Origin of the sequence: Pseudoalteromonas sp. EB27, assembly GCF_001974875.1 — a bacterium.
Classification (GTDB): domain Bacteria; phylum Pseudomonadota; class Gammaproteobacteria; order Enterobacterales; family Alteromonadaceae; genus Pseudoalteromonas.
Window position 1 is genome coordinate 1 of record NZ_MTQD01000006.1, and the last position, 57,671, is coordinate 57,671.

Below are 57,671 nucleotides of genomic sequence, written 5' to 3' on the forward strand. Positions count from 1 at the left end.
CTTCTAATGGCTTTAGTGAAATTATAGAGCCTTGGCTAATAGCACTAGCAAACAAATTACATTCAGGCCAAGTTTCAACATAAAACTCACTGTTGCTAGTGCCAATAGTCTCAAAAAATCTAGATTTATTTTTTTTAAGAATAATACAATCTTTATATTTCATCATTGGCTGAATTAGTGCTGCTATTGATTTAATTATATCTACCTCATCATCGCAGGTAGATAAATTATCTAAATGAATTTGTAAATCAATTATTGATATTGGTTCTTTACTTTTCATATTGCTCTCGAAGAGGCTATTTTGCATTATGCAAATAATTTTCTATTAATGCGAATAATAGTCTATTAATGCAATTTTGCAATATTAGTAATTATAAAAAACATTTAAAATCATTGTCTTAAATATAATTTCAAGTTGGAATAAATTCTGCTTAAGTTACGGTATCTTGAGGTGTCTAGGTTCAATAATGAAAATAGTCTGTATTGGTGGTGGACATGGATTAGCACAAGTACTAAGTGCTATTAAACCTATGTGTAAGGAGCTTACTGCTATTGTTGCTACAACAGATAATGGTGGCAGTACTGGTCGCATAAGAGAAGAATATGGTTGTATTGCTTTAGGCGATATTCGTCGTTGTTGTATCCAGCTTGCTAAAAATAATACTAATAATGCCGCTATTTACGATCATCGCTTTGAAGGAGGAGATTTGGATGGACATAGTTTAGGTAACTTGACTTTACTTGCTTTTTTACAATCTAATAAATGTGCCAGCGAAGCAATTTATAGTTTCAATAAAATGCTGGGAAACAATGAAACCGTTTTACCCATGTCAGATTTTCCAACTGATATTATTGCGGAGCTTCATAATGGGGAGCATGTTTTTGGTGAGTGTGCTATAGATGCATTAGGTGAGCTTCCAAAAAAAATATTTCTTTCTCACGATGTTCCAGCTTCTTCTAAAGCAGTCGAAGCCATCTTGAGTGCAGATTTTATAATCATGGGTCCAGGTAGTATTATATCAAGTGTAATGCCTAGCTTTTTAGTTAAAGAACTAGGCGATGCCATACATAAAACATCGGCATGTAGATTGTTCATCGAAAACAGTGCAGATGAAAATAGTGTTATGAAAACGCTAAAGTGTGCTGGTATAGATTGGTTACAAGAACAATTAGGTCAAAAAATTTACGATTTAAGTATATCACCACGAGCCATGCAAGAAATTTTATACAATGGCGAAAAAGTAGAAAATCAAAATAGCCATTTACACGATATTAGTGAGCTTAAGATGATTTTCTCAGAACTATTAAAAAACCCTTTTATTGATAGTGATTAAATACTTTGACTTACAATTATAGAAGTAAGTTGGTTAAATGTTTTGTCGCTTTGTTTTGCTGCGAGTTGTAGTAGTGTTATTAACTCTATATCTAACTCTTCATCTTTGGCCTTAGTTTCAATTAATTGACATGTATGTGCTAAGTTGATGGCTCCAAAACTAGAGCTACTACTCTTTAAGCCATGTGCATTAATGGCTATAGAGCTTACAGAAGAAGCTACGAGCATATCTGCTATTGTTTTTTTTGATTCCTCTACAAAAATACCAAGTAATTGAATCGCTAAGTCTTCGCCGACATCGTGTTTCAATTGTTCTATTATTAATTTATCTATCATATTTTTTACTTCGGAGTTGATTAATGGATTATCGTGTAATTTTATTCGTAGACTCGTCCATGATTGGCGGTATTGAAACTCACTTAATAGAGATCTCAAAGTTATTAGCTAAAAATAACGTGCCAAGCATAATACTATTTTATAAAGATCACGGTAATAAGGCATTTTATACATTACTAGATAATGAAAGTATAAAGTATGACTTTGCGCAAGGTAATGTTGGAAATTTTTTAAAAAAATTAAGACAATACAATGAGAAAATTGTGATCCATACTCATGGTTATAAAGCAGGTATCGTTGCTAGGGTAGTATGTAAATTGTATAGGTACCATTGCGTAAGTACTTATCATGCTGGGGAAACGGGAGAAGGTCGTGTTAGGTTTTATAATAAAATAGACAAGCTGCTATCATTCTTATCAATTAACTTCGCAGTATCAGACAATATTGCAAAGAGTATTAAAAACTCAACCCTGTTAGAAAACTTCATCAGTATTCCTAGTGAAACTAAACCTAAACAAATTACAAAGGCATTAAAAGTTGGGTTTGTGGGTCGTTTATCTCACGAGAAAGGGCCAGATATTTTTTGTAAACTATCTTCAATGATGCAAGCTGATGCTAGAATTCAGTTTCATGTTTTTGGCGATGGTCCACTTAAAAATGATGTTACTAATAGTCAAAATATTAAATATCATGGTTTAACAAATCGGAATAATATTTGGGAGCACTTAGATGTATTATTAATTTGTTCAAGAGAGGAAGGATTACCTATGACACTTTTAGAGGCTATATCTGAAAATACATTAATAGTAAGCAGCCCCGTGGGGGCTATTCCAACTATAATTAAGAATAAAAAAAATGGTTTTTTAATGACAAAAGGAAATATTGAGGATTGTAAGCATAACTTGGATTTAATTCTTAAAATGACTCCACAGCAGAAAGTAATAATGTTAGAAACGGCTAAAAAAATGTTGGAAGAACGATTTTCCGGTAAAAAGCAATTCGCTCTTTTAGATAAAGCTTATCGAAAAGAGTAAGCTTTATCTAATTTTTGAAAGTGTATTAATTTATAACGTAGCTATACTTCAACTTTTTCCATTTCTTCCCACCCTTTAATTTTTCGATACAAGGTTGAGGGGCTTACATCTAATAGCGATGCTGCTTTTGGGATATTAGTAGCACATAAATTTAAAACTCGTTCTATATAATCTTTCTCTGCTAACCATAATGCTTTTACGTCCTCTTCTTTAAATGGAAGGTCTTCAATATCAGTTGAGACTAACTCGTTAGCTTGTCGATGCTCATTTTCATCATTTGTAGATTTAGTCTTTCTAGGTAATGAAGGGAGCATGCTAGCATCAACCCATTCACTTTGGTTTAGTACTAAAATATTGCGAATTACGTTTTCTAATTGCCTTACATTTCCAGGCCATTGATAACTATTAAGCAAGTTTCGAACATCATCTGATAAACCTAGGTAAGGGTGTTCTTCTTCTTTTGCAATTTTGATGAATAAAGCTTCGGCAATTTCAATGATGTCATTACCACGATCTCTTAAGGGAGGCATCTCTATCGGAATTACATGAAGACGGTAATAAAGATCTTCTCTAAAACGTCCAGCTTCGACTTCAGCAAGAGGGTCTTTATTGGTTGCACAAATAAAGCGTACGTTGGCTTTTATTTCTTTTTCACTTCCAACTTGTTGGTAGTTTCCTGTTTGAATAAACCGTAGTAATTTACTTTGTAAATTAATATCCATTTCACAAAGCTCATCTAAAAACAAAGTACCGCCATCAGCTTGTCCTGCTGCACCTGCACGGTTAGATATAGCACCAGTAAAAGCCCCCTTAAGATGACCAAAAATTTCACTTTCGATTAAATCTCTTGGTATAGCTGCACAGTTAAGAGCAACAAAAGGTTTACCAGCACGGTTAGATGCTAAATGAACAGCCCTCGCGCACAATTCTTTACCTGTTCCACTCTCGCCTGTTATAAATACAGTAGCTTTACTTACAGCAGCTGAACTAATTATTTGATATACAGCTCGCATTTGTTCTGAACTGCCGACTAAATCATAGTATTTTCCATTTTCATATTTATTTTTATATTTAGTGACTGTTTGCTTTAAATTCTTTATTTTCAGAGCATTATGCACAGTGATTCTAAACCGGTCAGCCTCAACAGGTTTCTCTATAAAGTCGCTTGCACCCAACTTTATAGCCCGAATCGCCATTTCTTTAGTGGCGTTACCCGTTAGTACTATTACTTGAGGGCAAGAATCTGAACTTAGTGATTCTAAAATTTCTAGCCCATTAATATCAGGTAAAACCACGTCTAAAATAATTAAATCTAACTTAGTGTTACCTATAATTTTTTTAGCCTCTGCGCCATTATGGGCTACTAGAGTATTAACACCCGTTGGCATTAGATAAGACTGATAAAGCATGGCTAAAGAATGTGTATCTTCAACAATTAATACAGTTGGTGGCATAGTTCATTCCCTTAAGCCTTCTTAATATATCGAATAAAAAACTAAACTTTTATCTTAGTTAAGTATATATTAAGAATTAAATCAAATTCAATTGATTATAATTAACGAGGCATCGTCTAATTCTTTTGATAAAATAACTTGAGAGTTTTTCCAGAGTAGATGAGCAAATGCTTCTTTAGTATATTTCTGAGATGGAATTATTTTCTCAAGTTCAGTTATTTCATCTTTATCAACATAACGATTATCTGTCCATCCATCGGTGTAGAGTAGAGTGTGGTGAATATCTGTCAGGCTCGTTTGATACAAATTATAATTATGATTTTTAGATAACCCAAGTAATGGGCCTGTGCCATTTAACTGTTTAACCTTCCCACTTTGATTTATTACAACCGGAGCAGGATGACCAGCATTTAGCCAAAATAGGGTATCTTCATTTATGTAGCAAATTATTAATGTTACTAGGCTTGATTTACATAATTGCTGATTATACAACGCATTGTTTAATGCTTTGAGCATATCTTGATAAGGTAATCCTGTAGCTAGAAAGCCACTTATAAATCCCTTAATAGCAAAGCTCTCTTTTAAAGCTTGCAAACCATGCCCCATCATGTCACCTAGTACAAATGCAGTACCTTCTTCGTTGATAGGCATAAAAAAGTCGCCTCCATTTCCTAGGCATATTGAGCCAAAGACATGGGCAAGCCTGTCATTTCCTAACGGTATTTTTGATGGGGTAGATTCAAAAGCAGTCTGGTAGGATAAATAGGCAAACCGATGAGTCACTCTCTCAAAACTTTGTAGAATTTTATTCTTTTGTACGGGCTTTATTAAATAGTCATCAACACCTAGGCGATTTATTTTACTTATAACTTCTTCGCTATCATCACCTGTAAGCATTATTACTGATAATTGAGATTTTAAATTAGACTTATTAAGTTTCTCAAGTAGCGGCTCACATGTACCATTTTTTAACTGATGATCTAGCAATAATATACTAGCATCTGATGTTAAAATTGCCTGCCAGCCAGACTCAATATTTTCGCACTGAATTACTTGAAATTTATCTTTTAGGTATGCATTCATTAGAGCCAATTGGACAGGGTCATCGTCTACATATATAACAGTAGGGCGTTTATCTATTTGGTTTAAGGTAAAAGAAAAATAGTTTTTATTATCTTTTGTTATGTAAGTGGCACTACTAAAATAATGACGTATTAGCTCTACACCCATACCACCTTCAACAAGCTCCCAAGAGTCTAATGTCCATTGAGAGTCATTTTTCTTGAATAAATTATATGCCTTTAGTTCATCAATGATGGTTAGTTCATATTCTTGAGAGGTAACTTGGCTGATACGCAAAATGATGCTATGTTCGGAGCCTTCGTTATGCCGAATTAAATTAGTAAGATACTCTGTTGCAGCCAAACCAGCAGCATCAACTTCTTCGCGTTTAACAGATAGTGCGCCAAGAACATGTTTCAATACTTGTCTAATTTCAGTTAATGTGGGCCATAAAAGTTCAAAGCGTCTTTCAAATAATATATCCATATTAGCCTCAATGATGTTGAAATAACCATTTTTGTTTATTGATTTTATTTTTTAAGATTTTGCTAAAGCGGGGCCATTTATGTGCACGCTTATCTATTGCTTTAACCATACGCTCTCCTAGAGGTGCAAAATTATTTTGGCTAATTAGAATTTGAATATTTTTATGTCCTGCTTGTTTAAGCTCGCTAACACCTTTACATAGTTCTTCTTCGTCGTTAATACCTAAGGCGACTGTTAACAATGTTAGCTCAGTACACAAACTCAGTGAATGAAGAGGAACATTATTACGGTTTAGTTTTAAGGCTGGAGACATATCCAAAAGGATATAGTCATATTCTTGTTTCAATCTTAAAATAGCGTCATTTAAAATATGCTTATTTTTAGCTGTTTCTATAGATTCTATATTGCTTATTGGCAGAATATTAATCCCTTGATAAGCTATTACACCTAATTGGCAAGAGATATCATCGAAGCGCCATTCACCTTGAGTTTTAGGTAATTGTCCATCTAATTTAAAAGAGTTAAGGGGATTTAAATCAATGACAAGTACAGTTTTATTTTGTGATTGAAGTCGTTTTGCTACGCTCGCACAAGCAGTTGATGAGCCTTCTGAGCCCATCAGTGAAATGAAAGTGACACAGCGGGCGTTATTATCAATCAGTGTGTTGCAAATGATTTCAAGCTCATGATATTGCTCAGGAATTAGATTCATAATCCTACCACTATCGCAATGATTGTTATAAAATCTACAAAATTATCTTTAAATTGACTAAGTAAATCTTGACCTTTATCTGGTACAAATAATGTATCACCTGCACGTAATACTGGTAAATTAGCTGAATTAGGTGATTTAATAAATTCTTCTAAATCAAAGATACGTGATTGCTCCTTACAACAGGAGTGATTAACAACAACTATTTTATCAATTAATGCTGAGCTAGAAGGGCCGCCAGCTTCAGCTAATACGTCTAAAATTGACATGGTATCATCAAAACTATATCGCCCTGGCTTTTGAACAGCTCCCATAATACGAACAACACGCTCCTTTGGTGTACGTAACCAGTCTTTATCTTTTTCTGGAACAAAAATAGTATCTCCTGGTAACACGTTAGGGAATAGTGTTTCATCACCAGTTTCAAAGTACATAGATAGGTTCAGTTTACTTACTTTAGCCTTTTGTCCATTGCGATGAGTTATGCGTATGTTTCTAATATCAGCACTTTCATTAGGACCATCAGCGGCAGATAAAATATCCAAAAAGTGCATGTTATCATTAAATGCGTAGCGCCCAGGAGAACCAACCTGACCCATAATATAAATTGATTTACTCGACTCTTGACGGATCCATTGTGATTTATTGTTTCCGGGATCAACAGGAAGCTCTTCTACAATTATCGTATCGCCAGCTAAAAGTTGAGGTAACTGTATTTGGCCATCAGTAATCGTGTACTTTTCAAGGTCGAAACGCTTCGTCACGTCACCATTTCGTACAATTTTGATGTCATTAATATTTGCACCTTTAGTAGGGCCTCCAGCATGAGCAAGTAAGTCAGTAAAGTCCATTTCACTACTCCATTCGTACCTACCAGGTGACTGAATAGCGCCTATTATTTTGATTGCTCTTTTAGTTGGGATCTTTAACCAACTTTTCTCATTAACATCTGTTTTCTCAGGTACAAAAATAACATCACCTGGGTTTAAATCTGGTACTTTAGCTGTTGTAGTGCCTTCACTATAGCTTTGTAAATCAAACAAAATGCTCTCACCTTCCGGAGTGAGTATTTTTATTTGACGAGTTTCGGCAAAGCGAGTTGGGCCTCCAGCGTTAGCCAATATATCTAAAAAATTAGTACTATCTGCTGCCTCATATGCTCCTGGCTTTTGTACTTCTCCCATAATATAAACTGTACGTGAAGTTGTATTTACATCATCGACCATTATTGGTACATAAATAGTAGAGCCTGCTTTTAGCTCAGGCATATTGCTATTAGTAGGTGTATCTAAGTAAGCTTTTAGATCAAAAATAACAGGTTTTTTATCCACTATAACCCTTATTTTTGTTACATCAGCATAGCGTGTTACGCCTTCTGAACGCATAAGTGCGTCTAATATAGACATGTTATCCTTATACGAAAAACTACCTGGATTGTGGACTTCACCTAAAATTGTAATAGCAGTATCATCACTAGCATCACCAGTAGCACTAAGTGTTTGTGCGTCAAAGTCAATTTGTACATTACCTAGTAATGGCGAGACAGGAACAAATACAGTATCACCGCTTTTAAGGGGAGGTAATAATGTAATATTGCCTGTGTCTAAATAAGCTTTGTAGTTAAACTCTATAACTTCATTACTTCTTCGGATTTGTAAGCGGTCTAATTGTGCACCAGGTTTCAAACCGTCGGCCTTAGCGATAACCATTTGAATGTTGCCATCGTCAGGTATACTTACTTGAGATGGGTTATTCACGTAGCCTAATATTTTTATAAATATGTCGCGGCTACTTATCTCAACATAGAAATCATCTATAGCAATAAAAAATTGACCCAATATAGGTCTAAGCTCTAAGGTGATTTGTGCTGTGGTTTTACCTACGACATCAAAACGACCAATTTCTGGAATATTGATTTGTCCATTTTTATCAACTTCGAATGGTTTATCAAATTCAGCTTCTCCTGGAACATATAATAAGAGCTTATTACCAACTTGTACCTCAAAGTCGCTGTCAGATACTAAACCAGCAGCTTGTGAGCTAAAGATAAAAAAGATAAAAAAGATAAAAATACTTTTCATAAATTACTCCTTTTTCCTTTCTATCACTTTAGTCCAATTCATTAGGGCTTTAACTTTTTTGTTTTGCTGGATACTCTCGTTTGCATCAAGAACTATAGCCTCCACACGTCTATCTGAGTGGTGAGTTGTCGTACTGTTTGACTCATCGCTATAAGGTTTGAGGCTCCCTTGGGTGAGTGTTGTAAGGCTCTGATTGGGGACTCCGTATACTTCTAGCCAATGTTTTACAGTATCAGCTCGTTTTAAAGCCAGCTCGTAATTGTTATTGACTTCGCCGAGTGAGTCAGTGTGACCAATCAACAAGATAGTAACTGAGCTTACCTGTTTTACTAAATCAGCAGCCTGAGCCAAGCGGGTGGCATATTTAGGAGTTATCTCAAACTCATTGAAAGCAAATTGATTATCGCTATTAAGAAGATCTGAAACTTGTTTTTTTACAGAAAGAGTGGCTTCTGCAGATGTACTTTCTTCTGCGCAATGAGTGGCTTGTCTAACTAAGCTAAAGTGATTAGTCAGTTGATTTAAACCATGATAATGGATTAATAAATCATGTTCAGCATCTTCCCACATTTGTGCAGCTATTAATCGACGAATACGGTTCTCATATATTTGAGATTTAAGCAATTGGGCAGGCATACATGATTGAATATCTTGTGATTTTAAAAGCTCTAGTTTTAAAACAAGGTGTTCGAATTCACTACGAATAACCTCTTCGGGCTGTGTATAGTTACTGTCTTCTTGTTCATCGTCTAGGGGGTAGTTCTGATACTTTTCAGCCCAGCCACCTTGTCCTTCATCCGGCCATGAAGCACACCCTCCTAATAATAAAATTAGAGCCGCAAAAAAAATATTGTGTGCTTTCATATAGCCTCCATTATGCTATTAAATTGAATCTACGAAAGGAATGGTTTTATCAACTCTAAGTAGAGTCATTAGTTTATATGGTTGCCCAGTAACATTTAATAACATAAGTTTATGATTTTTCTTCTCTATTCTTTTGTATAGAAAAACAATAGCACCTATTCCTGAAGAGTCGATAAATTCTGTCTTAGATAAATCAAGAACAATTGATTTACTATCGGTTTCTACTAACTTTTCAAATTCATCCTTAAAACCATCAACTGTAAAACCTGAGAAATCAGATGGGATCACAAAGACTTTATGCTCAGCGTCATTAAGTGGATTAGTCATGGCATTCACCTATTAAAATTTAAATTCATACAAGTTAATACAAGAAGGATGCCAGTTTTAAGGGTATGTATGCAGTAAGTTTTATGTGGTCACAAAGAGTGTGCGCAATGAAATAGGCATAATGCAATTGCTTTTTGAACATACAATTGCATTATGCAAAAAAGTTGTTATTGGCCTTTCCCAGTAAAAATAACAACAAAGGTTCTAATTAATATATCAATTTCCATTTTACACCAGCTAGTTGCTGATGATGTACTAAGCATATATGCGTAATCCCAACCAATCTTGTTTCTTGCGTCGTCAATGGTTTCGTCGTACCCATTCATAACTTGTGCTAGACCTGAAATACCTGGTTTTATACCGTAGGTGCGTTGAGAAAAATAAGGGATATCTTTTTCAAGCTTTGAATAAAAAATAGGGCGCTCCGGGCGAGGGCCAATTAGCGACATATCTCCCATTAAAACATTCCAAAGCTGTGGTAGTTCATCAATACGTGTTTTTCTCATAAAGCGCCCTATAGGAGTTATTCTCGGGTCATCTTTACTTGCCCAAACTGCGCCGCTTTTAAGTTCTGCATCAACCACCATAGAACGAAATTTTAATACATGAAATAAGGCGACAAAATCATCACTGCTTTCGCCCACACGTAATTGTTTAAATAAAACAGGGCCTTCGGAAGTAAACTTAATGAGTATGCTTACAATGACCATTAGTGGAGTTAGTAGAACCAAACCTATTGCAGAGCCAAAAATATCTACAACTCGTTTAATTATTTTGATGGAGTTTACGCGTTTAGTTGGAGCATTTTTTACGCGTCTCCAGTGCTCGTTGTAATCACCGCGTTCATATTTAAATATTCCCCATAGAGATAAAAAATACGCATTCAATATATATATAATTTTATCAACTACAGGAATTTTTATTTTTATTTTTAGTACTCGCTTTGTTAAATCTACTACATGTACTAAAGCGATACCCAAGGCTAAAAATTGAGCCCATATGAAACTTGAAAAGAGAGCTAATGTAAGAATTAAAACATAAATGAGGGCCAATAGAATCGGCATAACACCACGCAAAACTTTGTGAGAAAAATAATTAAAACTTACCCATCCTAATTTAGGATTAAGTAATCCAAATAACACTTTTATCTGTTGCCAATTGCCAGCACCTAGCCGTATGCGCCTTGCATAATCTTGGCTTTGTTCATCACAGTCACGTTCTAATATATTTATTTCTTCATCTACAAGTGCTTTACCTCCCTCATTCAATGCTTGCATTGAAAGTATAAAATCATCGTTTATTACGCTTTCATCTAATAGCTCTGCAAATACTGACTTAATAGCGAACATGGCTCCAGGTACACCTATAACTGCTCCTAAAGTTGACTCCATACTCTTAACTTTGTTTTGATACTGCCAATAATGTTGCTGTTCAGCGGTAGCATCATCATCAAGGATATACACTCCGGTAATTACATTTACTTTTGGATCTTTGAAGCCTTTATCAATTCTCTTGAGTACGTCAATACTTAATAAGGCACTGACATCAGTGAACAGAAGTACATCATAATTACTTTTTGTTAGCTTTATAAGTTCATTAACGCCATGTGCTTTACCTTGATTTGTATTGTTGACGTGAAGGTGACATATCACGTTTTGTTCAGCTAGTTTTGACTGTGCAATAATTGCTTCTTCATAAGTATTGTCAGTGCAACCATCTAAGTAAACATGAATTGCATACATCTCAGTTTCATATAAAAGGGCACCAAGATTATAAAGCTTGTCTTTAATATGCTCTTGTTCATTATAGGCACACATTAAAATCCCAAAGTAAGCCGGTACTTGTGCATCATACTCATTGTCAGGGGATATTTCTTTTTTACTAACTAATTTAAGTAATGCGACATAGCCTACATGATGATATACAACTAAAAATACCAAAATAGTTAGAATAATCAGAATAATAGTCATTATTTTTCCTTATGCTGATATAGCATTGTAAAAGTTGTCATAGGCATCGCTCATTGTCTTAGCATCAGCTAGTGCAATGATATAGTTTCTAATACTGTCTTTATCCTCTAAGTTGATCGCATCTAATAGGGCTAATTTTAATGCCTCGTTGTCACCGAAATTCACGAGCACACCTTGTTTACTACTTACAACTTCGCTAATACCACCAACATCTGTTGCTACAATGGCTTTACCGCAAGCCATTGCTTCCAATATAGATAAAGGCAAGCCTTCTCTTTCTGAGTACAGGCACATAATATTTATAGCTGAGTAAAAGTAGTGCATTTCTTGTACATTACCTAAAAAGTTAATGCGCTCAAGTACTTCTAGATTAAGTGCATGCTCCATTAATGATGAAATTAAGCTCCCGCTTCCAGCAAATACAAAATTTATATTTTGCGGTAATGAAGGTAATAAATTAATTAACTCTAAATGCCCCTTACCGGGCTCCAGCCTTGCTGCACAACCTATCAATATTTTATCTGAAGGCAGATGAAACTTTGTACGTGCATGTTGCATATCAACACCGGTGAATTGTTCAAAGTCAATTCCGTTTAATATGGTTTTATCGGCTGATATTGAGGTCATATTATAAAAGTCATTGGCAACTACTTTAGCATCCGCAACCCAATGTATTTTAGTCAATATATTTAACCCTTTGGTGATCAAGCGTTGTTTGAAGTCTTGTAAATACCAAGCATCGTGAATAGTAGATACATGCTTAACTTGCTTGTTTCTTATACATGCTAGTCCGGCATATAGCATAGGACCAATATGGTGGCTATGAATAACCTGTATATTATTCTCATCGATAATATCGCTGAGCTGCTTTATAACGTTACGATCAAATTTTGGAGCTTTATTTAAACAAATTAATTTTTGTTTAAATAATGAAAGTGCAGGCCACTGCTCAATTGCCTCTTGATCATTCCCTTCAAGCGAAACAATTAAGCTGGTATTGGCATAGCGACTTTTTTGCATTAGTGTCACTGCCATTTTTTCAAGGCCACCAATCTTAAAATGTTGGACTAAGTGTAAAATGTTCATATTATTTCCTCTTCGCAAAAGGGGGCGTTTTTTTGTTTAAAACAGTTCTTAAATTGTTGTTGCCAACAATAGGTAAAATTGTGACCACCTCCAGCGAAGATAATTTCTCAATGGTTTGAATATCTTTTAAGTGGCTATCAAATAGAGTTGCGATAAATACCGCTGTAGCACTAGCAAATATGCCAAGTACAATTCCTAAAAAAATAGAAACAACAAGGGATGTGTTTATTGGTTGAGTCGGGCTATATGCACGTTCAATTGTTTTTACTTTATCCGGGCCTTCGTACTTAACTAGTTTTCCAGTAACCTTGGCCATTTCATAACGGCCAAGCATATCTTTATAGAGCGATTGTTTTACATCATAATCACGTTCAAGCTTTCTCAATTGCTTTTCTACATCACTTGTAATAAGCAATCGTTCGCTCACATCATTAACTTGTTCTTCTAATATTATAAGTTCTTGTTCGTGTTGAGATACTTCATTTTTTGCTTCTTCTAAAGCCAAAATTTGCGAGACTAACATACTAGTTTCGTTATCTTTTCCGCTAGGCAAAGTATTTGCCATTTGCCAAAGTTGATCGAGGTTCTTTATATCAATATCTTTACTATTTTCTATTAAGGCCTGTTGCCGTGTCTTTAGATTTACCAACTCTCTTTTTTTAGAGATAACTTTGCTATGCTTGTCGGTATACCGAGTTTTCAGAAAACTGAATTCAGATTCTACTGTTATAATACGCTCTTCCAATTTTCCTAGAATTGGATTGGCTTGCCCCATTTTATTTGTAAGTGAACTCAGCCTTGCTTTAGCTCCTGAAAGTGTTATCAGTTTTTGTTGTTTATCACTTAGTAACTTATCAAATGTTTGGCGATTACTATGTAAAACAGTAGGTAAAGTATTTCGATTGTGGGTTTTAAAATTTGCTAATTCTTCTTCGGATATTTCTAATTCTTCTCTTAAACTAACAAGTTGCTGATAAAAAAATTGTTCAGAAGTATCTAATGAGGCTTTAGTTGGCGCCAATAAGCTTTCAATAAATTTTTCAACAATTTTTTCAAGTACAAGTTTCATTTGTGATTGTTCATGCCAAATAAAATTTACTCTTACTAGTTCATCGCCGACTAAGGAAAGCGATAATGCTTTAGATAATTTTTGATGTATTTCTTCTATATCGGCAGGTGGTGCATCAGCGGCAACTAACCCTGTATCTCTAGCTACAGCAATTAAAACTTTGCGGCTAATTACCAACGTTCTTAATGCCGCCATGCGGTTTGATAAGTCAAACGAGAAAGATAAATCATCTAAATAAGGGTTAAGTAATGCTGACTCTTCAATTAAAATTGTGGCATGGTTGGTATATTGTTTTTCAGCTGTTGCGGCTAAAAAAGTAATTACAATAGGTACAACAATAAGCGGTAAAATAAATAGCTTTATTCGCATGTACACAGCATACAACGCTAAATAAAGTAATCTTTTTATTTGCTCTCTAACCAACATAATCCAACCTGTGCATTTGCATATTGCTACGCGAGATCCAAGATTATTTGCAAAATAAAAATTAAATCTGCAAATAACCAATTCTAATAAGTTAGTTGCAGAAGTTGAGCCAATATTAAAAATTTAGCTCAGAAAGTTTTTTCTACCGATAATGCCTTAGAGGACCAACTATGCTGTTTAGCAAGATCGCTTTGAGAAGTTTTAAGTGCGCTTAATGTTGGCTCATCTAGGTTAATTGCTTTATCAATGTGGGCAATAAACTCATCTTGCGTTTTAGCTATAAAAATTTGTGGTTGAAACCTTTCTACAGCGGGAAACCTAGTTGCAACAATTGGTTTTCCAACGGCTAAATATTCTTTTAACTTAAGAGGGTCACAGGCTCTGATTTGTTGGTTGTTAACAAAAGGTAAAATTGAAACATCCCAATGAGAAGAAAACTCCACAAGCCTATTGTGATTAACTGCAGGTATGTGTATTACATTTTTAAATTGTAATAACTGGGGAATAGGGATGGTTAAATCGCCAATTAAAACTATTTTATATTGCGGGCGAGAAGCGGCTAATGCCGTTAGTAAAGCAATATCTAACCACGCATTTATACTTCCATAAAAGCCAATGATGGGCTCATTTATCGTACTGATTTCAGGTGCTTTAGCGACATTTGAGGAAAATAAATCAAAGTTCACACCGTGCGTAAGCATTTTAGTTTTGTGAGCAGGCATTTTATTTTTTAATAACTGACTTATAACGTAAATAAGGTGGGCTTTTTTAATTAGTGATTGCTCAAAAGGCGCCACCATTTTTGCATCAACACCAGCTAGGGCGCTAAAGTCATCACCACAATAATAAATTAACTTATCGGCACTTTTAAGGGTAATTAAATATTCAGCTACTGGTACGCTTAGCCAATAAGTTATTGGTTCTTGTATGTTTGTATCTTTGAGATATTTAGCAAATACACGTTTGTTAAATGCCCTAACTAAGGCATTATCGTGCCAAGGGAGAATAGGCAGTTTAAATACCTGCATATTGTTAGGAAGTTTATTTTTAGCTTCACTGTTAGAGCGATTAAATATTTGCATCACCTTATTAAATACACGCTTTAGGTCGTTAAGTCTAAATGTAGGTTTGCGCATACCTATAGAGTTTATCCATAAAATATGGTTATTTTTTGCGAGCTCTTTGAATAAGTGCTGTGTGCTACTTGGGTGGCTTCCCCAATCCTCTGCAAAAACAATAAACTTCATATTATTAGTCTTCCTTTATTTTTTTTACTACTTTTGCAGGGTTTCCTGCTGCAATAGTAAAGGGCGGAATATTCTTAGTTACAACACTGCCTGCGCCAATAATAGCGCCTTCACCAATTGTTACACCACCTAAAATAGTAGAACCGGTACCAATCCAAGCACCACGTTTAATAATAATATCTCCAATTTGACTATCATCATCGAGGTCGCCTTTTGCGCGTCGCTTGCAATCAATTGGGTGTCCAGGAAATCCAGCTAAGAATATACGCCCTGCAAGACGTACATCATCTTCTAGTATTATTTTATCCCCTACAGAAAATGCATTTTGCCAACCAATATCAACATTACTTCCTATAGTAAGGGTTGCTTCACGATGAGTGCTTACGCGGCCGCAAAATGTACTAATGCCTGACATTCGCACATTATCAGCACATTCTATATTAAGATTCCCCAGAATTTGTGGCATACCCGAGTATAAATATAAGCCTTTCTTAGTCCCTTTAATTTGGCTTTTGAATAACGGTGTATAATATAAAATTCGTCCTAATTCACTAATTATAAACTTAACTAAATGGTGCAAACTAAATAGTGTGCTGTGCACATATGGAATAACGATCATTTGCGGATTGCGAATATTTTTTGCAAATTGAAATATATTTGCTGCTAAGGGGCTTTCACTGGTTTTTAGCCACCGTTTAAATTTCATCAGCATTTTATTTCTCCTTACTACTATCTACTGCCAATTTTTCGAGTGCGATAGTCAGTGCTAAAATTATATATAAAGGCCATGTAAAGGCTTGTGTTAAAAACGTGCCAGATACCATAAAACCAATTAATCCCGCTTTTAGAGCATTAGCATTTATGATCACATCTTTATTGTAGTTAACCTTATTTATCGAATATATTCGGGATAAACTACGATAGATACTGGCAATAAATAATAAAAAAATAAATAAACCTACAAATCCTGTTTCACCTAAAACTTGAAACCAGGTACTGTGTACTGCATGATTCTTGCCATCCCAATGAGGACTATAAAAATAATAGTTAACAAAAAAATTATTAATACCTACGCCTGTTAATGGGTTAGCAACCCCCATATTTATAGCTGCATGCCATGCATAAATACGGCCCATTGCGGATTCATCAACTCCACTTTCTTCTGCTCCACCACTTTGTCTGTCTGAAATGCCTGCAAAGACCATCATAGCCATCATGGCTACTGCACCACAAATGCCAACTACCAGAGGATTCTTGACCTTTTGATATAAGAAGAAACTTAAAATAGCTGCAATGCCTAATAGCCCACCACGACTTTGTGTTGCAATAACTCCTGATATAGCCAAAATTAAGCCAAATGCAGCAAAGGCTCGGCGAAATTTATGCGTGTTACTGTCAAATAACTCTGCGGCTAAAAAAGACACAGGAAACATAAGTACTAATGATAGGTCATTAGGATCGCCAAGCTGAGAGCGAATATCGCGAGAAATAGTGACTCTAGATCCTTCAACTAGGCCTATGCCATTCATTTTGTTACTAAGTGCGACAAGCGCTATGCTTATACCTGAGATCATTATTCCAATTCGAACATAGCTAAAGTGTGAGAAACGAGTAAGCCACCAACTAATAGCAAATACCATTATAAACACTTTAACGAGCACACCAGACCAGTATTCGATAGCCATGCCACGGTTAGTTGCTGCAAATACACAGACCGTTAGCCACACAAACCATATTACAAACACTAAATGTGTTTGGTTCCAATGTGGCCTTAGCTTTTTAGAAATAAATAAATGCCAAAAAATGCCAAAAATACTCGCAAGTGCAAGTAATTTTGGAATCTTCAAGGGCATCAAAAATACAAATGCTTCATGTAGCCTAAAGTAACTAAATAAAATGAACAAAATAACAAAAGCAGTGCTAACTCGAACGGCTAAATAACCGGCAAAAGGGAGTAGTAATAAGGCAAATGCTGCGATGGGCCCAAACATGACATATAAAGCCAAAATGGTAGTAGTTAATAAGAGGCCATTAATAATAAGGTAATGCTGCTTATACCAGTTAATCATGGGCAGACCTTTCGAACAATGTGTTTAGGGCTGTTCGGATAGGTGATTTGTACTTTTTAAATAGTGCAGCTGTATAAATTGTAAAAAAGGCTACTTGCCACAATAATAAGTGTTCAAGTTGGCTAATACTCAGTAAGTAAATTGTGCTAAAACCAACCCAAGATGGTATTAAGCGTTTAATACTATATGGAAGCTTTTCAAGCTTTTGGCTGATGAAAAAAAACAATAAAGTTTTAATTAATTGTGCAATAAACAGTGCAATAACAGCGCCCAGTATGCCTTTTAAGGGTACCAGTATTACCAATAAGATTAGTGCAGTTAAAGCGCTTATTCCATTGACTGCACTCACATAAAACCCATTACGATGTATGTAACATCCAATATTTAGTAAGTCACTGTGATGTCTTAGCACCACAATGCAAATAAGAGAGGGTAGTAACCAGCTATTTAATAGATAGTTACTAGGCAGAACAAGGGTAAAAACAAAGGGAGTAAGTACAAGCATAATTGTGCAGAGTAATATGCCGATATCTAAACTCAATTCACATAAATACACGTAGTTTTTAGGGCAGGCAGAAAGCTCTTTAAAGCGCCTTGAAAACCACCACATTCTGATAGGTTCAAATGTAAATGAGGTCATAATAGCAAACTGTAATGCTACATAATACTGAGCTAGTTTTTCTTTGCCTACACTTTCGACGATGAACCAGTTTTCTGCGCCATTATTGGTATAAACAAATAATGAGGACATAATAATACTGCATAAAAACAGGGTATCTTTGTAGCTAATTGTCCATTTTATTACGTTAAAGCTAATTGTTATATTTTTAAGGACAATTGACGTTGTTACCACTAGTGTAAGTAAACTGGCTAAGATTCCAGAAGCCATAACTCCAGTAACGCCATACCCTAAATACAAAAAAGTAATTGTTATCGTTGTTTGGCTAATTCCTTGTAAAAGGGCTAGCCATAAGAAATGTTTTGCCATTTCGTAATATCTTAAATAACAAAAAAGAATGGTTAAAGCTGAAGATAAAACTAAATTAATTGCTAAAAATTTAATATCAATAGGATTTAAAGCAACAGGTAATAAAGATAGCAAAGGCTCAGTAAACATCAGAGTAGTAATCAAAAATAAACCATTAATGAGAATACTGAGTAAGATTGAATCCCTAAAGAGTGCAAGTTTTTGCTTTGGGTTAGCTGATTGTTGTTTAAATATTAACTCAGGAAGGCCTAAACAAAGTAATAGAGACAGGACAGCTGAGATAGAAACCAAAAAATTTAATTCACCAAATTGGCTTTGTGTTAATAGACGAGTAGATATAGGTAATAAAGCAAACCCGAGCCCTTTAAGGGCTAGTGTAGAGAATCCAAAATATAATACTTGCTTCATTGCGTTCATATCGTTTCCTAGATACTTTGGATCCAACCAGATAGTTTTTTAGCTTGCGAATTCGCATTAAAATTACTGGCAACCCAATGCTTGGCATTTGAACCTTTCTCGTAGCGTTCGTAAGGGTTTAACTTACAGAAATCAATTAACATATTTTCTAGGCCGCTTATACTCGAAGGTTCACATTTAAAACCTACTTTGTTGTTTACTATTTCTTTCGTACCCATTAATTCAGTTGTAAGCACAGGTATACCACTTGCCATTGCTTCTTTAAGTACTAGTGGGCCAGTATCTTTGTCACCGTTCTTTGAGATACAAAATGGAGCTATAAGTGCAGAATATTTACTTGTATTTTTAGCAAGCCAAAGAGGGGCTCTGTGACCTAAAAATCTTACATATTTTTCTATGTTAAGCTCTTCACATAAATATTTGAGGTCGTTTAACATTGGACCATCACCCACAATATCTAATGAAATTGGGTATGTTTTACTTATTTTCTTCAAAGCAGGAAGAAGGAAGTGCAACCCTTTTTTCTCAACTAAACGACCAATAAATAATAGTTTCACAGCTTCATTTAAGCGGGTAGGGCTAGAATTAAATAAACTTAAATCAACACCACAGTGAAGAAGCTTTATTTGTCCGACTTTGTATTTTTTTAGGAAATATTCCATATCTTCGCAAACGGCAACCGAAAAATTACATAAAGAAACCTTTAGCTTCAAATCTGAATCATTGACGTATACATCATGACCGTGACCAATTGATGAAATACTAATCTGTGCCAGTCGACTTGCTACTATTGCATAGGCAAGAGGGGCGTGCATAAAATGGCAATGTAAGTGTTCAATCTTATGGAGATTAATCACCTCAGCAATATTTAACCCATAACCTAATAATGAAACAATGGAGATGACAGAAAATTTATTTGCTAAAAACCCTCCTTTGATAGTAGTAAAAGGCTTTTTTAGAGCATATCTTAGTGCTGCAGATATTGATTTATTGATAATAATAATTTCAACACTATTATCTAGATTTGGGCAATCATTAAGGTTGTCGAAAGTAACTACGCTTACTTTATGTCCAGCTTTAACTAAAGCATTTATTTCAGTTACAACAAAGGTTTCTGATTGAATATGAAAAGTAGGTACAACAATCCCAATATGTTTCATTTAAAGTCTCCGTATGAATCTTTTACTAACTTAGCAAGATTTATGCCTATAAAATAAAGCTAATATCAGTTCATAAAAATTCAAATTGCGACGATAAATTGCATAATGCAAATGAATGGTTAAAAACCTCGCTAAAAGCCATAAAAAAAACTGGCTCTTAAATTGCGTATACAAAGTTACTTAATTTTAAACGTGTAGGGAGTTAGCTATGAGCATTGAGATAAGTGTTATAATACCCAACTATAACTGTAAGGCATATCTAGCAAAAGCTATTACGAGTGTCGTTAAACAAACAAAGGTGCAATTGGAGATAATTGTGATTGATGACGGCTCAACCGATGGAAGTGTAGAGTGGTTAGAAGATGCACAAGCGACATTTGGACAGTTACGAATTATCCAGCAAAGTAACTCAGGTGTCGCTAACGTTAGAAATGAAGCGATAAAAGCTGCTATTGGGGATTATATTGCATTTTTAGATGCAGATGATTACTGGAGCGATGATAAACTACATGAGCAGCTTCAATACATGCAAACAAAAAAAGACTGTGTTCTAAGCTTTACAAACTATATGCATGTTGACGAAAATTACAATCCCATTGTAGATTGTTACTCTTATTGGCCTGAGTTCTCAGAAAAAATAGACACAGGGGTTATAGGCTTTCAAAACCTCGAAGCGCCTTTGGGCTTTTTATTATTCGCTAATGTTATAGGAACTTCATCAGTAATGGTTAAGCGGACTGCTATAAACTATGTAAATCGTTTTGATAGTTCATTAAAAAGTGCAAGTGATTGGGATTGTTGGTTAAAACTAGCCCGAATCGGAAATGTTGGTTTCTCAACAAAAATTTCAATGGACTATTTAATGCGTTCAGATTCTATTACTGCGAACAGAACGAACCGCCTTAATGCTATGAAAGAAATAGTGTCCCGTTTTAAAAAAGATGTAAATATAAATACACGATTTAAAGCACAAGCGAGGATCCTCGAGTGCTATGCTGAATATTATCGTGAGTTAGGGAAAAAGTTTAAAGCTCTACCTATTGCGCTTACTGCATTTGTGATGTTTCCTCATAAACGAAATTTGAGAAGCTTATTACACGATATAAAAAATACTCTTACTTTTTTAATACAGAAATGATGCTTATTTAATGTTAATCGTAAAACTCAATAACTGATGATCACTACCTTTAAAGTCACTTACTTGGACATTATCTATTTCTGAGCTGGCGTCAACAATACAATGGTCAATAGCAAAGCTTGTAAAAGTAGAACGTATAAAACCTAAGGGCGAATAAGTTACATACCCAGGTAACGTGTTATAGCAGCTATTATGACTTTGCCAATAGTAAAAATGCGACCATGGAACGGTATTTAAATCCCCCGATATGAACCAAGGTGAAGGCGTTTTATTTACTACATTTTTGAGATTATTTAATATTAAATTTCTATTCTGCCATTTTTGTTCAGTTCGTGGTGACGGCGGGTGAGCAATAAACCCCGTAATAATTTTCTCTGCAATTAAAAATTGCAGCTTTATATAGCCTAGCCTGTCTCCATCAATTCTTACCTGCTGCTTTAGCAAGATAGGCAACCGTGAAACAACGACTATGCCATATGGGCTTCCTTCAACTTCTTTATACCCAAATAAATGTGCACGTTTCAAAAAAGGCTGAAGTAAGTTTCGGTTACGGTCATTAAACTCTTGAAGAATTAAAATATCCCATTGCTGCGTTATAATATCTTTAAATTGATTCTCAACATGTTGATTCGAATAGCTTAAGTTTATCTGTTTGATATTTATTTGAGTGCTATAATTTGTTTTTCTATCAGTTGCAATATTAGAGTTTGAGTACCAAGGGTGTAAACATAGACCGCTCATTATCAATATGATTAGTGAAAGCTTTAGTGCGCGTAATAACAGTAACGTTATACCTAATAATAAACAGATAGCTAGTAGCTGAAAACGAAAAGAACGAATTAAATCTGCTGCATAATTTTGTATTGGATTGAAAGCAAGAATTAATAAAACAAGCGAAATTATAAACAAGCAATAACCAATAATATGCTTAGCCTTATGCGCATGTATTTTTTGCATTTTAGCTCCGTAGATTTTTATTGAGTATAAAATAATGCAGTCTAAATAATATTATCTTTATTATGTACTAGGACCGTTATAACGAAAGAAAAAAGGAATATAAAAACTATATTCCTTACAAGGGGGAAAATGAATTAAGGTTTTGCAATCATTATCTCATTTCAAAAAGCTGTTGCTCTTTAGTATCGTCGAATACCCAAGTAAAAGATAAAGGTTGTGTGCTGTTGTCATAAAACCAAATTTCTGCAACTAATTCGATATCTTGTCGGCTCATAGTAAGCGCAGTATTTATAGCACTTTGAGATAATGGCGACCTAAATAAGCAATTATTGTAGTCAGCCCTAAGGGAGTCGGTTTTTTTCTGACATATATTTAAATAAGCACGGACATCACCAAGACCCAAATTTACATCTACATCTAAATCAAATTTAGTAGAGAGATCAAAGCCTTCTGCAACCTCTAAGCTGGCCATACCAGCAGGTTCTTCTGATGTGACAGGATCACTTGTTGGGTTATCAGCTACTGTTGGTGTGGTTGTTTCGCTATCGCCACCACCACAGGCAGCCAAATACATTGATAAAGCTATGATTAATATTGTCTTGTTCATAATTATTCCCCTTTTTCAACAACGCTATTTGCGTTGAATTTATTAAACCATTGTGAGCTTTGTTTACCTGATGATTCAGCAAATTCGGCAAAGCTTTCATAAGCTTGGGTGATATCTATTCCTTCAAGCGGGTGTTGCCACTGCATACCAATTTCAAGGGCCCAAGGCAGACCATTTTCAGTTAAAAAATATAGGCCATCTCCGCTCTCGCTTTTGTCATCAGAACCATCTAATGCTAAAAAGCTAGAATTGAAAGCCTCTGTAGGTACTTGATTCTTAATATGCACCTCCCAGCCTCGTGCTTCTTGGTCAATTAAAAAATCGCCGTGATAAAAACCCTCAGAAGCAAAAATAAATGGGTCTAGCAGCGTACCTGGTGATGTTGATACCGATTTAGCCGTATTAAGAGGAATTGTCATGCTAAATGGTACGAGGCTATTTTTGTTGCATCCGCTTTCTGTTCTGAAATAACTGCATCCAGAGTCGGTTGAAACATAATCCCAAGTATCTTGCATAAAGATTAAAATAGCGTCATTTCTGTCGGCTTCTAAAAAGTCACCGCTTTGTACTTGACCATCAATTACTAATGAAATTTTTTGCTCATCGACTTCACTGCGTAAAATTGACTTAGTTTCACCACTATTTAGCGTTTCCTGAAGCCTTACTGCAAACCCGTTATGATAAGTTGCGCCTATTCCAACGAGTTGGCCGTCTATTTTGTATCCAATAATAGCGCCACCTTCTATTAGTTGGGTAGTTCTGTAATTTAGTACAACATCGTTAAAGTCATAATCGCCGGCATAAGGCCATTTATCTTCAAAGGCAAGTGTTACCCAGTCACTTTCCCCCGGGTATACTGCGCTTGCATATGTTGTTATTTGATAATCTTCTACTTCTCCACCTAGCACGCCACCCGTGGCTGTAATTAGTGATGCTTCTGAACCATCTGTAACTCTGAAGCGAGCCCAGGTTTCACCTGATTTAGTATTCTCTGGCACTGAAATGACAATACTGTTATCACCAGCATTTAGTTGTAGCTTAGTAACTGTGCGCTCATCTTCGGTAAACGCACCGTTTTGATCCCAATCGAACCATGCGTATAAATAACCTTCAGCCGATGCATTAACAATTATTTGTGAATCTTGCCCTGCGGAAATTGCAGTAACAAAGCTTACGCCATCATCTGAACTATCAATTGGGGAGTCTTCTAAGTCAGTTTCGAAATTAATATTTTCACCATCAACTGTTGCACCTAAATAAATTAAATTGGCATTGGTGTTGTCAGGAGCAAATAAGTGACGTGCGCCACTTTTTTCTAAACTTGTATTATATGGGCTTGGTGCATCTCCAAAATCAATTGAGCTATCCGTAACTTTAACTTCTGCTATAGCACAACGGGCCCCATCGTTTTGGCTAGATTTTGGGCCAGAGGTAAATACATTTGCTACTGGGGTATACCCTACAACTGGGCTTACACTTAAATCAACTTTATGAATTTTACCGCTGCTATTATTACTAAAATAAAACTGACCATTAATATCAAAGTAGGCTGCACCAAATGCACCAGAGTCATCTCCAATATCTAATTGAGTAATAAACTTTGTGGTGTTGGTAGTTACATTAACTTCATGTAAGTCACCGTTGCTTTCAACAGCATACAATAGGTTGCTAGTCGGGTGAAAAGCAAAATCGAAAATACCTAGCTTCCAACTGTTACTGCCATTAGCAAGTTTGGCAGTAATTGTTTCATTTAAATCGCCATCAAGATTAACTGAATACAAGCCAAAACTAGGTGTATAAACATAGTAAGTTGCACTTTGATTACCATCCTCGCCTGTAACCTGAATATCACCAACGTAAAAGTTTGTATCTGGCAAACCTTCTACTGTAAGGCGTTTCATTTCATAATCGCTACCAATTTGTACAACACTTTTAGGTGATTGACGGCTGAACCCATACATGTACTGGTCTTTATAGTTAAACCCGACGGCATTTACGCTCTCACCATTTGCTTCATCTTCAAATGTAAGGCTTGAAGCAAGTACAGTTGGTTTAGCTGACACTAGATCGATACCGTAAAGTTGTGCGTTAGAATTTTGCATTAGAAAGGCTTGGCTCGGACATTCATCAAATGCTTGTCCAAAAGCTGTGCATGGAATTAAAGCTATGCAGACTTTAGCTAGTTGGATGAGTTTCATCATGTTACCCTCATTGGTTAAGTAGTGATACGGTTGCATGCTTCATTCCATAATTTAATCATTTGATTTATATGACTTTTATTTTAACTTCAGTTTGAATAGTGCAATTTGCAATCGATATATTGCAAATTGCAAAGCTTAAAGCGATAAGAAAGGAGTGTTGATTGATAGTGGTTGACTAAAAAACTTTATTAGTCGAAAGAAACGGTTAAAAGAAGACTTAAATCTAAATAGTATTATAATAAAATTACGGCTAAATCCTTTGATTTTATTTTAATGTTTTAGATAAGTTTGGGGGAAAAATTATTACAAGTTATTTTTTGGTGGTGGAAAAATATGAACCTAAACGTTTATTAAGAGAAAAATGAATCAAGAAAGATAATTTAAACTCAATCAGTTGGAAAAGTAATTGTAAACCGTGTTTTAAATTTTTCGGTGCTTTCAGGGTTAGAGTCTAGCTCTAGTTTGGCGTTAAGTATTTGTGTTACCCATTGCATCACCATGAACAATCCAAGACCTGTGTTACCCTCGCCACGAGCCGTGGTGTAAAACGGCTCAAATATTGAAATTTGCTTTTCTTTATTTATACCAATACCAGTGTCTGAAATTATTATTTTAATTTTTTTATCTACATTTATAGCTTTTATCTCTATTTCTCCTTTTTGGTTTTTTATAAAGGCGTGATTAAATGCGTTCATTACGAGATTTTCAATAACTTGCGATATGATACCAGGTCGGGTTTTTATATTAATATTTCCAATGAATTGAGTCTTTACATTTATTTTTGAATTTTTTAGTCGTGAGTGAAATGCAATTAATAAATCGTTAATTACGTCCTTGAGGTCACAATCAATAAAGTCTTCATTATTTCTATCAATAGCCATCTTCTTAAAGCTTTTTACAATTACTGCAGCCTTATCTAAATTGACCTTAGCTAGCTCTAAATTATCTTTAATGCTATATGTATCATTCTCAAGCTGAGATTTGGTTAAGCCTATTTTTATTGACTCAGATAACCGCTTAATAACTGACTCTGCATTTGACACAGAAATGATAGCTCCACCTATTGGAGTATTCATTTCGTGCGCAACACCGGCAACAAGTAAGCCTAACGAAGAAAGCCTTTGTGCTTCAATAAGATTCTTTTGTAGCAACTGTTGTTGTTTAATGGTTTTTGAAAGTGTCTTATTGACGTGCTTTAGTTCTATTTTCTCAGTCTTTAAAGCATCAAATAAATTGTTTATAGTATTATTAGATCGGTGTTCCCTATATAAGAAAAAAGTTGAAATAATAATAAACCCAAATGCACAGACCGATGCATACAAGAATGCAGATAAGCTTACCCTTGCTATAGCTTGCTCCCCGCTTTTAATATATACATAAATAGTTTCGTTTAATGCTTCTTTATGCTTTTTTGAGTAGAGAACAGGCAGCTTTCCTATTGTGTACATATCGGTGTCTAAATACCTTATCGTATGGTCACTTTGGGATGTTAGAATCTGCCACAATTTTGGATTCATATTTTTAAGATTATAGTGAGGCTTTTTCAATATAATGCCCCATTCTTTTGAAGGATCGTTGTTAAACAACCAATGGCTACTGCTATTAATAATGTTTATTTGATTATCTTTGGATGATATATCTCTTATCTTTTTAAAAAATTCAGTTAGATTAAAGTTTATTACTATTAACCCATCCACAATATAGTCGTTTTCACTCGTTCTGTGGGTTACCCTTATCGTTGGCTCTATCGGGGTCGTAATAGCTCCATACTCCATATTCAAATCTATTTTAGATAGAAAAGAATCTGGTGAATTTATAGCAATACCTTGCCTGAAATAATAACGCGACATTTTATTTTGCAAATTTTCAGGCTTAACAACTTGAGCTTGACCATCTTTAAAGTTAACTCTAAAGCGTTCATTCCCAACTATATCAATCCAACGTATTTGAGATATATTGGGGGACATAAGACCAAAATCTAAAAAGTACTTATTAATCTTTTTCAGAGATTGGGGATCTCTATACTCAAACCTTGATGAAGAGCCTCTTTTTAAATTGTTATTATTAGCTAAAATTTTTGTAAGCTTTTTTATACTACTTAACTCTCTAGCAAACTCAGTATTGACTAATGCTAATTTTTCATCTTGATAGCCCTGCATAACCATGAGCTTCGATTGTAGTATTTGCATGTAGACTAAATAACAAATCAATACCGCAATAAAAATAACAAAAAATACCTTCATCAGTATATTTTTTTTACTTACCAAAGGGGAATTATTTACGTAATTAATATCATGGTTGTTCATACTGCTTTAGCCATAAAATTAATTCATTAATAAATAAAGGCTTTGAAAAAAAATAACCTTGAGCGACATTACAGCCCAACTTCCTAGCCCAATTACACTGTTCCACCGTTTCAATACCTTCTATAATAATCGAAAAATCAAAACGTTTAGCAAGCTTTACAATCATTTCAAGGATATATTGATTATCAGGATTATCCTCAATATCACCAATAAAACAACGATCTATTTTTAGGACATTTGCAGGAATTTTAGTAATATGAGAAATAGATGAATATCCGGTTCCAAAATCATCAATACCGACTTTTATACCTAGAGCCATAAATCTTTCTAATGACTCTCTAATTAGTTCATAGTTACTAATAGCTTGAGTTTCTGTTATTTCAAGCTCTAACATAGATGGGTCTAAATTTATTTCACGTAACTTTTTAGAGATATACTCAAAATACTTTGGGTTGGCTAAATCATATGCAGATGCATTAAAAGCAATTGGTAGATTAACACCTTCGCCTTTCAGTTGTTGTATTATAACTAATATTTTATCAAATATGGCGCTGTCTAATTCACTTATTAAACCTGCCGTCTCAGCTAATTCTATAAATATTTCTGGACTGACGAAACTTCCGTCTTTTAATTGCCACCTTGCAAGTGCTTCAAAACCAATAGGGGTAAAATTTCTTAAGTCCATTTTAGGTTGTAAAGCAACTTGTAAAGAGCCTGAACCAATCGCTTTTCTTAACTTAGCCATCAAACTATATCGCTTTGTAAGCTCCTGAGTTTTTAAATGATTATGTTCTATATATTTTAAAGAAATAGTATTGCTATCACTTAAGCTTGACTCTGCTAGACTAATTATTTTTTCAGGTGAGAAATTCAAAACTGAGCTTAATGCTAATTCTAGTATACGTATATCAGCGTACTGTCTCACCATTTCTACTTCACACATTTGCCTATTAAGCCCAGTAATAATCTCTTGAGGCATATTGCTATCGGTACTAACAATTAAGCCAAAGCTACTCTTATTGATAATGGCTATCCGTGGAGTAGTATGCGCAAAGGCACCCTTAATGTTGTTATAAACTTCTTTTAATAATTTTTGGCAAAAGTCATGACCAAAAGTAAATGCTTTTTCTTCAAATTGTTCAACTTCAAATACTATTAATTTCGTTTGATACTGCTCATGCAAATTCATATTTCTAATTTCGCGGGTTAGCCAATTTCGATTATGTAAGTTTAATGAAATATCTGTATAAGCCAATTCCGTTAGTTTATTAAGTAAAGCCATATTAGCAAAGCCAGTGTTAACATTTTCGCTAAATACTTTGAGTAAGTACTCATTTTGCTCGCAAATGGCATTATCAGATTTTACAATCGTTAAATAGCTTTTTTTATCTAGTTCTGTAGTCTGGAAGTAGAAGACAGTATGATGCTTTGAGAAAACATGACGTTTTTCAGCTGTTGCAAGCTCAAAATCATCATAAATATCAGCACTTAATATTTCCTGTTCAATTAATTTTCCTTCAAAACCGTCAAAGCAACCATTAGCAGTCGATATTAGCGCTTCTTTGTTTATTTCACCACTGGAGCACATAATTCCACCACCATCAGTTATATTTAATATATTACTGATTTCTTCTAAAACAGCTTTAGAAAAGGAGCGGATATCGTGTTTACTATTAATACTTCTAGATGCATCTAGAACTAATTGAAGACCTTTTCGTGCTGATGAAATTTGAGATATGTACTGCCAAGTTCTTAGATTACTTTTAACTATAGACTGTAATTTCCCTACTGAAACATCAGATTTGTTCCAGTATTCGTCGATGTCTAGAGATTTCATTATATGTTGCTCTGGTGCAAAGCCGGGTTGCCCTGTAAGTAAAACAATGCGCATTTCTGAATTACCTATTACTTCTCTTATAGTGCTTATCAGCCGCAGCCCAGAGTCATCTTCTTCCATCACAACATCAATAAATGTTAATGCGATATCAGCATGTAAGCTTAGAACTAGCGCTGCTTGAGGCACAGAGTTTGCAGTATGAATTTCTATTTCATACCCATTATCTATTTTTATTTCTTTTAAGCTATTAGTTAACGCGTTTTGATAGTTAATATCGTCTTCAACAGTTAAAATCTTGATAATTTTTTTATTTAGATTATCTACTTTTTGTTCTTCTTCATTAAATACAAAGAGCTCATTATTGTCAGACATCCCATACCACCATATTTTAATAAGCCTAAAGAGTTAATGATGTGCATAGCACCCTTGAAGTAAATATTAATTTCATCTTTTAACATCATATACATAGATATTAGGATAGAGCTCAAGTTTAGTCTAATTTATAAGTGTATTAACTATGTACCTTTAAACTAAAAGCTCAGATCTATATGATGTAAAACTAATGAACCTAGCTTTGCTAATAAGAAGAGCATTATGGTATTTATGAACATTTTGTATCCAGTTGTTTATCTTTATAAAAGTTAAACAGTACGACACCTTAAAGTTATCATCCGTAGTAACCAGTTAGCTGATATTTGATAATAGACACTGAAATTATAATTTGCATATAGTGCTTAAAGCCACTCAATTTTAAATGGAAGAATAGTGCCTTGATAAGGGTAGGGGTCTAATTCTGAGGTAGTAGAAGATTGTTTTGGGCACTTGGGCACAAGTTTGGGCACAAATATATAAAAATATAATTTCCATAAGAATTATGGGGAAATGGTTTTGGCTATTTTATAAATTATGAGTACAGAATAATAAAAATTCTGAAATTTAATTTAGAATATTAGAATCTAAATACTACAATTAGAAAATCTATTTAATATATTGAAAAATTTGGAGTAATTGGTACGACCGAGTGGATTCGAACCACCGACCTCTACCATGTCAAGGTAGCGCTCTAACCAGCTGAGCTACGGTCGTACAATTTTTTTAGGATTCTTAAATGTTGGTACGACTGAGTGGATTCGAACCACCGACCCCTACCATGTCAAGGTAGTGCTCTAACCAACTGAGCTACAGTCGTATTACTTTATTTAAGTAGGTGTTAATTGCTTAACAACGGCGGCTAATATATAGCGTGGCGGTTGGTGAATCAAGCAAGTTTGTTGTTTTTGAGTTTATTTGCCGTTTTTTTATTCATATTGGGCTTATTTCGCACGTTTTATAAAAACCTTGCCACCAAACCACATGTTTTTTAGCTGAGCTTTTTAGTAAGTTCAGTAAGTTACTTGTCGAGCCCGTTTTGACTAAGTTATTAATTTGTGGACTTGAGATACTTTCGTTGAACCAAAGCTCATTATAAAGCGGTTGTAGTGCCTCTAGATAACCAGTTAATTGCGCTTGATAGGGCTGAATTTGTTTTAGGTAAAACTTTTGGAATACGTTGCTTATAATTTTTGCATTTTTATTATTTTTACCTTGAGGACACAACGTATTAAAGTTTAGTGTTTTTACTAACTGTGTGGCGTTGTTATTTAACACTACCTGCTTGCGGACTGATTGAATGAGTGCTTGGTTAAATTGAAATTTATTAAGCTGCTCGAGTGCACTAAAAATAGAATCGCTATTAATTTTATTAAATTCTTTAGCGTTAATTTGCTGCTTAATAAGTACAAGTTGTTTGAGCGCCTGCAAGGTATCACTGAAGCCAGCGGGTTCGCTACTTAGCTCGTTTGATGTTAACAGCCATGTTTTATTAAGCTCTGGCTCTTTAAATAACATGGCGTTAAAAGAGTGCATTAGGTGTATTTGTTTGTAGTTTTTGGCTGCGAGTATTTTTGTGTAACTAGGACTATTTTTATCAAGGCTGTTTAAGCAAACCTGCGCACTTTTAATAAAGTTTATTTGATATTTTAATTGCCCAGCAGCGCTGGCGGTTTTTCCTAATTGGTTATTGTGCTCACTTATAAGCACGTTTAGCTTACATTGGCTAATGCCTGCAAGCTCAACAATACTCAGTGTTAGGTCGCTTTGTGCTATTGGGGGAGGCTGCAGTAAGGGGAGTTGCTTGAGTGGCGCAGGCTCTGTGGTGCTTGTATCAACTGTGCTACTTAAGCGTTCAATATAAGTAGCGTTTATACTACTTTGTGGTTTGCTGCAGCCAGTAAGCGTTAAAAAACACATTACCAACATTGCAGTTGGTAATGTTTTAAGGCTGAGTTTATTAGTTTTGATTGAGTGCATCAATTTTAAAAAATTCATATTTTAAACGTTTTTTTACCGTTAGCATTAATAAAATAGCAGCGACACTAAGTCCCACTATTATCCCAGCCCAGAAACCGTGTGGCCCCATAGCTGGCACTATTATATCTGTTCTTGCCAATACGTAACCTAAACAAAAGCCGATTAACCAATACGATATAAACGTTATATACGATATAGGCGTGGTGTATTTTAACCCACGAAGTATGCCATTTGCTGCAACTTGCAATGCATCAGGTAATTGGTAAATACACGCTAAAATCATAATTGATGAAGCCAATGCCATAACAGCGGGGCTGTCGGTATACAGTTGGCTAATTAAATCACGACCGGTGAACGTAATAAGCGCTAAAAATAACGCCACAGCAATGGCTAAAATATAGCTGGTAGAAACCGCAACTTTTAATTGAGTCATGTTCTTTTGGCCGTATAAGTTACCTATACGAATGCTGATAGCGATTGATAGGCTCAGCGGCATCATAAACAGCAATGTAGTTACACTGGCTGCTATTTGATGTCCAGATATAGCTACTGCACCTAAATGCGCTATAAATAGCGGTATACACGCAAATAAAGTGACTTCAAAAAAGGTGGCGAGTGAAATTGGTATACCTAACTTAGTAATAATACCAATGGTAGTGAAATTAGGTTTTTCGAATGATGAAAGCAGGCCTTTAGCATCTACTTTTTTACTCATTTGGCAGTAAGTGACTTGTGCTATTGCCATAACAGATAAAACAATGGCTGTTGCAATACCACAGCCCGCGCCGCCATAAGCAGGAAAACCAAATAAGCCATTTATGAAAATATAATTTACCGGAATATTAACAGCTAAACCTAATAGGCTTATGTAAAACGCGGGCTTGGTCATTCCCATGCCTTCGGTAACGTTTCTGTATACCGTAAAAATTAAAAATCCAAATACACCCCATTTCACAAAGTGGATGTAGTCAATAGCAAGGCTTGCAATAGCAGGCGTTGTATCGAGCTTAAAAATAATAGCATCCGCTAAATGGGCAATTCCAAAGCCTGTAAAGCTCAAAATAGCGGTTAAATAAAGCGCTTGTTGAAAATAGTGGCTAATGCCTTTGCGGTCATCACTGCCCGAAAACTGCGCAATAATACCAGTAAGCGCTAATAAAATACCTTGAAGGCCAAGTAATAATGGGTTCCATATTCCTGTTGCAATAGAAAGTGCCGCTAAGTCAGTAGGGCTAACTTGGCCTGCCATAATTGTGTCGACGACCGACATTAAAATAAGTGTAACTTGCGCTAAAAAAACAGGTAAAGCGAGGGAAAGTAAACGCTTGGCTTCCCAATTGCAAAAGGTCATAAAAACAGCTAGTTGATAAAATAGGGCGTAATTGTAATCTATTGGGGTTTAAATAAAAATCACAGTAGTGAATGATTTTATGAGTTGATACGTTAAACTAGCACTTTGTAATAATTTAAAGTGATTTTATGTTTACAGGAATAGTGCAAACGCAAGCTACCGTGGTCTCAAAAACTCAAACAGACGGTGTTTTACGCTTAGTTGTATCGGTAAGCGATGAGTACGTTAAGCATTTAGATTTAGGCGCAAGCATTGCTATTAATGGCTGTTGTTTAACAGTTGTGCAAGTTGAGCTAAGTAATCACGATGTGGTGGCGCAAGTTCATTTTGATGTGATTGACGAAACTCTAAAGCTAACTAATTTAGGGCTGCTTGAGCTAGGTAGTTTAGTTAATTACGAACGCTCTGTTACGTTTGGTACTGAGCTAGGTGGGCATATAGTGTCTGGGCATATTCATTGTACGTCACAAATTTCTCAATTAGTGAAGCTTGAGAATAATTGTAAAATTCAGTTAAGCCTGCCAAAAGAATGGCAAAAGTATGTGTTGTATAAAGGGTTTGTTGCGATAAATGGCGCAAGCTTAACCGTGGGCGAAGTTGATGAACAAGGTTTTTGGTTACACCTAATTCCGGAAACGCTCGCCATTACAAACATTGGTGCAGCGCAAGTGGGTGACAAGTTTAATATTGAAGTTGATCAGCAAACTTACACTATTGTAAATACGGTAGAAAACTACTTACGCCATCAGGCTTAAGTTAAAATATTTGTTCGTCATCACTGTCTACGTGTAGCTCTAATTTATTGTTAGCATGGTCTATATGCATATTTAAATGAATTGGGTTACAGCAGGCAGTGCAATCTTCTATATAGTCTTGATCGCCGCTGCTAGCGTCTAGGTCTAAATGAATATGGTGTCCGCAGTGTGGGCACGTTATTCGTTGTGATAAAAAATCTTTCATAATCACTCCAGTTATAAATAATTAAGTTAGGCTCAACTTAATCGCTTACAGATGAACGTCTACTTACTCATTAAATATAGTGCTGAAATGCAGCTTATGACACTTATTTTATACCTTCAAATACCAGCTTTTCTATATGTTGTTTAGCTTCAGTAAGATAGTGACCGGCAAAGATGTTAGCGTGATTTAAAATAGGGTATAGCTGGTATATTAACTTACGTTTTTCGTAATTTTGAGAAAGCGGGTAGTGCGCGTTATAGGCGCTATAAAAGTCTTTTGGCAGTGGCGCAAATAGTTCGCTCATTGCAATATCGATTTCCCGATCACCATAATAACAAGCTGGGTTAAATACCGTAGGCTCTGCTTTTAAAAAGCCCATATTTCCACGCCAAAAATCGCCATGCAGTAATGATGGCTCAACTTGATGACTGTGCAGCTGTTCTTTAACGGCATTAATTAAGCGCTCGGGTTCAATAAAGTTAATGCCTTTTTCAGCGAGTAGCTGTAATTGCCACCCTATACGTTCTTCGGCGTAAAATACATCCCATTTTTTGTGCCATCGGTTGGGTTGTATGGTAGTGGCTATGTAATTGTCTACATCAAAGCCAAACATGGCTTGGTCGTGTTTTTGATGCATTTTAGCGAGGCTGCTTCCCATAGTTGCCCACGTGTTGTGGGGTTGTTTATCTAAAATAAGCCACTGTAAAACAATAAATGAAAACTCTATATTTGCACCGGTTGTAATACATTCAGGGACTTTAAAATTACTATTTTGCGCCAAAAGCTTTAAGCCAATAAATTCACTTTCTAAACGCTCGAGTTCGCTTTTTAATGCTATTTTAACGAAGAAGTTATGCGTACCATTGGTAATATGAAATAGTTTGTCGGTATTTGTACTTTGTAATTGGCGTTTATAGGTGTGTTTAAAGTCAAAATTAATAGCTTGGCTGATGTGCTCATTTACTGTTTTCCACATAATAATTGTTCACCTTTTAAACAGATACTTAAACTATGGCAAAAAGAGATTAATTTAACAATCTAATCGTTGTAAAATTGGCGGCTAGGTTTAAATAAATAATTACAACGACTGTAATGGAGTAAAAATGAACAAAAGTTTAATAACCAATTTGCTAGCGGGTTTATGTGTTGTTGTTGGTTTTATGTTTAACCAAGCAATTGTGTTATCTGTTGGTTTATTTGCACTTTCTGGCGCGGTAACTAATTTATTAGCTATTCATATGTTATTCGAAAAAGTCCCGTTTTTATATGGCTCAGGCGTTATAGCGCTTAAGTTTGAAAGCTTTAAAGTCGCTATACGAAACCTAATATTAACGGAGTTTTTTTCAGAGCAAAAAATTAATAATTTACTCAATAAAGCGCAGCCTAATATCGATTTTGAGCCAATAATTAGTAATGTTGATTTAAACCCTGCATTCGACAATTTACTTGTCGTTATTGAAGAATCTCAGTTTGGTAGCATGTTAGGTATGTTTGGCGGCACAGCGGCAATAGAGCCAATGCGTGAAAAGTTTATTGAAAAAATGCAATTGTCGCTTGGTGAAATCTCTCAAACTGACGACTTTAAAACATTAGTAACCCAAACACTTTCACAAGGTAATAGTGCTGAGAGTTTACATAAAACGGTACTTAAATTAGTAGATGAGCGCCTAGATGAGCTTACCCCTAAAATGGTTAAAGAGATTATTCAAACCATGATCCGCGAGCACCTAGGCTGGCTTGTAGTATGGGGTGGTGTGTTTGGTGGTTTGTTTGGTTTAATTGCAGCGCTTATTTAAGCGCTGTTTTGTGTTAAGTGATATCTGTAAAATAATTAAATTAAATGCTTTTTTGCGGCTGACATATTTTTTCAGGCTGTTATTATCGCCCCCATAATTTAGTCGTGTTTTTTAGGAGCAACGGTGAGCAAAACGTTAGCCAGTTATTATCAGCAAGCATACGCGTGCGATCAGCAGCACTTTAATCAGTGTTTTTATTGTGGCTGTGAAGCGACAGAGCGCGACCATTGTCCGCCGCTGCATATGCTACAAAGCATTGTTGATTTAGGTGAAGAGGCTGACTTTATATCTATTGCGGCTTGTTATGAGTGCCATGCACTTTTACATAACGAAAGGCTGATGACGATTGATGAGCGCTTTAGTAAAATGAAAAAAAAGCTTGCCACTAAATATGCAAAACCACTGCGTGTTTATAACATGTGGGAAGAAAACGAACTTGGCGATATGAGCGATGAGTTTGCGCATAGTATTGCTGCGGGTATGAAATTAGGAAAAGAAGCCGCTGAGCGTTTAGCGTTTACGGGTTTTAGTTATGCCACAGAAGATGCCAAAGTCGCGGTGCGTGAAAAAACGAAAGAGTTTGATGTAGAGGGCATGATATTTACCGACTTTAAAGAGGCGCTAAATTATTGCATTAACGATTTAAACGTACAAAAAAGTGACTTTTATAAAATCTTGGTTGAAGACTACCAAGGTGATTTTAATAAAGCATTGAGCCAGTATCGCCACCGACATGACAAAGTAACTGCAGCTAAAGACGGTAATACACTTATTAAAGATTTTTCTAAGCTACATAAGCAAAACTCTGATTTTGTAACGCGTACGGTTAAGCACTTTATTAGCAAAGATCCATCGCTTACAACCGAAGGTGCGCTTGAAAAGTTGTATAACAATTATATAAAGAAATAATCACAGAAATTCATCTTAATTAACTGCGTTTTCACCTGTTTTTTTGGCTTTATTCCTTAGCTTTCGCTAAAGTAGCAAAAAAACAGGAGATCCAAACAACATGCAAAAATTTGCACCTTCTTTATTAGCGGTTGGCTTAGCTGCCGCACTTGTGGGTTGCCAAGAAAATGGCCCGCAAGACGATAAAATAACAATCAACAAAAATCCTTATCCAAGTACTTATCAGCCCGTTTCTACATCAAGCACACTTATTACAAATGCAACAGTACTTACAGGTACTGGTGAGCGTTTAGATGATGCTGATGTATTACTTGTTGGCGGCAAAGTACAACAAGTCGGTAAAGACTTAACTGCGACTGCTGATATTACAATTGATGCACAAGGCAAATGGGTAACACCAGGTATTATCGACGTACATTCACATTTAGGCGCTTACCCAAGCCCATCGGTTGAGTCGCATCAAGATGGTAACGAAATGACAAGCCCTAACACTGCAGAAGTGTGGGTTGAGCATTCTGTTTGGCCACAAGATCCAGGCTTTAATCGTGCACGTGAAGGCGGTATTACTTCTCTACAAATTTTACCAGGATCAGCTAATTTATTTGGTGGACGCGGTGTTACGCTTAAAAATGTCCCTGCACATACTATGCAAGGTATGAAGTTTCCTGATGCGCCATACGGTTTAAAAATGGCGTGTGGTGAAAACCCTAAACGTGTTTATGGTCGTCAAGGTGTATTGCCTTCAACCCGTATGGGTAATATGGCTGGTTACCGTATGGCGTGGGCTGAAGCCGCTGAATACAAACGCGCGTGGGATAAATACGATGCAGATTATGAAGCCGGTTTAAACCCAGAAGCACCAGTACGTGACATTAAACACGATACACTTCGCGGTGTGCTTGAGGGCGAAGTACGTATCCATAATCATTGTTATAAAGCTGAAGAAATGGCAATGATGATTGACCTGTCAAAAGAATTTAATTACGACGCGGGCACATTCCATCACGGTGTAGAAGCATATAAAATTGCTGACCTACTAGCCCAAAATGGTTCGTGTGCTGCACTTTGGCCAGACTGGTGGGGTTTTAAAATGGAAGCCTACGACATGGTTCAAGAAAACGTAGCTATTGTTGATGCGGTTAAAAACTCGTGTGCGGTTGTTCACTCAGATTCAGATACTACTATTCAGCGCTTAAACCAAGAAGCTGGCAAGGTTATGTACCGTGCTAACGAAAACGGTTTTGATATTTCTGAGCAACACGCTATTAAATGGATAACGGCTAACGCTGCTAAATCGTTAGGTATTGATGACAAAACAGGTTCACTAGAAGCGGGTAAGCAGGGCGATGTGGTTATTTGGAATCAAAGCCCATTTAGTGTTTATGCTAAAGCTGAACAAGTGTTTGTTGATGGTGCAAAAGTTTACGATAGAAACGACAGCGCATATCAAGCAACAAGTGATTTTATGTTAGGTCAACAATAAGGAGCACCCAGAATGAAAAATTTATCACGTTCGTTTTCGCTTTCTCTGGTTGCTGCAGGATTATTAGCATCTGGTGCTGTAAGCGCACAATCGCTAGCAATTATTAATGCAACATTGCACACGTCTTCTGATCAAGGTGTATTAGAAGCGGCAAGCATTGTAATGACAGATGGCAAAATTACAGCGATTAACCCAACTGAAATTAAAGTAGATGAAATTATTGATGCAAAGGGCCAAATTGTAACCCCAGGCTTTATTGCAAGTATTAATCAACTTGGTTTAGTTGAAGTAAGTGCAGTTGCAGGCTCTCGCGATGCAGGCGAAGAAAAAGCAGGTATTGATTTTGACGTAAGCCTTGCTTACAACGCACATTCAAGCTTAGTTCCTTATGCTCGTAAAGGCGGTGTAACACGCGATGTAATTACCCCTCATGGTGGTGATAGCATCTTTTCGGGCCTAGCGAGTGTTGTTGATTTAAGTGGTAGTTTTGATAGCGACATGCAAAAACAAGCAGCTCTAATTGTTTACTTAGGTGAGCGTAGTAAAGGTTCTCGTGCTTTTACTTTGCAAACACTTATTAATAAGCTTGATGAGCACAAAACTAAAGCCGGTAAAAAAGCTAAAAAAGATGACGACAAGCCAAGTACTGAAGATAAAGTAATGGCAAAAGTACTCAGTGGCGAAATGCCATTAGTGGTTGGCGTATCTCGTGCGGCAGATATTATTGAGCTTATTAAAGTAAAAGAGCAATTTGGTATTAACTTGGTACTTAATGGCGCACAAGACGCTGTTGTAGTAAAAGAGCGAGTTGCTAAAGCAAATATCCCAGTGATCGTTAGTGCAATGGATAGCTTACCAGCAAGTTTTGATTCGCTTCATGCGAGTTTAGATAATGCAGGTGTGCTTGAAAAAGCAGGGGTTAAAGTATTATTAACGGTAGGTGGCGATGCAAGCCACAATATTTATCAGCTGCGTTTTGATGCTGGTAATGCTGTATCGTATGGTATGAGCCAAGAAGGTGCGTTAAAAGCGGTTACATCAAACGTTGCAGATGTATTTGGTATCAATGCCGGTAGTCTTGAAGTAGGTAAAGCCGCTGATGTAGTAATGTGGAGTAATGACCCGTTTGAACTAAGCAGCCACGTGAGCAAAATGTTTATAAATGGCGTTGAGGTATCTACACAATCTCGCCAAGATAAACTGCGTGACCGTTATACAACTGATTCAAAAATGCCACGCGCCTATACAAAATAGTATTGCCTACTATTTTTATTTAGGTAAAAGAAAAGGCTGCAACTGCAGCCTTTTTTTATGGTTACAAAAAAGCCGCTTACTTTTACAAGTAAGCGGCTTTTAAATTTAAACCAATATTTATACTAATTTAGCAAGAATATCGTTAAATGTAGTGCTTGGACGCATCGCTTTAAAGGCTGCATCATCGTTAGGCTGGAAGTAACCGCCTAAATCAACTGCAGGACCTTGCGCATCGTTAAGTTCACTTACGATTTGCTCTTTATTAGACTCAAGGTCGCTAGCAATTTGAGTAAACTGTGCTTTAAGTTCACTGTCATCATTTTGCTTAGCAAGTTCTTGTGCCCAGAATAAAGATAGGAAGAAATGAGAACCACGGTTATCAATTTCTTTTACTTTACGTGAAGGAGACTTGTTTTCTGCTAAGAAAGTGCCTGTCGCTTTATCTAGCGTATCAGCAAGTACTTGTGCTTTGTTGTTACCCGTAGTTACGCTTAGGTGCTCAAGCGATGCAGCAAGTGCTAAAAATTCACCTAAAGAATCCCAACGTAAGTGGTTTTCTTTTTCGAATTGTTGAACATGCTTAGGTGCAGAACCACCCGCGCCAGTTTCAAATAAGCCGCCACCGTTCATAAGAGGAACAATTGAAAGCATTTTAGCACTCGTACCTAGCTCTAAAATTGGGAATAAATCTGTAAGGTAATCACGTAATACGTTACCTGTTACAGAAATAGTATCTTTACCTTCTTTAATACGCGCTAATGAGAACAATGTTGCTTCAAGCGGTGCTAAAATTTGAATATCTAGGCCAGCTGTATCGTGATCTGGTAGGTATTTGTTTACTTTTTTGATTAGCTCAGCATCGTGCGAACGATTTTCATCTAACCAGAAAATAGCAGGAACGCCTGTTGCGCGTGCACGATTTACTGCAAGCTTAACCCAATCTTGGATTGGTGCGTCTTTAACCTGACACATGCGCCAAATATCGCCTTGCTCAACACTGTGCTCAAGTAATGTATTGCCATTTGCATCAACAACACGGATAGAACCATCTGCTTTAGCTTCAAACGTTTTATCGTGTGAACCGTATTCTTCAGCTTTTTGAGCCATAAGGCCAACGTTTGGAACGCTACCCATAGTTGTTGGATCAAACGCGCCATTTACTTTACAAAAATCAATAGTTGCTTGGTAAATACCTGAGTAACAACGATCTGGAATTACAAAGCTTGTGTCTTGTAATTTACCATCGTTATTCCACATTTGACCGCTTGAACGGATTGCAGCAGGCATAGACGCATCGATAATCACGTCACTTGGTACGTGTAGGTTTGTAATACCTTTATCAGAGTCAACCATAGCAATAGCAGGGCGGTTAGCGTAAACAGCTTGAATGTCTGCTTCAATTTCTTCGCGCTTAGCATCATCTAATGTTTGAATTTTAGAATATACATCGCCTAAACCATTATTTACATCAACACCTAGCTCTTCAAAAAGCTCACCGTGTTTAGCAAATACATCTTTGTAGAATACTTTTACAGCGTGACCAAAGATAATTGGATCAGATACTTTCATCATTGTCGCTTTCATGTGAAGCGAGAATAAAACACCTTTTTCTTTAGCAGCGTCAATTTCAGCAGCTAAGAAAGCTTGAAGCTTAGAAGCGCTGATGCTTGATGCATCAATAACTTCGCCAGCTAAAAGAGGCGTGCTTTGTTTAAGTACAGAAACGTCGCCGTTAGTTGCAACATGTTCAATACGTACATCAGTGGCCGTATCAACAGTTACAGACTTTTCTGAACCGAAAAAATCGCCTTCGCTCATGCTTGCAACATAAGACTCTGAATCTTTGCTCCACGCACCCATTGAATGTGGGTTGTTACGTGCATATTCTTTTACAGAACCTGGTGCGCGACGATCTGAGTTACCTTCACGTAGTACTGGGTTTACTGCACTGCCTTTGATTTTGTCGTAAGCCGCTTGAATTGCTTTTTCTTCATCATTTTTAGGTTCAACAGGGTATTCTGGAAGAGCGTAACCTTTTGCTTGAAGCTCTTTAATTACAGCGCGAAGCTGTGGTACAGATGCACTGATGTTTGGTAATTTGATGATGTTTGCTTCTGGTGTTTTAGCAAGCTCGCCAAGTTCAGCAAGTGCATCACCAATGCGTTGTTCTTGTGTTAAATAATCAGGGAAGCTAGCAATTACACGACCTGCTAATGAGATATCGCGAGTTTCAACTTCAACACCGGCCGCATTTGTATATGCTTGGATGATCGGTAGCAACGAGTAAGTTGCTAGTGCCGGAGCTTCGTCCGTTTTTGTATAGATAATTTTTGATGTCATCATCATTCCTAGATAGTAGACCGATAAGGTCTTATTCAACAATGCAAAGAAAATCATTACTAATGAGTGAGTACATATTATTAAACAAGTTAATAAATACATACGCTCGTAATGAATAGTTTGTTAGGTGTTGGTACTCAGCGTTGCTCTTTTATAAAAGCAGAATAGTCACACCTGACGAACTGGAATTGTATTTATAGCTAAAAAATTAACAAAAATAAATCAGCCTTTAGCCTAGTACATATAAAAGAGGCGACAAGTTGGATTAGTTGCTGCGTTAATACGCAATTTTTAGCACCAAGAGTGTAACAAGCTTAAATAAAAAGGGCTAGAGTTTGAGTATGCCCAATAAGCAGTTAAACAATCAACTCTTAGAACATTGGGGTATATAAAATAAATTCAAGGAAAAGGGTTGAATTTGGATGAAAAGAGGCAATAAATAGAGGAGAAGAGATAAGTTAGTGTGCTTAAGGAATTAAGCGAGGATCTTAAAAGGTCACTCGCTTTAGTCGAACAAAACAATAGTCACTCAATAATGTCACCATCTGGGGCAATATTTTTAGCGTGTAGACCTTTAGGTCCTTGTTCTAATTCGAATGTTACATCTTGACCAGCTTTAAGCGTTTTATAACCGTCCATTACAATTGTTGAGTAATGAGCGAAAATATCATTCTCGCAGCCGTCTTCCACGATGAAACCAAAACCTTTAGCGTTGTTGAACCATTTAACTTTACCGCAAGCCATACTTCTACATCCTTCAATAAGTTGACTAATTTAGTTATTCTAAATTGTATTATTTGCTAGACTGACTAAGGTTTAATCAATCTACGTTTGACTGTAGTTTATTTAGCCAACCAGTCAAGTGTTTTGAGTTATTTTTTTAACATTTTATTTATTTTTTATTCAAGTTTGCTTGAGTTACAAAGACAAGACTATATTTAATTATGAGTGGTATGAAAGATTCAGGTGTTATCGACACAGTTCGCGACAGTGAAAAGCAAAAGCTACAGCCGCCGCGAAAATATAAAGTTGTTTTAAATAACGACGACTACACGCCGATGGACTTTGTAATAGAAGTTTTAACGACGTTTTTTAATATGGATAGCGATAGAGCAACCGACGTGATGCTTCAGGTTCATGAAAAAGGTAAGGGTATATGCGGTGTTTATAGCGCCGATGTAGCCCACACCAAAGCTGAACAAGTTAACCGCTACGCGCGTGATAACGAGCATCCACTGCTTTGTAGTTGTGAGCAGGAATAATACCAATTTAATACAATTGGTATAAATACCAATTAGGGTGATCAAACATCCGATTGTTGTGGTATAAATTATTATCTCAGTAAGGGGTTGCCAATGCTAAACAAAGACTTAGAACTCACATTAAATGCCGCGTTTCGTGAAGCGCGCACTCGCCGTCATGAGTTTATGACCGTAGAGCACCTTTTACTTGCGCTGTTAGATAATCCTTCTGCAGGAGAAGCCCTAAACGCGTGTGGTGTTAATATTTCTGGTTTAAAAACCGAATTATTAGAATTTATTGACGAAACAACACCCGTCATTCCAGATCTAGAAGAAGAGCGTGAAACCCAGCCAACACTTGGTTTTCAACGTGTATTACAACGCGCTGTATTTCATGTGCAATCGTCAGGTAAAAATGAAGTTACTGGCGTGAATGTGCTAGTTGCTATTTTTTCTGAGCAAGAAAGCCAAGCTGTATATTTACTTAAAAAGCATGATGTATCGCGTTTAGATATCGTTAACTTTATTTCGCACGGTATTTCTAAAGCAGATGATGATTTAGGCAACGACAGCGACGATATTCATGATGAAGTGCAAGAAGTTCAAAATGAAGAAGCAAGCAAGCTAGACAGCTTTACAACTAACTTAAACGTTCAAGCAAGTGAAGGTAACATTGACCCACTGATCGGGCGCGACAGCGAAGTGGAGCGCACGGTACAAGTATTGTGTCGTCGTAAAAAGAATAACCCATTACTTGTTGGTGAAGCGGGCGTTGGTAAAACAGCAATTGCTGAAGGCTTAGCGTATCGTATTGTTAATAAGCAAGTACCAGAAGTAATTGCAGACGCTGTTGTGTACTCGCTAGATATGGGGGCGTTACTTGCGGGTACTAAATACCGCGGCGACTTTGAAAAGCGCTTTAAAAGCTTACTTAAAGAGCTGCAAGCTGAGCCAGGCTCTATTTTATTTATTGATGAGATACATACCATAATCGGTGCCGGCGCGGCGTCTGGTGGTGTTATGGACGCATCAAACTTGCTTAAACCACTCCTTTCAAGTGGTAAGCTACGTTGTATGGGTTCAACCACTTACAATGAGTATAAAAATATTTTTGAGAAAGACCGTGCATTAGTTCGTCGCTTTCAAAAAATTGATGTACTTGAGCCAAGTGTTGCCGATACCACTAAAATATTAAACGGCTTAAAAGAGCGTTACGAAGAGCACCATGGTATTCGTTACACTCAAAAAGCATTAAAAGCAGCTGCAGAACTGAGTGCTAAATACATTAATGAGCGTCACTTGCCAGATAAAGCAATAGATGTAATTGATGAAGCCGGTGCAAGTCAGCGTCTGCAACCTAGCTCTAAACGTAAAAAAACCATTGGTGTGGCAGATATAGAACTAATTATATCTAAAATGGCACGTATTCCTGCGCAAAGCGTCTCGTCAACAGATAAAGAAACGCTTAAAAACCTAGACCGTAACCTTAAAATGCTCGTGTTTGGGCAAGATCAATCTATTGACGCGCTTACATCAGCGATCCGTTTATCTCGCTCTGGTTTATCGAGCGAAGAGAAACCTGTAGGTTCGTTTTTGTTTGCAGGGCCTACCGGTGTGGGTAAAACAGAAGTAACTAAGCAACTTGCTAAATGCATGGGGGTTGAGTTTATTCGTTTTGATATGTCGGAGTATGTAGAGCGCCACGCAATCAGCCGACTAATTGGTGCACCACCAGGGTATGTTGGTTTTGAGCAAGGCGGTTTATTAACAGAAGCCGTTATTAAAAACCCACATGCGGTTGTACTTTTAGATGAGATTGAGAAAGCGCATCCTGACATTTACAACATTTTGCTACAGGTTATGGATCACGGTACGTTAACCGATAACAATGGTCGTAAAGCTGATTTTAGAAATGTAGTGGTTGTAATGACTACCAATGCGGGTGTACAAGAAACTACACGTAAGTCGATTGGTTTTACAGAGCAAGACCATACACATGATGCAATGGGCGAAATTAATAAAGTATTCTCGCCTGAATTTAGAAACCGTTTAGATAACATCATTTGGTTTAATCACCTTGAACGTGAAGTTATTTTACTGGTGGTTGATAAATTTATTGTGGAACTGCAAGCGCAGCTTGATAAAAAATCGGTTAACCTTGAGCTTACGTCCAAAGCACGTGAGTGGTTAGCAGATAAAGGCTACGATAAAGCGATGGGTGCACGTCCAATGGCACGTGTTATTCAAGAAGAGCTTAAAAAGCAATTAGCGAACGAAATATTATTTGGTGAACTTGTTGATGGCGGTACGGTTAAAGTATCGGTTAAAGATAAGAAGATTCGCTTTGATTACGAGAGTGATTTAACACCAGCTTAAACGTTAATTAAATAATTTAGTTAAATAAAATGGCCCGCTACATAATAGCGGGCCATTTTTTTTGCCCTTTTTATAGGCAACAAAAAACCCAGTAAAAACTGGGCTTTTTGTTTATTAAATGTAATTGCTAGTCAATGTCTATCAATTACATTTAATAAACGCTTAAAGCTAGTTAAATACTAGCCAAAAACTAAATCTCGTTTACGCACTTACTTAGCGAGCACGGAATACGATACGACCCTTTGATAAATCGTAAGGAGTCATTTCTACCGTTACTTTATCGCCGGTTAAAATACGGATATAGTTTTTGCGCATTTTGCCTGAAATATGAGCCACAACTACGTGACCATTTTCTAGCTCAACTCGGAACATTGTATTTGGTAAAGTATCAAGGACAGTCCCTTGCATTTCGATTACGTCTTCTTTCGCCATGTTTAGCGTAACACCTCTTTAATAGTTAAACGCTGCAGATTTTGCCCAAAATACACCAATAAGTAAAGGCGCAGGGGCTATATTTGCAAATTAAATAGCCACCCACTCATCATTGAGCTGTTTTTGAGCAGGTAAAAACTGAGTTTTGTACTTCATTTTGTCGCATTCATCAATTTGATAGCCCAAGTACACGTATTGTTTATTTTGTTCTTTAGCAAACTTTAGCTGCTCTAATATCATCACAGAGCCTAAACTATAGTGTTCAAAGTCGGGGTCAAAAAAGGTGTAAATTGCAGAAATAGCGCTATTCATACAATCGGTTACAGCAACTGCGACTAAAGTATCTTGGTGCCACAGTTCAATAAATGTGATCTTAAGCCAACTGCAAAGCAAAAAACTTTGAAACTGTTCTTTTTCAGGAGGATACATACTTCCATCCTGATGACGCATCGTTATGTACTTGCTATAAAGCGGATAGTACTCAGGTCGCTCTTGCGTTGAATATTTTACCTCAAACTGTGTTTTTGCTTTGTTTAGTTTACGTTTTTGCGATTTTGAGGGCATAAAGTCTTGTGCTAATACACGTACAGAACTACATGCGCTGCATATTGGACAGTGCGGACGGTAGATTTGATTACCACTGCGACGAAATCCTAAACCTAATAAAGACTCAAATTTGTCGGTGCTGTAGCAACTGGGATCAAGAATAACTAAAAGTTGTTCTTGTCTGTTGGGTAAATAGCTACAGTCAAACTCTTGGGTTAAACCAACACGTGCAGGAAGTTGTTCATTCATAGATTGCGTCAAGTTCTTGTGGCTCCCACATAATAGGGTTAACGGTATAGTTATGTGCAGCTTTTAGTTTAGTCAAAAATGTGGAACGGGGGATTACTTGTGCACCCAGAGTCATTAAATAAGGGTTTTCTAACTGGCAATCAATAAAATGCGCATTATGACGTTTAAGCCAATTTACAAGTGCCCACATAGCAAGCTTAGAGCAATTTGTTTGATGATGAAACATCGACTCACCACAAAAAACACCGTTTTGCATAATGCCGTATAAGCCACCTGCAAGCTCCCCGTTACTCCACACCTCTAAACTATGTGCAATGCCAGCTTTGTGTGCATTAACGTAAGCGTCGAGCATGTCAGAGGTGATCCAAGTGCCATCGGTATCAAGGCGTTGATCGCGACAGGCTTCTATCACCTCTTCGAAGGCATTATTAATGGTTACTCTTACAGGATGCTTTTTTAAATGCTTACGCAGGCTCTTACTTATATGAAAATCATTAAGCTCAAAAATGCCTCGCTCGCTAGGCGACCACCACATAATAGGCTCATCTTCGCTAAACCAAGGGAATATTCCGCTTTTGTAGGCATTACTTAGGCGAGGTAAACTCAAATCTCCGCCAATTGCCAGTAAGCCATCAGGGGATTCTAATGCGTATTCCGGATTGGGGAATGCTATATCGGTTTCACTTAATTGGTATAGCTGATTGCTCATACAGTACTTATTTTATAATTGATCGTAAAAGTGTAACTATATTTTAGACATAAAAAAAGGGCTGAATAATCAGCCCTATTATAATTTATTTAATTGCTTATAAATTATCTAAGAAACGCTCTGCATCAAGGGCAGCCATACAGCCTGTACCCGCAGATGTGATTGCTTGACGGTAAATGTGGTCTGACACATCACCTGCAGCAAAAACGCCTTCTACGCTTGTTTGAGTCGCGTTACCGTGAAGACCAGACTCTACAACTAAGTAGCCATCTTTCATTTCTAGTTGACCAACAAACATATCTGTATTTGGCTTGTGACCAATAGCAATAAATACACCGGCTAAATCAAGTTCTTCAGTTGCATCAGAGTGTGCATCTTTAATGCGCACACCGGTTACGCCCATTTGATCGCCTAATACTTCGTCAAGCGTGCGGTTGTAATGCATTACAACGTTACCGTTTGCTGCTTTTTCAGCAAGGCGGTCAGCAAGTATCTTTTCACTGCGGAAACTGTCACGACGATGAATAACATGTACTTCGTCAGCAATGTTAGATAAGTAAAGCGCTTCTTCAACCGCTGTATTACCACCACCAACAACCGCTACTTTTTGACCTTTATAGAAAAAGCCGTCACAGGTAGCACACGCCGAAACACCACGGCCTTGGAAATTAGTTTCAGACTCTAGGCCTAAGTATTTAGCAGAAGCACCTGTTGCAATAATTAACGCATCACATGTGTAAGTACCTTGATCGCCAGTTAGTGTGAAAGGGCGCTTAGATACATCTACTTTATTGATGTGATCGAATATGATTTCAGTTTCAAAGCGCTCAGCGTGCTCCTTCATACGATCCATTAACGCAGGACCTGTTAAACCGTGTGCATCACCAGGCCAGTTTTCAACTTCAGTGGTGGTTGTTAATTGGCCACCTTGTTGAATGCCTGTAATTAAAACAGGGTTTAAATTTGCACGTGCTGCATATACTGCGGCAGTATAACCAGCTGGGCCAGAGCCTAAAATTAGTAGCTTACAATGTTTTGCTTCAGTCATTATTTTTCCTAAACGTTTAATACTGTGTTCAATATGCTCATTAATGCGCTTGATTCTAAGAAAAACAAGGCAGATGTAAACAAAATCCGCGATTATTTTTTTTCTCAAATCGAAAAGCTGTGCAGTATTGTGTACTAGAGCTCTATGCTTTTACAGCTAATATGTCAAAGTAGCTCAATAAATAGACTAACAGGCAATAAAACAGCGTTAATTCATGACCCCTTTGATTTTTTTTGTTATGTTTTACCTAATTTTATTTGTCACTGATAGATTATGTGACCTAAGCAAATAGGCAACTATGTTATTTTGGCAGGAAAAACCCGCATTCGGGTTGACTTCAAAAGACGTTAACGTCTTAACCAATGCGCAAGATTACCGAACGCAATTGCTACGTTTGATAGCTAACGCAAAAAAACGAATTTATATTACAGCGTTGTATTTACAAGATGACGAAGCAGGCCGCGAAATTTTAGAAGCGCTGCATCGTGTGTCATTGGCAAACCCCGCACTTGAAGTAAAAGTGCTGGTGGATTTTCATCGTGCGCAACGTGGTTTAATTGGCGCTGATAAGTCAGACGGCAACGCAAGTTTATACTGTGACGATTTAGAAAAGTTTAAATCGAACGTACAAGTATATGGCGTACCTGTAAAAGCTAAAGAGTTATTTGGCGTATTGCATTTAAAAGGTTTTGTAATTGACGACACCTTACTTTACAGCGGCGCAAGCTTAAATAATGTGTACTTGCAATACAGCGAGCGCTACAGACTCGATCGCTACTTTTTAATAACGCAGAGCGAGCTGTGTGACTCGGTGGTTGATTTTATTGAGACTAAGCTGCTTAGTTCAGTTGCTGTACCGCGCATAGACACTCGACCGCTTAAGCGTTTGCACGACTTTAAGCTAGATCAAAAGCAATTAATGCGTGATTTAAAAGTCGCAAGTTATAACGCAGCAGAGCAGCTAAATACCAAAGCATTAGGTATTCGCTTGTTTTTAGGGCTCGGGCGTCGTAACAACGAACTGAACAGACTAATAAAAGCGTTATTTGATACCACAGAACAAGAGCTTGTGTTGTATACGCCATACTTTAATTTTCCGGCACCGCTTATGCGATCACTGCGCCGATTATTAAAGCAAGGTAAGCAAGTGACTATTGTAGTAGGGGATAAAACAGCAAATGACTTTTATTTACCGCCAAGCGAGCCGTTTAGTAAAATAGGGGCATTACCTTATTTGTACGAAACTATTTTGCATAAGTTTGTAAAAACGCAAAAGCGCCATATCGATAACGGTAATTTAAATGTGTATCTGTGGAAAGATGGAAGTAATTCGTTTCATTTAAAAGGTATATGTTCAGATAGAACAAAGCATTTACTAAGCGGGCATAATTTAAATCCGCGTGCATGGGGTCTTGATATCGAAAACGGTATTTTAATAGAAGATCCAGAGCAAACAATTATGGATGCTATTGATAACGAAAAGCAGGAAATTTTACAACACTGCCGACGTTTAACAGGCCCAGATGATTTAGAGACGATGGATGATTATCCGCAGCCAGTTAAAAAACTACTTGGCCAAGCTAAGCGCGTAAAAGTAGATTTTATAATTAAGCGTTTTATCTAAACTATTTTATTTAAACCAGTTTATATAAATCTGAAATTTAAATACAAAAAAAGCAGCTAATTAGCTGCTTTTTTTGTGGGTTGTAGTTAGGTCGCTACATTACTAAATAATAGCCTAACTACAAAACGCTAAATTATGCGTTTTCTACCGCTGTGCGTGGGTCAACATATTCCATGTTGAACGCTTCAGCTACTTCTTTGTAAGTTACTTGGCCTTTAATTACGTTTAAGCCTTTTAAGAAGTGAGCGTCATCTAGTAATGCCTTTTTATAACCTTTGTTTGCAAGGTTAATGATGAAAGGCAATGTTGCATTGTTAAGTGCAAACGTAGATGTGCGTGGAACAGCACCTGGCATGTTAGCAACACAGTAGTGAACAACTTCATCAACGATGAAAGTAGGATCAGCATGCGTCGTTGCTTTAGAAGTAGCAATACAGCCACCTTGGTCGATTGCAACGTCAACAATTGCAGAACCAGGTTTCATTGCTTTAATGTGCGCAGCAGTTACTAATTTAGGTGCAGCTGCACCTGGGATTAGTACGCCACCAATTACTAAGTCAGCTTCTAGTACGTGTTTTTCTAATGCATCAGCAGTTGAGTAAATAGCTTTTACTTTATTACCAAATTGCGCATCTAGTGCACGTAATACGTCGATGTTACGATCAAGCACTACAACTTCAGCACCAAGGCCAACAGCCATTTGAGCTGCGCTACGACCAACCATGCCGCCGCCAATAACAACAACTTTAGCAGCTTCAACGCCTGGTACGCCACCTAGTAGCATGCCACGACCGTGGTTAGATTTTTCAAGCGCTTGTGCACCAGCTTGAATAGACATACGACCAGCAACTTCGCTCATAGGAGCTAGAAGCGGTAAACCACCGCGAGAGTCAGTTACAGTTTCGTATGCAATACAAATAGCTTTGCTTTTTACAAGGTCTTCAGTTTGTGGAAGATCAGGTGCAAGGTGTAAGTAAGTGAAAAGAATTTGGTCTTCACGTAGCATTGCACGCTCAACAGCTTGTGGCTCTTTTACTTTTACAATCATGTCTGCTTTAGCGAAAACGTCAGCAGCAGTTGCTAAAATTTCAGCACCCGCTAGCGTGTAATCTTCGTTAGTAAAACCAATACCCATGCCTGCATCAGTTTCTACAATCACTTGGTGACCGTGGTTTACTAATTCACGAACACTTGCAGGAACCATACCTACACGGTATTCATGGTTTTTAATTTCTTTAGGAACACCAATAATCATATCATTTGCCTTATTAAGAACGGATTAACATTTTCCACTATTATATTCATCATAAGCCCGTGTGTCTCACCTTTTTTAAAGTCAAATCTAGTGTTATCATCTATATAATAAAAATAAACAGTATAAAAAACTAGTTGGTACTATGCATCAATTGTTAGATAGAATTGACCGTAAAATTTTAATGGAATTACAACACGATGGGCGCTTGTCAAATGTTGAACTGGCCAGACGAGTTGGCCTAAGCGCCACGCCCTGTCTGGAGCGAGTGAAAAAGCTAGAACGAGAAGGCTACATACTTGGCTATAAAGCAGTGGTCGATCCAGCTAAGCTTGGGCAAGGTTTATCGGTGTATGTAGAAGTAACAATTACTAAAACCTCTCCCGACGTATTTGATGAGTTTAGCGCAGCCGTTAAAAAGCATGAAGAAATTATAGAATGTCATTTGGTATCGGGTAATTTTGATTTTTTACTTAAAACGCGCGTAAATGATATGTCAGAATACCGTGGCGTATTAGGCGACATATTATTAAAATTGCCTAATGTTAGTGAAAGCCGAACTTATGTAGTAATGGAAGAAGTAAAAGGTGAAGAAGGCGTAATTATTCGCCCCTATATTACTTAAGGTTATTTATATTAGCTTGTGCCATTTGCTTATATAAGCTCAAATTATAAAAACTTGTTCATAATCAGGCCATCAAGGTTAAGATAAAGTGCAACAAATTGCATTTCCTGCTAAGGTATTTCACTGCTAAGTAAGTGTGAATAAAAATAGAATAATAAAGAGGAATAGGGAACTATGCGCCTAAACGGTGTGCAAAGACTATTAGAAACAGGGCTGATTATCAGCACCTTTACGGCAATATTTATTTTATGTGCCTTGATCAGCTTTGATCCAGCAGATGCTGCATGGTCGCAAACTAGTTTTAGCGAAGTAAGCAACATTACAGGAGCTGCCGGTGCATGGATAGCCGACATTTTATTACTTACCTTTGGTTGGTTGGCTTACTTAGTGCCTGCGGCCATTCAGCTATTTGGCTATTTGTTATTTAAACAACCTCACCGCATTTTACAGCTTGATTACACCACCTTAGCGCTGCGTGTTATTGGTTTTGCTTTATTTATTACCTCAGCTACCGCTATTAGTAGTATTAATTTTGACGATATTTATAACTTTTCTTCTGGTGGGGTAGTGGGCGATGTTATTGCATCAGCGATGATGCCTGCGTTTAACTTTACCGGTACATCTATATTATTGCTGTGTTTCTTTTTTGCCGGGCTTACTTTATTAACGGGTGTATCGTGGGTTGATTTTGTGGATTATCTTGGCGATTTAATGGTTAGGTTTTACCGCTTTATTGTATCGTACGCAAAAGGCTGGATGCACCGAGAGCATGCTGCGGGCAAAGTAAATGATCACGATGAAGAAGACGCCCATTTTGAAGACGATAAGAAAGAGCAAATAGAGCTGTCTACATCATCTAAAAAAGCAGATAAACAAAAAGCAATTAATGAACCACAAACGCCATTTAGTGAGCCACAAATTAGTGACGACTTTATGTCGTTTGATGAACTTGACGACATACTCGATCAAGAAATTGGCTTTAGCGCCATAGACGACGAGCCAATGGATACAGAAGCTGCATTAAATGCGCTGGACCAAAGCCAAGTTGTAGAGCCTGAAAAACCAGTGACTACGGTGGTATCACCAGCTAGGCCAATGCCTAAACCAAAACCTGCATATCAACCGCCGCCAACGGCAAAAGAGAAGTTTGAGCAATTATTAACACAAGAGCCACCTCCGGGCCCGTTACCGTCGCTTGATTTACTCGACAGACCAGACAAAGCCAAAAACCCAATTTCGCAAGAAGAGCTCGATACAGTATCGCGCTTAGTAGAGACAAAACTACTCGACTTTAACGTACAGGCAAAGGTTGTAGCAGTGTACCCAGGCCCTGTTGTTACGCGTTTTGAACTCGATTTAGCACCGGGTATAAAAGTGTCTAAAATTACAGGCTTAGCTAAAGATTTAGCCCGCTCGCTTTCGGCAATTAGTGTGCGTGTTGTAGAAGTTATACCAGGTAAAACGTACGTAGGTATTGAGCTTCCTAATAAACACCGTGAAATAGTACGTTTGTCAGAAGTAATAAACGCGCCTAAATTTGAGCAAAATCCGTCGCCGCTTACCATGGTGCTAGGTAAAGATATTGCTGGTCAGCCGGTATGTGCTGATTTAGGTAAAATGCCACACTTACTAGTAGCCGGTACAACCGGTTCAGGTAAATCAGTGGGCGTTAATGTCATGATAGTAAGCTTGTTGTACAAATCGGGTCCTGACGATGTACGTATGATCATGATTGACCCTAAAATGCTTGAGCTATCAGTATACGAAGGCATTCCGCATTTATTGTGTGAAGTAGTCACCGATATGAAAGAAGCTGCTAACGCACTGCGTTGGTGTGTAGGCGAAATGGAACGTCGTTATAAATTAATGTCAGCATTGGGTGTGCGTAACTTAAAAGGTTACAACCAAAAAGTGCTTGATGCCAATGAAGCGGGTTACCCGATTCTAGACCCATTATTTAAAGACACCGATGGCATGAAAGAAGGCCCAGACGAGCTAGGAAAATTACCAAGCATTGTTGTAGTAATAGACGAATTTGCCGACATGATGATGATTGTAGGTAAAAAAGTAGAAGAGCTAATTGCACGTATTGCCCAAAAAGCACGTGCGGCAGGTATTCACTTAGTGCTTGCTACGCAGCGCCCATCGGTTGATGTAATTACAGGTTTAATTAAAGCAAATATACCAACGCGTATGGCGTTTCAGGTATCAAGCAAAATAGATTCGCGCACAATACTTGACCAACAAGGCGCTGAAAATCTACTGGGTATGGGCGACATGCTTTATTTACCGCCAGGTACTAGTGTACCAGAGCGTGTGCATGGCGCGTTTGTAGACGACCATGAAGTACACGCTGTAGTAAACGATTGGAAAGCGCGTGCTAAACCAAATTATATTGATGAAATATTAAATGGCGATGCCAGCGAAGATATTTTATTGCCAGGCGAAGCAAGCGAAAATGCAGACGAAGAAAACGATCCGTTATACGACGAAGCTGTATCGTTTGTAATAGAAACTGGCAAAGTATCGGTATCGTCAGTGCAACGTAAATTACGTGTTGGCTATAACCGCGCAGCACGTTTAGTAGAGCAAATGGAAACATCGGGTATCGTGAGTTCACCAGGTCATAACGGTGCTCGCGATGTATTAGTACCTAATGGAGCAAATTCATGAAAAAAGTTAACGCCTTATTATTAGTGTTAGGCAGCGTACTTGCCGCACCAAGCTTTGCTGACGACAGCCAAGCATTACAAGACAGACTTGCCACTTTAAAAAGCTTTAAAGCGCAGTTTGCACAACAAGTAACAGACAAAGAAGGCCAAGCAGTTATGCAAGGCGAGGGCACAATAGCCCTTCAACAGCCTATGATGATTCGCTGGCAGCAAACAAACCCAGACGATACGTTATTTGTATCAAACGGTGATAAAACATATTACTTCGACAGCTTTGCTGAGCAAGTAACTATTATGAAAACCAGCAGCCTAATTGATTCAACACCATTTGTGCTACTTACATCAAAAGACCCAGCACAGTGGGAAAAATACAGCGTACTTGCAACAAATACAGGTTTTAGCGTAACGCCAAATAAAGGCGTAGAAAGCCAAGTAGAACAACTTGATATAGCGTTTGCAGATAACGAGCAAGGCCTTGCTAAACTAGTCGTTACCGACAACTCAGGGCAGCTATCGTCATTTACGTTTAACAATGCACAAGTTAATACGCAGCTTGATAAAAGCACTTTTGAATTTACGCCTCCTGAAGGTGTTGAAATAGACGATCAGAGTAACGGTGAGTAATTTAGGTTTTAACTTTGGGCCCGATGTACGGCCACTTGCCGCGCGTATGCGCCCTACAACGCTTGATGAATACATTGGTCAGCAGCACTTATTAAGCGGTGATAAACCACTGCATCAAGCCATTGTAGCGGGGCGCTGCCATAGTTTAATTTTGTGGGGCCCGCCGGGTGTAGGTAAAACAACACTTGCGCAAATAATTGCCAACCACGCTGATGCCTCACTAATTCAAATGTCGGCGGTAACCGCAGGCGTAAAAGATATACGCGACAGCGTAACGCAAGCGCGGGACAACCTAGAAAACCGTGGCCAACGCACCCTTATGTTTGTTGACGAGGTGCACCGCTTTAATAAATCTCAGCAAGATGCGTTTTTACCGCACATAGAAGACGGCACCTTTATATTTGTAGGTGCAACCACCGAAAACCCATCATTTGCCCTTAACAACGCTATATTGTCGCGAGCACGCGTGTATGTTTTGAAATCGCTTGCCGACACCGACTTATACAGCGTTATAGAGCGCGCACTTAAACAAGACGAACAATTAAGCCAAAAACACATCACTATTGCCGAGAATGCTAAAAAGGCACTATGCCAAGCAAGTGGCGGCGATGCGCGTAAAGTACTTAATTTACTTGAACAAGCGGTTGATTTAACAATCGAGCAAAACGGGCAATACAACGTAGACGAGCACGTACTTAGCCAAGTATTACCAACTCATTTAGCCAAGTACGATAAAGGCGGCGATGAATTTTACGATTTAATATCAGCCTTTCACAAATCAGTACGTGGTAGTTCCCCCGATGGTGCGCTGTATTGGTATTGCCGTATTTTAGCCGGTGGTGGCGACCCTCTATATGTAGCAAGGCGATTACTTGCCATTGCAACAGAAGATATTGGTAACGCCGATCCGCGTGCGATGGAAGTGGCCTTAAACGCATGGGATATATTTCAGCGAGTAGGCCCAAGCGAGGGCGAACGTGCAATTGCACAAGCTACATTGTACTTAGCCAGCGCACCTAAAAGTAATGCGGTGTATATGGCGTTTAATCAAGCCAAAGCAGATGCTCAAAACGAGCCAAGTTACCCCGTGCCAGAGCACCTGCGTAATGCGCCAACCAACTTAATGAAAGACTTAGGCTACGGCGCTGAGTACCGTTATGCGCATAACGAAGAAGGCGCATTTGCCGCAGGTGAAAAATATTTACCGCCAGAAATGGACGGCAAAGAATATTACTTACCGAGCGAGCGCGGCCTTGAGCAAAAAATTAAACAAAAACTCGATTACCTAAAAGAGCGCGATGCGCAAAGCCCACTTAAACGGTACGAAAATGATTAAACTTTATATGATGATCGCCCTTGGCGGAGCCTCAGGTGCGTGTTTACGGTTTTTTATTAGCGAAAGCATGCTAAAACTCCTCGGTAGGGGATTCCCTTTTGGCACGTTGACGGTTAATATTCTGGGTTCATTGTTAATGGGCATTTTGTACGGTTTGATAGATAAAGAAATTATCACCGCAAGCCCCGCTAAAACCCTTATCGGTATTGGCTTTTTAGGTGCATTAACCACCTTTTCAACATTCTCAATGGACTCGTTGTTGTTATTACAACAAGGTCACTTTATTAAAATGGCCCTCAATATCATCTTAAACGTGATGGTGTGTATTTTTATGGCTTGGCTGGGCCTTCAGCTAGTAATGCAAAAAGGTTAAAAAACTAACATGTTAGATTCTAAATTTTTACGTCAAGACATCGAACAAACTGCAGCACGTTTAGCAGCTCGCGGTTACGAACTCGATGTAGCGACGGTAACGGCACTTGAAGAAAAACGCAAAACATTACAAGTAAAAACGCAAGAACTTCAAAGTCAACGTAATGCAAGCGCAAAAGCAATTGGTCAAGCCAAAGCAAAAGGCGAAGACGCACAGCCACTTCTTGATGCAGTGGCTAACTTAGGCAGTGAGCTAGACGCCGCTAAAACTGAGCAAGATGAAGTATTAGCCGCAATTAACGACATTGCTTTAGCAATTCCAAACTTGCCAGACGAGTCAGTACCTGCAGGTAAAGACGAAGATGACAACGTTGAAATTTTAACGTGGGGCACGCCTAAAAAATTCGATTTTGAAGTTAAAGATCACGTTGATGTAGGCCAAGACCTAAACGGTTTAGACTTTGAAATGGGCGTTAAAATTAGTGGCGCACGCTTTACTGTAATGCGCGGCCAAGTAGCGCGTATGCACCGTGCACTAACGCAATTTATGCTAGATACACACGCTGATAAAAACGGCTACACAGAAATGTATGTACCGTACCTAGTAAATAGCGCAAGCCTTTATGGCACCAGCCAATTACCTAAATTTGCAGGCGATTTATTTCACACATTAGGCCTTGTAAATGACGACGGCGAACAACAAGCCGGCTTTAGCTTAATTCCTACAGCTGAAGTACCGCTTACAAACAGCGCCCGTGACGAAATTTACGACGAAAGCGATTTACCAATTCGCTTAGTTGCCCACACTCCGTGTTTCAGAAGTGAAGCAGGCAGCTATGGTCGCGATACACGTGGCCTAATTCGTCAGCACCAGTTTGATAAAGTTGAACTTGTACAACTTGTAAAACCAGAAGACTCAATGGCAACGCTTGAAGAGTTAACAGGGCATGCCGAGC

Annotated in this window: 48 protein-coding genes, 2 tRNA genes and 1 pseudogene (1 of these 51 running past the window's edge); 17 read left to right on the top strand and 34 right to left on the bottom strand. The window is 37.3% G+C overall.

Features of this window, described 5'->3' with window-relative positions; translation table 11 throughout:
- Positions 1 to 280, bottom strand: a pseudogene (locus tag BW142_RS08030) (hybrid sensor histidine kinase/response regulator); the annotation flags it as partial.
- A 187-nt stretch (positions 281 to 467) separates the two neighbouring features.
- Here BW142_RS08030 and yvcK point away from each other — a divergent pair.
- Entirely contained in the window at positions 468 to 1,334 is an 867-nt protein-coding gene (gene yvcK, locus BW142_RS08035) for a uridine diphosphate-N-acetylglucosamine-binding protein YvcK (RefSeq protein ID WP_076924513.1), read from the top strand.
- On the opposite strand, the gene BW142_RS08040 is transcribed toward yvcK, so the two are convergent.
- Positions 1,331 to 1,669: an Hpt domain-containing protein gene (locus BW142_RS08040; protein WP_076924514.1), complete on the bottom strand. Its 339-nt coding sequence runs from the start codon at positions 1,667 to 1,669 to the stop codon at positions 1,331 to 1,333. The genes yvcK and BW142_RS08040 overlap by 4 nt on opposite strands.
- Positions 1,670 to 1,692: 23 nt before the next feature.
- Between BW142_RS08040 and BW142_RS08045 the strand changes: the two genes are divergently transcribed.
- Positions 1,693 to 2,703 carry a glycosyltransferase family 4 protein gene (locus BW142_RS08045; RefSeq protein ID WP_076924515.1) on the top strand — a complete coding sequence of 337 codons (1,011 nt, stop codon included), beginning with the start codon at positions 1,693 to 1,695 and terminating at the stop codon, positions 2,701 to 2,703.
- A 41-nt stretch (positions 2,704 to 2,744) separates the two neighbouring features.
- Here BW142_RS08045 and BW142_RS08050 read toward each other — a convergent pair whose 3' ends face one another.
- From BW142_RS08050 to BW142_RS08115, 14 genes are all read right to left on the bottom strand, one after another.
- Entirely contained in the window at positions 2,745 to 4,157 is a 1,413-nt protein-coding gene (locus BW142_RS08050; protein ID WP_076924516.1) for a sigma-54 dependent transcriptional regulator, read from the bottom strand.
- Positions 4,158 to 4,244: 87 nt separating this feature from the next.
- On the bottom strand, positions 4,245 to 5,705 hold the full coding sequence (locus BW142_RS08055) for a SpoIIE family protein phosphatase (protein ID WP_076924517.1): 1,461 nt from the start codon (positions 5,703 to 5,705) through the stop codon (positions 4,245 to 4,247).
- Positions 5,706 to 5,712: 7 nt separating this feature from the next.
- Positions 5,713 to 6,417: an AAA family ATPase gene (locus BW142_RS08060; RefSeq protein ID WP_076924518.1), complete on the bottom strand. Its 705-nt coding sequence runs from the start codon at positions 6,415 to 6,417 to the stop codon at positions 5,713 to 5,715.
- Complete coding sequence (locus BW142_RS08065) at positions 6,414 to 8,498, bottom strand: SLBB domain-containing protein (protein WP_076924519.1); 2,085 nt, start codon at positions 8,496 to 8,498, stop codon at positions 6,414 to 6,416. The genes BW142_RS08060 and BW142_RS08065 overlap by 4 nt, the downstream gene beginning before the upstream one ends.
- A 3-nt stretch (positions 8,499 to 8,501) precedes the next feature.
- A complete protein-coding gene (locus tag BW142_RS08070) occupies positions 8,502 to 9,362 on the bottom strand; it encodes an OmpA family protein (RefSeq protein ID WP_076924520.1) in 861 nt (286 codons plus the stop codon).
- A gap of 18 nt (positions 9,363 to 9,380) precedes the next feature.
- Positions 9,381 to 9,689, bottom strand: a complete 309-nt coding sequence (locus BW142_RS08075) for an STAS domain-containing protein (protein ID WP_076924521.1) — start codon at positions 9,687 to 9,689, stop codon at positions 9,381 to 9,383.
- A 167-nt stretch (positions 9,690 to 9,856) separates the two neighbouring features.
- On the bottom strand, positions 9,857 to 11,659 hold the full coding sequence (locus BW142_RS08080) for a sugar transferase (RefSeq protein WP_076924522.1): 1,803 nt from the start codon (positions 11,657 to 11,659) through the stop codon (positions 9,857 to 9,859).
- Positions 11,660 to 11,668: 9 nt separating this feature from the next.
- Positions 11,669 to 12,745 carry a glycosyltransferase gene (locus BW142_RS08085; protein ID WP_076924523.1) on the bottom strand — a complete coding sequence of 359 codons (1,077 nt, stop codon included), beginning with the start codon at positions 12,743 to 12,745 and terminating at the stop codon, positions 11,669 to 11,671.
- A 1-nt stretch (position 12,746) separates the two neighbouring features.
- Positions 12,747 to 14,240, bottom strand: a complete 1,494-nt coding sequence (locus BW142_RS08090) for a GNVR domain-containing protein (protein ID WP_076924524.1) — start codon at positions 14,238 to 14,240, stop codon at positions 12,747 to 12,749.
- 128 nt (positions 14,241 to 14,368) lie between these two features.
- Positions 14,369 to 15,487, bottom strand: a complete 1,119-nt coding sequence (locus BW142_RS08095) for a glycosyltransferase (RefSeq protein ID WP_076924525.1) — start codon at positions 15,485 to 15,487, stop codon at positions 14,369 to 14,371.
- 4 nt (positions 15,488 to 15,491) lie between these two features.
- The gene (locus BW142_RS08100; protein ID WP_076924526.1) at positions 15,492 to 16,199 is read right to left on the bottom strand and encodes an acyltransferase; all 708 of its coding nucleotides are present in this window, start codon (positions 16,197 to 16,199) and stop codon (positions 15,492 to 15,494) included.
- Position 16,200: 1 nt separating this feature from the next.
- Positions 16,201 to 17,556 (bottom strand): O-antigen ligase family protein, encoded by a 1,356-nt coding sequence (locus BW142_RS08105; protein ID WP_076924527.1) that lies wholly within the window; start codon positions 17,554 to 17,556, stop codon positions 16,201 to 16,203.
- Positions 17,549 to 18,961: an oligosaccharide flippase family protein gene (locus tag BW142_RS08110; RefSeq protein WP_076924528.1), complete on the bottom strand. Its 1,413-nt coding sequence runs from the start codon at positions 18,959 to 18,961 to the stop codon at positions 17,549 to 17,551. Before BW142_RS08110 ends, BW142_RS08105 begins: the two co-directional genes overlap by 8 nt.
- Positions 18,962 to 18,969: 8 nt before the next feature.
- Entirely contained in the window at positions 18,970 to 20,121 is a 1,152-nt protein-coding gene (locus tag BW142_RS08115; RefSeq protein ID WP_076924529.1) for a glycosyltransferase, read from the bottom strand.
- 208 nt (positions 20,122 to 20,329) lie between these two features.
- Here BW142_RS08115 and BW142_RS08120 point away from each other — a divergent pair, with 208 nt between their 5' ends.
- Complete coding sequence (locus BW142_RS08120) at positions 20,330 to 21,259, top strand: glycosyltransferase family 2 protein (protein WP_076924530.1); 930 nt, start codon at positions 20,330 to 20,332, stop codon at positions 21,257 to 21,259.
- Positions 21,260 to 21,262: 3 nt separating this feature from the next.
- On the opposite strand, the gene BW142_RS08125 is transcribed toward BW142_RS08120, so the two are convergent.
- The 9 genes from BW142_RS08125 to BW142_RS08165 form a co-directional block, all read right to left on the bottom strand.
- Positions 21,263 to 22,216: an endonuclease/exonuclease/phosphatase family protein gene (locus BW142_RS08125; RefSeq protein WP_076924531.1), complete on the bottom strand. Its 954-nt coding sequence runs from the start codon at positions 22,214 to 22,216 to the stop codon at positions 21,263 to 21,265.
- A gap of 151 nt (positions 22,217 to 22,367) precedes the next feature.
- A complete protein-coding gene (locus BW142_RS08130; protein WP_076924532.1) occupies positions 22,368 to 22,823 on the bottom strand; it encodes a hypothetical protein in 456 nt (151 codons plus the stop codon).
- A gap of 2 nt (positions 22,824 to 22,825) precedes the next feature.
- Positions 22,826 to 25,021 (bottom strand): LruC domain-containing protein, encoded by a 2,196-nt coding sequence (locus BW142_RS08135; protein ID WP_076924533.1) that lies wholly within the window; start codon positions 25,019 to 25,021, stop codon positions 22,826 to 22,828.
- 389 nt (positions 25,022 to 25,410) lie between these two features.
- Entirely contained in the window at positions 25,411 to 27,330 is a 1,920-nt protein-coding gene (locus BW142_RS08140; protein ID WP_076924534.1) for a HAMP domain-containing sensor histidine kinase, read from the bottom strand.
- Positions 27,317 to 29,539, bottom strand: coding sequence for an EAL domain-containing protein (locus BW142_RS08145; RefSeq protein ID WP_076924535.1), 2,223 nt, complete (start codon positions 29,537 to 29,539; stop codon positions 27,317 to 27,319). Before BW142_RS08145 ends, BW142_RS08140 begins: the two co-directional genes overlap by 14 nt.
- Positions 29,540 to 30,176: 637 nt before the next feature.
- Positions 30,177 to 30,253, bottom strand: a tRNA-Val gene (locus BW142_RS08150).
- 26 nt (positions 30,254 to 30,279) lie between these two features.
- Positions 30,280 to 30,356 (bottom strand) — tRNA-Val (locus BW142_RS08155).
- Positions 30,357 to 30,469: 113 nt separating this feature from the next.
- Entirely contained in the window at positions 30,470 to 31,534 is a 1,065-nt protein-coding gene (locus BW142_RS08160; RefSeq protein ID WP_076924536.1) for a DUF3080 family protein, read from the bottom strand.
- Positions 31,497 to 32,867 (bottom strand): MATE family efflux transporter, encoded by a 1,371-nt coding sequence (locus tag BW142_RS08165; RefSeq protein WP_076924537.1) that lies wholly within the window; start codon positions 32,865 to 32,867, stop codon positions 31,497 to 31,499. The genes BW142_RS08160 and BW142_RS08165 overlap by 38 nt, the downstream gene beginning before the upstream one ends.
- Positions 32,868 to 32,995: 128 nt before the next feature.
- Here BW142_RS08165 and BW142_RS08170 point away from each other — a divergent pair, with 128 nt between their 5' ends.
- On the top strand, positions 32,996 to 33,622 hold the full coding sequence (locus BW142_RS08170) for a riboflavin synthase subunit alpha (protein ID WP_076924538.1): 627 nt from the start codon (positions 32,996 to 32,998) through the stop codon (positions 33,620 to 33,622).
- A gap of 1 nt (position 33,623) precedes the next feature.
- Here the strand turns inward: BW142_RS08170 and BW142_RS08175 are convergent, their stop codons facing one another.
- A complete protein-coding gene (locus BW142_RS08175; protein WP_002962509.1) occupies positions 33,624 to 33,827 on the bottom strand; it encodes a CPXCG motif-containing cysteine-rich protein in 204 nt (67 codons plus the stop codon).
- A gap of 103 nt (positions 33,828 to 33,930) precedes the next feature.
- The gene (locus BW142_RS08180; protein WP_024599031.1) at positions 33,931 to 34,803 is read right to left on the bottom strand and encodes a fructosamine kinase family protein; all 873 of its coding nucleotides are present in this window, start codon (positions 34,801 to 34,803) and stop codon (positions 33,931 to 33,933) included.
- Between the two features lie 127 nt (positions 34,804 to 34,930).
- Here BW142_RS08180 and BW142_RS08185 point away from each other — a divergent pair, with 127 nt between their 5' ends.
- The 4 genes from BW142_RS08185 to BW142_RS08200 all read left to right on the top strand — a co-directional run bounded on the left by BW142_RS08185 (position 34,931) and on the right by BW142_RS08200 (position 39,269).
- The gene (locus tag BW142_RS08185; protein ID WP_076924539.1) at positions 34,931 to 35,623 is read left to right on the top strand and encodes a lipase chaperone; all 693 of its coding nucleotides are present in this window, start codon (positions 34,931 to 34,933) and stop codon (positions 35,621 to 35,623) included.
- A 123-nt stretch (positions 35,624 to 35,746) separates the two neighbouring features.
- On the top strand, positions 35,747 to 36,532 hold the full coding sequence (locus BW142_RS08190; RefSeq protein WP_024599033.1) for a hypothetical protein: 786 nt from the start codon (positions 35,747 to 35,749) through the stop codon (positions 36,530 to 36,532).
- 100 nt (positions 36,533 to 36,632) lie between these two features.
- Complete coding sequence (locus BW142_RS08195) at positions 36,633 to 38,015, top strand: amidohydrolase (RefSeq protein WP_076924540.1); 1,383 nt, start codon at positions 36,633 to 36,635, stop codon at positions 38,013 to 38,015.
- 12 nt (positions 38,016 to 38,027) lie between these two features.
- Positions 38,028 to 39,269, top strand: a complete 1,242-nt coding sequence (locus tag BW142_RS08200; RefSeq protein WP_076924541.1) for an amidohydrolase family protein — start codon at positions 38,028 to 38,030, stop codon at positions 39,267 to 39,269.
- Positions 39,270 to 39,386: 117 nt separating this feature from the next.
- Here BW142_RS08200 and BW142_RS08205 read toward each other — a convergent pair whose 3' ends face one another.
- On the bottom strand, positions 39,387 to 41,609 hold the full coding sequence (locus tag BW142_RS08205; protein WP_076924542.1) for an NADP-dependent isocitrate dehydrogenase: 2,223 nt from the start codon (positions 41,607 to 41,609) through the stop codon (positions 39,387 to 39,389).
- A gap of 525 nt (positions 41,610 to 42,134) precedes the next feature.
- Positions 42,135 to 42,353 (bottom strand): cold shock domain-containing protein CspD, encoded by a 219-nt coding sequence (cspD, locus tag BW142_RS08210; RefSeq protein WP_002962500.1) that lies wholly within the window; start codon positions 42,351 to 42,353, stop codon positions 42,135 to 42,137.
- Between the two features lie 209 nt (positions 42,354 to 42,562).
- On the opposite strand from cspD, the gene clpS reads away from it, so the two are divergent.
- Complete coding sequence (gene clpS, locus BW142_RS08215; protein WP_007585109.1) at positions 42,563 to 42,871, top strand: ATP-dependent Clp protease adapter ClpS; 309 nt, start codon at positions 42,563 to 42,565, stop codon at positions 42,869 to 42,871.
- Between the two features lie 93 nt (positions 42,872 to 42,964).
- Entirely contained in the window at positions 42,965 to 45,226 is a 2,262-nt protein-coding gene (clpA, locus tag BW142_RS08220) for an ATP-dependent Clp protease ATP-binding subunit ClpA (protein ID WP_076924543.1), read from the top strand.
- A gap of 213 nt (positions 45,227 to 45,439) precedes the next feature.
- Here clpA and infA read toward each other — a convergent pair whose 3' ends face one another.
- From infA to trxB, 4 genes are all read right to left on the bottom strand, one after another.
- Positions 45,440 to 45,658, bottom strand: a complete 219-nt coding sequence (gene infA / locus BW142_RS08225) for a translation initiation factor IF-1 (RefSeq protein WP_002962494.1) — start codon at positions 45,656 to 45,658, stop codon at positions 45,440 to 45,442.
- A gap of 90 nt (positions 45,659 to 45,748) precedes the next feature.
- On the bottom strand, positions 45,749 to 46,453 hold the full coding sequence (locus tag BW142_RS08230; protein WP_010552618.1) for an arginyltransferase: 705 nt from the start codon (positions 46,451 to 46,453) through the stop codon (positions 45,749 to 45,751).
- Positions 46,446 to 47,162 (bottom strand): leucyl/phenylalanyl-tRNA--protein transferase, encoded by a 717-nt coding sequence (gene aat, locus BW142_RS08235; protein WP_076924544.1) that lies wholly within the window; start codon positions 47,160 to 47,162, stop codon positions 46,446 to 46,448. The genes BW142_RS08230 and aat overlap by 8 nt, the downstream gene beginning before the upstream one ends.
- A 97-nt stretch (positions 47,163 to 47,259) precedes the next feature.
- Positions 47,260 to 48,210 (bottom strand): thioredoxin-disulfide reductase, encoded by a 951-nt coding sequence (gene trxB, locus BW142_RS08240; protein ID WP_008168643.1) that lies wholly within the window; start codon positions 48,208 to 48,210, stop codon positions 47,260 to 47,262.
- A gap of 298 nt (positions 48,211 to 48,508) precedes the next feature.
- Between trxB and pssA the strand changes: the two genes are divergently transcribed.
- On the top strand, positions 48,509 to 49,834 hold the full coding sequence (gene pssA / locus BW142_RS08245) for a CDP-diacylglycerol--serine O-phosphatidyltransferase (protein WP_076924545.1): 1,326 nt from the start codon (positions 48,509 to 48,511) through the stop codon (positions 49,832 to 49,834).
- A 133-nt stretch (positions 49,835 to 49,967) separates the two neighbouring features.
- Here the strand turns inward: pssA and ald are convergent, their stop codons facing one another.
- The gene (ald, locus tag BW142_RS08250; RefSeq protein WP_024599039.1) at positions 49,968 to 51,089 is read right to left on the bottom strand and encodes an alanine dehydrogenase; all 1,122 of its coding nucleotides are present in this window, start codon (positions 51,087 to 51,089) and stop codon (positions 49,968 to 49,970) included.
- Positions 51,090 to 51,231: 142 nt separating this feature from the next.
- Between ald and lrp the strand changes: the two genes are divergently transcribed.
- From lrp to serS, 6 genes are all read left to right on the top strand, one after another.
- Positions 51,232 to 51,711, top strand: a complete 480-nt coding sequence (lrp, locus tag BW142_RS08255; protein ID WP_007582985.1) for a leucine-responsive transcriptional regulator Lrp — start codon at positions 51,232 to 51,234, stop codon at positions 51,709 to 51,711.
- Positions 51,712 to 51,885: 174 nt separating this feature from the next.
- Positions 51,886 to 54,384 (top strand): DNA translocase FtsK 4TM domain-containing protein, encoded by a 2,499-nt coding sequence (locus BW142_RS08260; protein WP_076924546.1) that lies wholly within the window; start codon positions 51,886 to 51,888, stop codon positions 54,382 to 54,384.
- On the top strand, positions 54,381 to 55,007 hold the full coding sequence (gene lolA / locus BW142_RS08265) for an outer membrane lipoprotein chaperone LolA (RefSeq protein ID WP_076924547.1): 627 nt from the start codon (positions 54,381 to 54,383) through the stop codon (positions 55,005 to 55,007). The genes BW142_RS08260 and lolA overlap by 4 nt, the downstream gene beginning before the upstream one ends.
- Positions 55,000 to 56,343, top strand: coding sequence for a replication-associated recombination protein A (locus BW142_RS08270; RefSeq protein WP_076924548.1), 1,344 nt, complete (start codon positions 55,000 to 55,002; stop codon positions 56,341 to 56,343). The genes lolA and BW142_RS08270 overlap by 8 nt, the downstream gene beginning before the upstream one ends.
- Positions 56,336 to 56,716: a fluoride efflux transporter CrcB gene (gene crcB, locus BW142_RS08275; protein ID WP_021032117.1), complete on the top strand. Its 381-nt coding sequence runs from the start codon at positions 56,336 to 56,338 to the stop codon at positions 56,714 to 56,716. Before BW142_RS08270 ends, crcB begins: the two co-directional genes overlap by 8 nt.
- Before the next feature lie 9 nt (positions 56,717 to 56,725).
- A protein-coding gene (gene serS / locus BW142_RS08280) for a serine--tRNA ligase (RefSeq protein ID WP_076924549.1) crosses the window boundary here: on the top strand, positions 56,726 to 57,671 show its 5' portion. 359 nt of this gene lie beyond the right edge of the window; 946 of the gene's 1,305 nt are visible here — the first part of the coding sequence; its start codon is at positions 56,726 to 56,728; its stop codon lies off the right edge, out of view.

Excerpts from the sequence above, each read along its gene's own strand:
- BW142_RS08180 (WP_024599031.1), bottom strand. The coding sequence starts at position 34,803 with ATGTGGAAAACAGTAAATGAGCACATCAGCCAAGCTATTAATTTTGAC.
- BW142_RS08090 (WP_076924524.1), bottom strand. The coding sequence starts at position 14,240 with ATGTTGGTTAGAGAGCAAATAAAAAGATTACTTTATTTAGCGTTGTAT.
- BW142_RS08200 (WP_076924541.1), top strand. The coding sequence starts at position 38,028 with ATGAAAAATTTATCACGTTCGTTTTCGCTTTCTCTGGTTGCTGCAGGA.
- BW142_RS08095 (WP_076924525.1), bottom strand. The coding sequence starts at position 15,487 with ATGAAGTTTATTGTTTTTGCAGAGGATTGGGGAAGCCACCCAAGTAGC.
- BW142_RS08055 (WP_076924517.1), bottom strand. The coding sequence starts at position 5,705 with ATGGATATATTATTTGAAAGACGCTTTGAACTTTTATGGCCCACATTA.
- BW142_RS08260 (WP_076924546.1), top strand. The coding sequence starts at position 51,886 with ATGCGCCTAAACGGTGTGCAAAGACTATTAGAAACAGGGCTGATTATC.
- BW142_RS08120 (WP_076924530.1), top strand. The coding sequence starts at position 20,330 with ATGAGCATTGAGATAAGTGTTATAATACCCAACTATAACTGTAAGGCA.
- BW142_RS08165 (WP_076924537.1), bottom strand. The coding sequence starts at position 32,867 with ATGACCTTTTGCAATTGGGAAGCCAAGCGTTTACTTTCCCTCGCTTTA.
- cspD (WP_002962500.1), bottom strand. The coding sequence starts at position 42,353 with ATGGCTTGCGGTAAAGTTAAATGGTTCAACAACGCTAAAGGTTTTGGT.
- BW142_RS08160 (WP_076924536.1), bottom strand. The coding sequence starts at position 31,534 with ATGAATTTTTTAAAATTGATGCACTCAATCAAAACTAATAAACTCAGC.
- BW142_RS08100 (WP_076924526.1), bottom strand. The coding sequence starts at position 16,199 with ATGCTGATGAAATTTAAACGGTGGCTAAAAACCAGTGAAAGCCCCTTA.
- BW142_RS08185 (WP_076924539.1), top strand. The coding sequence starts at position 34,931 with ATGAACAAAAGTTTAATAACCAATTTGCTAGCGGGTTTATGTGTTGTT.
- BW142_RS08075 (WP_076924521.1), bottom strand. The coding sequence starts at position 9,689 with ATGACTAATCCACTTAATGACGCTGAGCATAAAGTCTTTGTGATCCCA.
- BW142_RS08050 (WP_076924516.1), bottom strand. The coding sequence starts at position 4,157 with ATGCCACCAACTGTATTAATTGTTGAAGATACACATTCTTTAGCCATG.
- pssA (WP_076924545.1), top strand. The coding sequence starts at position 48,509 with ATGTTATTTTGGCAGGAAAAACCCGCATTCGGGTTGACTTCAAAAGAC.
- BW142_RS08105 (WP_076924527.1), bottom strand. The coding sequence starts at position 17,556 with ATGATTAACTGGTATAAGCAGCATTACCTTATTATTAATGGCCTCTTA.
- BW142_RS08135 (WP_076924533.1), bottom strand. The coding sequence starts at position 25,021 with ATGAAACTCATCCAACTAGCTAAAGTCTGCATAGCTTTAATTCCATGC.
- BW142_RS08080 (WP_076924522.1), bottom strand. The coding sequence starts at position 11,659 with ATGACTATTATTCTGATTATTCTAACTATTTTGGTATTTTTAGTTGTA.
- BW142_RS08170 (WP_076924538.1), top strand. The coding sequence starts at position 32,996 with ATGTTTACAGGAATAGTGCAAACGCAAGCTACCGTGGTCTCAAAAACT.
- crcB (WP_021032117.1), top strand. The coding sequence starts at position 56,336 with ATGATTAAACTTTATATGATGATCGCCCTTGGCGGAGCCTCAGGTGCG.
- BW142_RS08115 (WP_076924529.1), bottom strand. The coding sequence starts at position 20,121 with ATGAAACATATTGGGATTGTTGTACCTACTTTTCATATTCAATCAGAA.
- BW142_RS08065 (WP_076924519.1), bottom strand. The coding sequence starts at position 8,498 with ATGAAAAGTATTTTTATCTTTTTTATCTTTTTTATCTTTAGCTCACAA.
- BW142_RS08195 (WP_076924540.1), top strand. The coding sequence starts at position 36,633 with ATGCAAAAATTTGCACCTTCTTTATTAGCGGTTGGCTTAGCTGCCGCA.
- BW142_RS08110 (WP_076924528.1), bottom strand. The coding sequence starts at position 18,961 with ATGAACGCAATGAAGCAAGTATTATATTTTGGATTCTCTACACTAGCC.
- BW142_RS08130 (WP_076924532.1), bottom strand. The coding sequence starts at position 22,823 with ATGAACAAGACAATATTAATCATAGCTTTATCAATGTATTTGGCTGCC.
- BW142_RS08040 (WP_076924514.1), bottom strand. The coding sequence starts at position 1,669 with ATGATAGATAAATTAATAATAGAACAATTGAAACACGATGTCGGCGAA.
- BW142_RS08175 (WP_002962509.1), bottom strand. The coding sequence starts at position 33,827 with ATGAAAGATTTTTTATCACAACGAATAACGTGCCCACACTGCGGACAC.
- BW142_RS08205 (WP_076924542.1), bottom strand. The coding sequence starts at position 41,609 with ATGACATCAAAAATTATCTATACAAAAACGGACGAAGCTCCGGCACTA.
- BW142_RS08145 (WP_076924535.1), bottom strand. The coding sequence starts at position 29,539 with ATGTCTGACAATAATGAGCTCTTTGTATTTAATGAAGAAGAACAAAAA.
- BW142_RS08060 (WP_076924518.1), bottom strand. The coding sequence starts at position 6,417 with ATGAATCTAATTCCTGAGCAATATCATGAGCTTGAAATCATTTGCAAC.
- trxB (WP_008168643.1), bottom strand. The coding sequence starts at position 48,210 with ATGACTGAAGCAAAACATTGTAAGCTACTAATTTTAGGCTCTGGCCCA.
- infA (WP_002962494.1), bottom strand. The coding sequence starts at position 45,658 with ATGGCGAAAGAAGACGTAATCGAAATGCAAGGGACTGTCCTTGATACT.
- lrp (WP_007582985.1), top strand. The coding sequence starts at position 51,232 with ATGCATCAATTGTTAGATAGAATTGACCGTAAAATTTTAATGGAATTA.
- BW142_RS08140 (WP_076924534.1), bottom strand. The coding sequence starts at position 27,330 with ATGAACAACCATGATATTAATTACGTAAATAATTCCCCTTTGGTAAGT.
- BW142_RS08125 (WP_076924531.1), bottom strand. The coding sequence starts at position 22,216 with ATGCAAAAAATACATGCGCATAAGGCTAAGCATATTATTGGTTATTGC.
- yvcK (WP_076924513.1), top strand. The coding sequence starts at position 468 with ATGAAAATAGTCTGTATTGGTGGTGGACATGGATTAGCACAAGTACTA.
- clpA (WP_076924543.1), top strand. The coding sequence starts at position 42,965 with ATGCTAAACAAAGACTTAGAACTCACATTAAATGCCGCGTTTCGTGAA.
- BW142_RS08070 (WP_076924520.1), bottom strand. The coding sequence starts at position 9,362 with ATGAAAGCACACAATATTTTTTTTGCGGCTCTAATTTTATTATTAGGA.
- lolA (WP_076924547.1), top strand. The coding sequence starts at position 54,381 with ATGAAAAAAGTTAACGCCTTATTATTAGTGTTAGGCAGCGTACTTGCC.
- ald (WP_024599039.1), bottom strand. The coding sequence starts at position 51,089 with ATGATTATTGGTGTTCCTAAAGAAATTAAAAACCATGAATACCGTGTA.
- BW142_RS08045 (WP_076924515.1), top strand. The coding sequence starts at position 1,693 with ATGGATTATCGTGTAATTTTATTCGTAGACTCGTCCATGATTGGCGGT.
- BW142_RS08085 (WP_076924523.1), bottom strand. The coding sequence starts at position 12,745 with ATGAACATTTTACACTTAGTCCAACATTTTAAGATTGGTGGCCTTGAA.
- aat (WP_076924544.1), bottom strand. The coding sequence starts at position 47,162 with ATGAGCAATCAGCTATACCAATTAAGTGAAACCGATATAGCATTCCCC.
- BW142_RS08230 (WP_010552618.1), bottom strand. The coding sequence starts at position 46,453 with ATGAATGAACAACTTCCTGCACGTGTTGGTTTAACCCAAGAGTTTGAC.
- clpS (WP_007585109.1), top strand. The coding sequence starts at position 42,563 with ATGAAAGATTCAGGTGTTATCGACACAGTTCGCGACAGTGAAAAGCAA.